Source organism: Sunxiuqinia sp., from assembly GCF_055140945.1.
Map to the genome: position 1 here is coordinate 1 of NZ_JBSQYS010000042.1, position 42,472 is coordinate 42,472.

Annotated in this window: 38 protein-coding genes; 8 read left to right on the forward strand and 30 right to left on the reverse strand. The window is 40.5% G+C overall.

Translation table 11 applies throughout. From position 1 onward, the window contains the following. Positions 1-795: 795 nt before the first annotated feature. The 10 genes from ACTB00_RS16400 to queG all read right to left on the reverse strand — a co-directional run bounded on the left by ACTB00_RS16400 (position 796) and on the right by queG (position 17,208). Entirely contained in the window at positions 796-2,448 is a 1,653-nt protein-coding gene (locus ACTB00_RS16400) for an AMP-binding protein (protein WP_463300992.1), read from the reverse strand. A gap of 29 nt (positions 2,449-2,477) precedes the next feature. Beyond that, entirely contained in the window at positions 2,478-3,053 is a 576-nt protein-coding gene (locus ACTB00_RS16405) for a helix-turn-helix domain-containing protein (protein WP_463300993.1), read from the reverse strand. 375 nt (positions 3,054-3,428) lie between these two features. After that, complete coding sequence (locus ACTB00_RS16410) at positions 3,429-5,261, reverse strand: patatin-like phospholipase family protein (protein ID WP_463300994.1); 1,833 nt, start codon at positions 5,259-5,261, stop codon at positions 3,429-3,431. A gap of 281 nt (positions 5,262-5,542) precedes the next feature. Next, complete coding sequence (glgP, locus tag ACTB00_RS16415; protein WP_463300995.1) at positions 5,543-8,077, reverse strand: alpha-glucan family phosphorylase; 2,535 nt, start codon at positions 8,075-8,077, stop codon at positions 5,543-5,545. A 166-nt stretch (positions 8,078-8,243) separates the two neighbouring features. Further along, positions 8,244-9,608, reverse strand: coding sequence for a glycoside hydrolase family 57 protein (locus tag ACTB00_RS16420; RefSeq protein ID WP_463300996.1), 1,365 nt, complete (start codon positions 9,606-9,608; stop codon positions 8,244-8,246). A gap of 11 nt (positions 9,609-9,619) precedes the next feature. Beyond that, complete coding sequence (locus ACTB00_RS16425; protein WP_463300997.1) at positions 9,620-10,912, reverse strand: glycosyltransferase family 4 protein; 1,293 nt, start codon at positions 10,910-10,912, stop codon at positions 9,620-9,622. 24 nt (positions 10,913-10,936) lie between these two features. Continuing rightward, the gene (locus tag ACTB00_RS16430) at positions 10,937-12,883 is read right to left on the reverse strand and encodes an amylo-alpha-1,6-glucosidase (RefSeq protein WP_463300998.1); all 1,947 of its coding nucleotides are present in this window, start codon (positions 12,881-12,883) and stop codon (positions 10,937-10,939) included. Between the two features lie 101 nt (positions 12,884-12,984). Continuing rightward, entirely contained in the window at positions 12,985-14,001 is a 1,017-nt protein-coding gene (locus tag ACTB00_RS16435) for a GSCFA domain-containing protein (RefSeq protein WP_463300999.1), read from the reverse strand. Beyond that, complete coding sequence (locus ACTB00_RS16440) at positions 14,002-16,014, reverse strand: alpha amylase C-terminal domain-containing protein (protein WP_463301000.1); 2,013 nt, start codon at positions 16,012-16,014, stop codon at positions 14,002-14,004. A gap of 264 nt (positions 16,015-16,278) precedes the next feature. Continuing rightward, entirely contained in the window at positions 16,279-17,208 is a 930-nt protein-coding gene (gene queG / locus ACTB00_RS16445) for a tRNA epoxyqueuosine(34) reductase QueG (RefSeq protein WP_463301001.1), read from the reverse strand. A 241-nt stretch (positions 17,209-17,449) separates the two neighbouring features. On the opposite strand from queG, the gene ACTB00_RS16450 reads away from it, so the two are divergent. Together ACTB00_RS16450 and ACTB00_RS16455 are read left to right on the forward strand one after the other, a co-directional pair. After that, the gene (locus ACTB00_RS16450) at positions 17,450-17,878 is read left to right on the forward strand and encodes a 3D domain-containing protein (protein WP_463301002.1); all 429 of its coding nucleotides are present in this window, start codon (positions 17,450-17,452) and stop codon (positions 17,876-17,878) included. A 112-nt stretch (positions 17,879-17,990) separates the two neighbouring features. Continuing rightward, complete coding sequence (locus ACTB00_RS16455) at positions 17,991-18,782, forward strand: hypothetical protein (RefSeq protein WP_463301003.1); 792 nt, start codon at positions 17,991-17,993, stop codon at positions 18,780-18,782. A gap of 414 nt (positions 18,783-19,196) precedes the next feature. Here the strand turns inward: ACTB00_RS16455 and ACTB00_RS16460 are convergent, their stop codons facing one another. The 5 genes from ACTB00_RS16460 to ACTB00_RS16480 form a co-directional block, all read right to left on the reverse strand. Beyond that, positions 19,197-19,625, reverse strand: coding sequence for a hypothetical protein (locus ACTB00_RS16460; protein WP_463301004.1), 429 nt, complete (start codon positions 19,623-19,625; stop codon positions 19,197-19,199). After that, a complete protein-coding gene (locus ACTB00_RS16465; protein WP_463301005.1) occupies positions 19,625-19,867 on the reverse strand; it encodes a hypothetical protein in 243 nt (80 codons plus the stop codon). Before ACTB00_RS16465 ends, ACTB00_RS16460 begins: the two co-directional genes overlap by 1 nt. An 11-nt stretch (positions 19,868-19,878) precedes the next feature. Beyond that, on the reverse strand, positions 19,879-20,376 hold the full coding sequence (locus ACTB00_RS16470; protein ID WP_463301006.1) for a hypothetical protein: 498 nt from the start codon (positions 20,374-20,376) through the stop codon (positions 19,879-19,881). Positions 20,377-21,142: 766 nt separating this feature from the next. Beyond that, entirely contained in the window at positions 21,143-21,862 is a 720-nt protein-coding gene (locus ACTB00_RS16475; protein WP_463301007.1) for a LytR/AlgR family response regulator transcription factor, read from the reverse strand. After that, positions 21,850-22,980, reverse strand: a complete 1,131-nt coding sequence (locus ACTB00_RS16480; protein WP_463301008.1) for a sensor histidine kinase — start codon at positions 22,978-22,980, stop codon at positions 21,850-21,852. Before ACTB00_RS16480 ends, ACTB00_RS16475 begins: the two co-directional genes overlap by 13 nt. Positions 22,981-23,206: 226 nt before the next feature. Between ACTB00_RS16480 and ACTB00_RS16485 the strand changes: the two genes are divergently transcribed. After that, on the forward strand, positions 23,207-23,590 hold the full coding sequence (locus ACTB00_RS16485) for a MotA/TolQ/ExbB proton channel family protein (RefSeq protein WP_463301009.1): 384 nt from the start codon (positions 23,207-23,209) through the stop codon (positions 23,588-23,590). A 39-nt stretch (positions 23,591-23,629) separates the two neighbouring features. Here the strand turns inward: ACTB00_RS16485 and ACTB00_RS16490 are convergent, their stop codons facing one another. After that, a complete protein-coding gene (locus tag ACTB00_RS16490; RefSeq protein ID WP_463301010.1) occupies positions 23,630-24,595 on the reverse strand; it encodes a GDP-mannose 4,6-dehydratase in 966 nt (321 codons plus the stop codon). 7 nt (positions 24,596-24,602) lie between these two features. After that, positions 24,603-25,292, reverse strand: coding sequence for a lipid-A-disaccharide synthase N-terminal domain-containing protein (locus tag ACTB00_RS16495; RefSeq protein ID WP_463301011.1), 690 nt, complete (start codon positions 25,290-25,292; stop codon positions 24,603-24,605). Positions 25,293-25,589: 297 nt separating this feature from the next. On the opposite strand from ACTB00_RS16495, the gene lepA reads away from it, so the two are divergent. The 3 genes from lepA (at position 25,590) to ACTB00_RS16510 (ending at position 28,560) form a co-directional block, all read left to right on the forward strand. After that, positions 25,590-27,374 (forward strand): translation elongation factor 4, encoded by a 1,785-nt coding sequence (lepA, locus tag ACTB00_RS16500; protein ID WP_463301012.1) that lies wholly within the window; start codon positions 25,590-25,592, stop codon positions 27,372-27,374. Positions 27,375-27,490: 116 nt separating this feature from the next. Next, the gene (locus ACTB00_RS16505) at positions 27,491-28,039 is read left to right on the forward strand and encodes an RNA polymerase sigma factor (RefSeq protein ID WP_463301013.1); all 549 of its coding nucleotides are present in this window, start codon (positions 27,491-27,493) and stop codon (positions 28,037-28,039) included. Further along, on the forward strand, positions 28,036-28,560 hold the full coding sequence (locus ACTB00_RS16510) for a hypothetical protein (RefSeq protein ID WP_463301014.1): 525 nt from the start codon (positions 28,036-28,038) through the stop codon (positions 28,558-28,560). Before ACTB00_RS16505 ends, ACTB00_RS16510 begins: the two co-directional genes overlap by 4 nt. Positions 28,561-28,798: 238 nt before the next feature. Here ACTB00_RS16510 and ACTB00_RS16515 read toward each other — a convergent pair whose 3' ends face one another. Next, entirely contained in the window at positions 28,799-29,242 is a 444-nt protein-coding gene (locus ACTB00_RS16515; RefSeq protein WP_463301015.1) for an SDR family NAD(P)-dependent oxidoreductase, read from the reverse strand. A gap of 46 nt (positions 29,243-29,288) precedes the next feature. Here ACTB00_RS16515 and ACTB00_RS16520 point away from each other — a divergent pair, with 46 nt between their 5' ends. Next, on the forward strand, positions 29,289-31,280 hold the full coding sequence (locus tag ACTB00_RS16520) for a cation:proton antiporter domain-containing protein (protein ID WP_463301016.1): 1,992 nt from the start codon (positions 29,289-29,291) through the stop codon (positions 31,278-31,280). 61 nt (positions 31,281-31,341) lie between these two features. On the opposite strand, the gene rprY is transcribed toward ACTB00_RS16520, so the two are convergent. The 5 genes from rprY to ACTB00_RS16545 form a co-directional block, all read right to left on the reverse strand. Then, complete coding sequence (rprY, locus tag ACTB00_RS16525) at positions 31,342-32,028, reverse strand: response regulator transcription factor RprY (RefSeq protein ID WP_463301017.1); 687 nt, start codon at positions 32,026-32,028, stop codon at positions 31,342-31,344. Further along, a complete protein-coding gene (locus ACTB00_RS16530; RefSeq protein ID WP_463301018.1) occupies positions 31,988-33,628 on the reverse strand; it encodes a sensor histidine kinase in 1,641 nt (546 codons plus the stop codon). Before ACTB00_RS16530 ends, rprY begins: the two co-directional genes overlap by 41 nt. Positions 33,629-33,923: 295 nt before the next feature. Continuing rightward, complete coding sequence (gene rnc / locus ACTB00_RS16535; RefSeq protein WP_463301019.1) at positions 33,924-34,670, reverse strand: ribonuclease III; 747 nt, start codon at positions 34,668-34,670, stop codon at positions 33,924-33,926. A 4-nt stretch (positions 34,671-34,674) separates the two neighbouring features. Then, positions 34,675-35,916, reverse strand: a complete 1,242-nt coding sequence (gene fabF, locus ACTB00_RS16540; protein ID WP_463301020.1) for a beta-ketoacyl-ACP synthase II — start codon at positions 35,914-35,916, stop codon at positions 34,675-34,677. A gap of 20 nt (positions 35,917-35,936) precedes the next feature. Then, positions 35,937-36,173, reverse strand: a complete 237-nt coding sequence (locus ACTB00_RS16545; RefSeq protein WP_159521093.1) for an acyl carrier protein — start codon at positions 36,171-36,173, stop codon at positions 35,937-35,939. 189 nt (positions 36,174-36,362) lie between these two features. Between ACTB00_RS16545 and purN the strand changes: the two genes are divergently transcribed. Then, complete coding sequence (gene purN, locus ACTB00_RS16550; protein ID WP_463301021.1) at positions 36,363-36,932, forward strand: phosphoribosylglycinamide formyltransferase; 570 nt, start codon at positions 36,363-36,365, stop codon at positions 36,930-36,932. 71 nt (positions 36,933-37,003) lie between these two features. Here the strand turns inward: purN and ACTB00_RS16555 are convergent, their stop codons facing one another. From ACTB00_RS16555 to ACTB00_RS16585, 7 genes are all read right to left on the reverse strand, one after another. Further along, positions 37,004-38,251: a peptidoglycan DD-metalloendopeptidase family protein gene (locus tag ACTB00_RS16555; protein WP_463301022.1), complete on the reverse strand. Its 1,248-nt coding sequence runs from the start codon at positions 38,249-38,251 to the stop codon at positions 37,004-37,006. Position 38,252: 1 nt separating this feature from the next. Next, a complete protein-coding gene (locus ACTB00_RS16560) occupies positions 38,253-39,122 on the reverse strand; it encodes a YitT family protein (protein ID WP_463301023.1) in 870 nt (289 codons plus the stop codon). Between the two features lie 214 nt (positions 39,123-39,336). Continuing rightward, positions 39,337-39,849, reverse strand: a complete 513-nt coding sequence (locus tag ACTB00_RS16565; protein WP_463301024.1) for a hypothetical protein — start codon at positions 39,847-39,849, stop codon at positions 39,337-39,339. Between the two features lie 3 nt (positions 39,850-39,852). Continuing rightward, positions 39,853-40,542, reverse strand: a complete 690-nt coding sequence (locus ACTB00_RS16570) for a DUF6048 family protein (RefSeq protein WP_463301025.1) — start codon at positions 40,540-40,542, stop codon at positions 39,853-39,855. After that, a complete protein-coding gene (locus tag ACTB00_RS16575; RefSeq protein ID WP_463301026.1) occupies positions 40,493-40,957 on the reverse strand; it encodes a DUF6452 family protein in 465 nt (154 codons plus the stop codon). The genes ACTB00_RS16570 and ACTB00_RS16575 overlap by 50 nt, the downstream gene beginning before the upstream one ends. Before the next feature lie 113 nt (positions 40,958-41,070). Then, positions 41,071-41,940 carry a cation diffusion facilitator family transporter gene (locus ACTB00_RS16580; RefSeq protein WP_463301027.1) on the reverse strand — a complete coding sequence of 290 codons (870 nt, stop codon included), beginning with the start codon at positions 41,938-41,940 and terminating at the stop codon, positions 41,071-41,073. Between the two features lie 87 nt (positions 41,941-42,027). Continuing rightward, positions 42,028-42,472: MFS transporter (locus tag ACTB00_RS16585; RefSeq protein ID WP_463301028.1), on the reverse strand; the 445-nt coding region annotated here is incomplete at its 5' end.

Below are 42,472 nucleotides of genomic sequence, written 5' to 3' on the forward strand. Positions count from 1 at the left end.
CCCCTGCTTCGCCAACAGGCGAAAAGCTCGGCCTACGAAGGTTTTGAACTAGAAAACAAGGGAAGGAAAGTCGCAGTGTACAGTTACAGTATTCAGTAGCAATTCCCCCACTTCGCCAATAGGCGAAAAAGCGATGGCCGTCAAAACGCCCGGCTGAGGGTTCGGTTTGACTTGATTTTTCTTTGTTTCCTTTCTTTTCATCTAAGGAAAAGAAATGAAATCCCGTCCGGAAGGACAAAACAAAAAGGTAACTGGGGTTTGGGGCAACGCCCCACCCAATTGACATAAATTTCGATAGCTATAAAGCCCCATGCAATTGAATCCTAGCAGGCCATAAAGTCCCCTTCAGGGGATTTAGGGGTGAAAAATCAGAACAACCGATTGACACATTTCAAAAACATTTTCCATTAGGGCGCATGAAACGTTTACCACCATTCAACACCGCTTGATTGCGCCATTTCAAAATGCGAATGCATTTTCCCACGGGCGTTGCCCGGGGCTATTATTGTATAACCCTTTCAGGGTAAAAGAATGAGAACAAGACGTTAGATATTAGACTTTAGATCCAAGAATAAAGAACCAAGAGGGTGAGATAGCAGTAATCAGCTGAAAGATTGCTTCACCTTGTTGCCAATGACAGAATTACGTAGTTGACTGCCAGGCAACAACGTAATTCTGTCATTGGCAGGGAGAAACGACCGAAGCAATCTGTCCCGGACAATATTGGAGCAACCCGCTGAAAGATCCTGAAACAAGTTCAGGAAGACGAATATGCAAATGGAGTGGGGAAGCACTTTATTCTACTTCAATTCCTTGTTCTTTCAAAAGTTGCAGCCCAATGTTTTTCAGTTTATATTTTTGAATTTTTCCGCTGGCGGTCATCGGGAAGTCTTCTACAAAAAAGACGTATTTAGGGATTTTAAAACGGGCAATTTGTCCGCGGCAGTATTCCTTTACTTCTTCTTCGGCAAGGCTTTGGCCGCTTTTAAGTTTGATAAATGCACCCACTTGTTCGCCATACTTGGTACTGGGAATTCCGGCTACTTCCACGGCTTCAATTTGTGGTAATTGAAACAGGTAGTTTTCAATTTCGCGCGGGTAAATATTTTCACCACCACGAATAATCATGTCTTTTATGCGGCCGGTAATTCGGTAAAAACCTTCTTCAGTTTTAATACCCAGATCGCCCGAATGTAACCAGCCTTCTTTATCAATTGCTTTTTGGGTGGCTTCATCGTTGTTGTAGTAGCCTTTCATCACATTGTACCCCCGGCAGCACACTTCTCCTTGTTCTTCCTCTTCACATTCTTCGCCGGTCTCCGGATTCACAATCTTCACTTCCACGTTGGGCAGCTCAAAACCAACAGTGGTCGACCGCACTTCGGGTGAGTTGTGGGTTCGTGTGGCGGTCATGCCCGGCGATGATTCGGTTAGTCCGTACACGATAATAATATCTTTGATGTGCATCTTCGTCATCACCTGGTTCATGGTTTCGATGGGGCACAACGATCCGGCCATGATTCCGGTGCGGAGCGAACTCAGATCGAACAGGTCGAACATGGGGTGGTTCAGTTCGGCAATAAACATGGTGGGGACGCCGTAAAGAGCCGTGCATTTTTCTTTTTCTACGGAAGCCAAAACCATCAGGGGGTCAAAGTTTTCAGTAATCACCATCGTAGCGCCATGACTAATAATGGCACAAACGGCCAACACACATCCAAAGCAATGGAACAGCGGCACACAAACCAGCAAACGATCGTTGGCTGTGTATTTCATGCATTGTCCAACCGAGTAGCCATTATTCAGAATGTTATGATGCGACAACATCACCCCTTTGGGGAATCCGGTTGTTCCCGAAGTGTATTGCATGTTTACCACGTCGTGTGGATCGACTTTCAGCTTGGCATCTTCCAGTTCCAGTTCATCCAGATGTTCGCCCAGTAAGATCAGTTCGGCGGTATTGTACATTCCCCGGTGTTTTTCTTGTCCGATGAAAACAACATTTTTAAGCACCGGAAATTTTCCCGATTTTAATGCGCCACGTGGGTGGGTTTTCAGCTCCGGAATCAATTCAAAAATCATATTCACGTAATCGCTGTCGCGCCAGCCGTCAACCAGGCACAGGGTGTGGATATCGGCATTCTTCAGTAAAAACTCGAGCTCACTAAGTTTGTAATTGGTATTGATAGTGACCAATATGGCTCCAATTTTGGAGGTTGCAAACATAAAGGTAAGCCAGTCGGGTACGTTGTTTGCCCAAATGCCTACTTTGTCGCCAGCCATTACTCCTGTGTACATCAGCCCCTTGGCCAGTTTGTTGACCCGTTTGTTAAATTCGCTGTAGGTAAACCGTAAATTGCGGTCAGGATAAACCATGAATTCCTGATCGGGTGTTTCGTAAGCGTATTTCTCTAAAATTCCGCCGAGCGTGTAGTCGAGTAATTGCATGATGTCAGTTTTAGTTTGGTCAAGCCGATTTAATAGGGAGCATAAACAACCGCTAAAATACGTGCAGGATCCTCGTTCCCGGCATGGACGTTGTGCGATACAATGGAGTCCATGTAAATGCTGTCTCCTTTTTTGAGCTGATACAGCTCTTTGCCGTAGTTAATTTCAACGACTCCCTCCAGCACATAAATAAATTCTTCCCCTTCGTGCGACGAAAGCATGTAGTCGGATTGTTGGCCGGGCTCTATTTCAACAACAAAAGGTTCCATATTTCGGCCAACCTTGTCGAAAGCCAGCGAAAGAAAGTTCAGGTGCTCGCGTGAGCCGCTTTGCTGCGAACTAAACCGAACGCCTGTTTCGTGTTCGTCGGCTCGCACAATGGCAGGCCCTAAGTTGGAGCTGTCGTCTAAAAAAGTTCCCAGCCGAACACCAAGGGCTCGTGCTATTTTAATGAGTGGAGCCAGCGACGGCAGCACTTCGCCTTTTTCAATCTTCTTTAGCTGATCGATATCCAGATTTGTTTTTTCGGCCATTTCTTGTTGACCAACTTTCTTGGATTCACGAATTTGGGAAATCTTTTTACCAAGATCATATTTCTTTGCCATGCCTGTAAGCTTTAAGTCTGCTCACAAATTTAATTTTATTTTAATGCCTCACAAATCAACAGAAGTCATAAATGGCTTGCATTTCAGCATTTCAGCATCATTTAGAAGCAATATAAATTAGCCCGCATACGGGATGGTCGGAGCGATATTCTTTTGGGCTTCCACTCTTCTATCTGTTTGGGTTCTGTATAACCAGCCGAAACCCACTGAAGAACATGAAGCCTATTGTATGCGATTGTGATGAATGGCCTTCTGATATTTTCAGTTCATTTTTATTTCAGGATATACATTGAAACATTGTATTTCGCTATTCAAGCTGACTTCAAACTCATCCTGAATGAAAAGGAAGTTGGCTTCTCCTGACTTTTATTCCAACTATTTTTTCAAGTCGTCGTCGAGCAGTTTTCGGGTTTCCATTTCACGAATAACGGCATCAATAAACTTTTCAGCCATAATATTTTTAGCTTGCTTAATCCCAATTTTTCGAACCAATTTCATCACCTTCCTATTCAGGAACTTGTTCAGCTTACTTTTTTTCCGGATTCGTGCGATAATCTCACTTTCAACGGCTGTTCCTTTATTCTTGCTGTCGCCATTCATAATGTTTTTCAGAACGGCTTGAAAACGGTTTTCCATGAGCTCTTCCAAGGACATCAGTACGCTTAGTTTCATTTTTACTGAATCGTAATCAATGCCTGTTTCTTCCGGAACTTCCGTTAGCAGTGTTGCCGTCCCGTCAGCTTTTTCCATTACCCGCATATCCGGAATAATAGGCAGAAAATCAGTTTTTCCATCTCCGGTTTTCACCCTGAACTGATCAACACCCTTGTAGCCAAATGCCAGGATCGGGTTTTCTTTATCGGCTGGTACGCTGAAATACTTTTGCAGAAAAAGCTGGCAGTTTCGTCGCCCAAGCATAAAGTCGTGTTCGCGGAACTCTTTTTTGAAGAAGCCGGCAAAGCCCCCTAAACCGCCGCATGCTAGGGCAAATTTCTGTTTCTCGTCGTTTTTGTAACGCACCGGAAGCACCATAAATCGCGTGTAGTTATCTTCATCCTCGTCAAAGGCATTTTGAAGTTCTTGCTCTTTAAACATCAGTTGGGCGCGCATGGCATTCAACAAGCCCGGCACAGCAAACTTAATCGCATCAAGAGATTCTTCGTCCTCCCAAGCTCCTTGTTCGCTGGGGAAGGGGTCAATCATGATTAGGGTGGTGTCAAACGAGGAAGCCGACTTCTTGATTTGGTCACTTTCTGCCTCTTTGGGTATCCCGGCTGCTTCCTGTTCTTGTTGTTTTCGCTTTGCCAAAATCTGGTCAGTTAATCCAAAAGGCTCGTTATTAATTACACCGCCATCAACATTTACACATAAGTAATTTGCCGTGTTGTCAAGCTGCATTTGTTTGTTAGCTGTATTTAAGTACGGATTCTCTAAGACGTAACGAGCTTTGCGATTGACTTTTCGAGGGCTCAGTCCAACCGGGAAAGCGCCGGTGGCTATGGCGGCATCAATAAGCAGCGCTTTGTTTTTGCCTTCCACCGTCGAAAATGACAGGGGAATTTTTCCGTCGCCTTCATAGCTTCCCGCATCATTTATTTTGAAATGAACGAGGTCCTGGTGACGGGTCATGCGGTGAACGCTTTTCCCAAGCGCAGTTTTAAACTCAAGCTCGTAGTTGAATCCTTTTAAATTCGTTTGTGTGGTTAATATTTCGAGGTCATCAGCGATGTATGGTCGGGTTACTTCCGGGTCTTTCACCGAGGTGTCGATAATGCGGGAGGCAACACGCTCGATGAATCCTGAATCAAAAATTGATTTTACCTCATGGGCTTTATTTCCGCGGATGTCGTCATCGGCCAACATCTGATCCATCATGCTCAGGTCTTCCGTTTCGGTGAGGTTTACCCAAGCGTCGTAAATCGGATTTTCGGTATTCTCGGAGGTTCGGTAGTTGCCCGGATTGATGTGCGGAAACTTTTGTTGAACCGCACAAGCGGTAATAGCGGCTGTCATTCCGCCTGCCGATGCTCCTGTTAGTACTTCAATTTTCACATCGTGTTTCGGAACTCCCGGCAGGTTGAGGTCTTTGGCTTTTTGCCAGTTTTCCAACGCTTCCATCAGATAGTCGATAACGCCTGCTGTGTAGGCACCTGCCGAAACAGCTCCAGCCATGCAAATACCTATTCGAATTGTTTTGGGCTCAGTCATACAAAAGTTTTTTAACAATGATTATTAACATCAAAAAAGGCGATGGACTTTTGATGAGCTGATTTTTGGTTGATTGTAAGAGGTGAACTGCCCGGTTGATTTTAGCTTGTTCACACCACTAAAGATACAACATATTCATCCGATAAGTCAAGTAAGTGCTTATTCGGATCCGCTAAACTGTTTAGATCTAGTTGCAACATATGAATTTTACCAGAAATAAGGGAATAAAAAAAGGCAAGCTCAACGAGCTTGCCTTTTGTAAAATTATTAACCAGTTATTTTTATAACCAACGCAAGTAACTAAAGTCCTGACGATGGGGGAGGTTTTCATTTTTTGGGAACATGCGGATTCCATAGTTGTACGATCCGGGGTGAGATAAATGCAGATTCAGTTTGTAGGTTGTTAAACCATTTTCAGTTTTTTCAACATCAAACTCTTTGCATTCAGTTATTTCCGGTTCTTCATTGTCATTACCTTCAGTCATGATTATTTCAATACCAATTTCCTCTGGCGAAAGACCTTTCAAATCCATTACAACGCGTGCCGGATACTCTTCACCAATGCGAATCGCATTCGTAATTCCATCGGCAAGGTCAATTTCTTTTACTTCAATGTCTTCCCATTTCGAAGCAATGGTTGCCTTCCAGTTAACCATTTCTTTAGCCAGTTTGAAATCATCAGCTTTTAGCTTGCCGGCACGTTTAGCCTGGGGAGCATAAAAACGATCCTGGTAGTCGCGAATCATCCGACTTGTTGTAAAGTTTGGTGCAACCTGAGCTTGTGTTTTCTTGATATAACCAACCCATTCGTTTGGAGTATCATTTTTATCACGTTTGTAGAAGGCTGGAACAATCTCGTCTTCGAACAGATTGTAGATTGTTTCAGCATCCAGCTCATCCTGAAAGTCCTGCACGTCGTATGATCTTTCCAATGGAAGTGCCCATCCGGCACCTTCTTTGTAACCTTCAACCCACCAGCCATCGAGTACGGAGAAGTGAAGCGTTCCATTCATTACTCCTTTTTCACCACTTGTTCCTGAGGCTTCCAGAGGTCTGGTTGGCGTGTTCAGCCAAATATCAACTCCCTGAAGTAGAACTTTGGCCAGGTTGATGTCATAATTCTGAACGAACAGAATTTTTCCCAAGAACTCAGGACGCTTAGAAATTTCAACGATGTATTTGATCAGGTCTTGTCCGGCTTTGTCAGCAGGGTGAGCCTTTCCGGCAAAAATGAATTGGACTGGCTTATCGGGGTTGTTGACAATTTTAGCTAAGCGATCAAGGTTTCGGAAAAGCAAATGTGCTCGCTTGTATGTCGCAAAACGTCGTGCAAAACCAATGGTTAGTGCCTTCGGATTCAGCGAACTGGTGACTTCTGTAATCAACTTCGGGTTTTCGTTACGTTTCACCCAAGTGTCAGTAAAGCGTCTTTTGATGTAGTCGATCATCTTCGAACGCAAGTTTTGTTTAAGCTCCCAGATTTCCTGATCCGGAACTTTATAGATTTTATCCCACAGGTCAAAATCAAGCTGATTGGTTACAAAATCTTTTCCAAAGTATTTCAGGTGAATTTCTTTCCATTCCTTGGCTGTCCATGTTGAGTAGTGCACGCCGTTCGTTACGTAACCAATCTCCAACTCTTCGGACAAGTAACCATTATACAGTGGTTTCAGAATATGCTTTGACACATCGCCATGCAGCATACTTACGCCATTGATTCCTTGTGATAAATTAGCTGCCAAAAAGCTCATGTTGAAATGGTCTTCGTGGGGTGCAGTTTTTCCAAGCATGATAAACTCGTCCCAGCTAATATTTATTTTAGCAGGAAATTTATCCATATACATTTTAAACAAATCGTTGTGGAATGCATCATGTCCGGCAGGAACCGGAGTGTGTGTGGTAAATAATGTTGACGCACGAACGATTTCTTTTGCCTGAGGGTAACTTAGTTGACTGTCATTCATTAAGCCAGCCATTCGCTCTAGTCCGATTAAGGCCGCATGTCCTTCGTTACAATGGTACAAATCCGCATGTTGATGCCCCAGTTTATTTAATGCCCGAATGCCACCAAGACCAAGTAACATTTCCTGCTTTAGGCGGTTTTCGTTATCGCCTCCATAAAGATGGTGAGTTACAAAGCGGTCGTTTTCATTGTTAGCGTCAAAATCTGCATCGAGCAAGTACAAGCTGACAGCTCCTACTTTTACTTCCCAGACACGGGCATGTAGTGTTCTGCCGGGATATTGAACTTCAATTTGTACCCAGTTTCCTTCTTTGTCGAAAGCTGGTTGTACCGGTATTTTTGAGAACTCCTGAGCCTCGTAGTTGGCCATCTGGTCTCCCTGTAGTGAGATGGTTTGTTTGAAATACCCATATCGGTATAGCAAACCAACAGCCACCAGATCGGCTTTTGAGTCACTGGCTTCTTTCAAGTAATCGCCGGCCAGGATTCCTAAACCGCCGGAAAATATTTTAAGGCTATCGTGCAAGCCATACTCCATACTGAAGTAGGCAATTTTAGGTCCTATCCCTTGTTCGCGTTCTTTCAGGTATTTTTGAAATAGGCTATAAACACTTTTCAGGTCAGCAATAAATTGTTCATCACTTTCCAACTCTTTAAAACGCTGATAGCTGACTTGTTCGAGTAGAACGATCGGGTTGTGAAAACTATCTTCCCATATTTCTTCATCAATCGTCTCAAACAACTCACGGGCTTCAGTATTCCAAGCCCACCAAAGGTTTTTGCTCAACTCTTTCAGAGGAGCTAATTTTTCGGGTATGTTTGATTCAACAAACAGTTTTTTCCAATTTGGCATATCCACAACTCTTTTTGTTAAAATCAGGCACCAAACAATTATTCATCTTTGTTTTGTCCGCATCCCATCGAGGGGGATTTATTACAACTCAGGGAGTATAGCCCTTTTTGTCAGTTGTTTACGAACAGTTCGAATAGGATCCAGGTGCACTAGATTTTGATTAAACTTACTTTTTTTCGATTTTCTTCTTTAAGGCAGTTTTCGGTTTCGATTTGTTAGCTGTGGTAGGTTTCTTTTTTTTCTTTTGTTGAAGCCTAACAATTTCTGCTTCGTATTTTTTTAGCTTTTCTTCTTTTTCAGCAATCATCTTGTTCATGGCTGCTATTTTGTGTTCCATTTCACTCTCTGGAACAAATGTATTTAATCTAAGTTTAAAATCACTAAGCACATTCATATAATTAATGAAAGCTTCATACGGACTTTCGTACGGATTGAAGTAACTATGTATCTCACCGTCAGAGAAAAATTTAGTGCTCATGTAGTAAAAATGGTCGCTTACCTGAAGGTAGCTCCAGTCCTTCAATAGTTCCGGATCATTGACCTGCTCCATTCGATCTTTCAACTCATATAATTTGTCAAAAGCTTCTTGTTGCATCTCATTTCCGAGCCAAGCGGTTAGGTCACGTTCTTCATCGGCCCAGGAGATGGCATGTGGTACGCTAACCATTGACACCGGCTGGAATTGATCAACAATTTCAGATGGCGTTGCAAATTGAAGCTTGGAATTTTTAAATACTGCATCAGGGAGTTCTTCCATAAAGCGGAATATGCCGGTCTCTGCCAACTGGTGTTCTCCAAAGGTTTCGTAATGCATAAACAAGTTGATGATTTCGTCTTTTTGATCACCGTCCATCCAGCGCACAAATTTGTCAGCTGTCAATGGATATTCGTTCCATGCCTGGTTTGAAAAACGGAAAGCCAAATCGTCACTAAGTTTATAGTTCCGCATTAAAACTTTAAGTCTGGGATTGATGGCATTGCAATATAAGTAATTTGGTGATTTCCATCCAAGAATATGTTTTGCTCCTTCTGTAATTGCTCCTTTGAAACCCATTTCTGCTGTTAGGGCGCCAATGTCGTCAGAATAAATTAATTCGGTGTTTCGAAGTACTTGGGGGTGTTGTCCGAAATATTTGTGAATCGCTTGCGCATGTCTTTCGACTTGTTTCTTATATAATTCCTTGCTTTTTAGAGCGACCAACGAATTAGAGTAAGTTTCTGCCAAGAACTCAACCTGTCCGGTTTTTGCCAATTCCTGAAAAGAATCCAGTACTTCCGGAGCATATAGTTCAAATTGCTCCAATGCTGTTCCTGAAATAGAAAAGGCGATTTTGAATTTGCCTTTATGTTTTGTTATCAAATCAAGCATCATTTTGTTGGCCGGCAAATAGCAACGATCAGCAATCTTTCTCAGGATTGTTTCATTGGCATAATCATCGTAGTAATAATGGTCATTACCGATATCAAAAAAGCGATAACGGCGGTAACGAAATGGTTGATGTACTTGAAAGTAAAAACAAATGGCTCTCATATTCTTGTTTTTTATTCTGTTTTTAAAGCTTCGATATAAACATTGCGGACATTGCGGGCGGAATTTTTCCATTGCAAGCTATCCACTTCTTCTTTTCCATGTTTCATAAACATATTCCACATGCCGGGGTAGTTTAGTAGTCCGTATATGGCATCAGCCATTGCGTGAGTGTCCCAGTAGTCGGTTTTGACCGCATATTTTAAGATCTCGGAAACGCCGGACTGGTTCGATATGATCACAGGTACATTGGTCTGCATAGCCTCAAGAGGCACAATGCCAAAAGGTTCCGAGACTGAAGGCATCACAAAGACATCGCTCATCCGGAACATGTCAAATACGTCGTCCCCTTTCAAAAAGCCTGTAAAGTGAAAATAGTCTGATATTTTTAACTCGGCAGCACGACGAACCATGCGGTTCATCATATCGCCGCTACCAGCCATCACGAAACGAACGTTTTTCATTCTTTTTAAAACCAGGTTGGCGGCTTCAACAAAATATTCAGGCCCTTTTTGCATGGTTATTCTTCCTAAAAAGGTAACGATTTTGTCATCAACGCCTTTTTTTAGCTTGGCTTTTTCTTCCTTGCTAACCGGCTCTACCGCGTTGTATACCGTTGTGACTTTAGCGGGGTCAATACCATATTTTTCGATTACTATTTTTCGGGTTAAATTACTTACCGTTATAATTTTATCGGCAGCATTCATGCCTCTTTGCTCAATATCAAAAACCTGAGGATTGACACTTCCTCCGCTGCGGTCGAAATCAGTCGCATGAACATGGATAACTAAAGGTTTTCCGCTTGCTTCTTTTGCTGCGATCCCTGCGGGGTAGGCGAGCCAATCGTGTGCGTGAATCAGGTCAAATTCTTCTTCCTGAGCAATGACTTCCGCCACTAGCGAGTATTTATAGATTTCGTGCAGTAGATCTTTTCCATACGTGCCCGAAAATTCAATTTTTCCTTCTTCGTTGGTCTCAACAAAACGGGTTTTTTCAGAATATTTTTTGCTGCTGAGTTTCCAGAACTCCTCAGGATCCATGTACGGAACCATACCGGATTCAACTTCGTAGTATTCAATTTTTTTCTGAAGGTCTTTAAATTCGACTTTCGTTTTTGTAATTGGAACCTCATTTGCTCCAACTAATTTCATGCTTGATTGATCCTCGTCACCATGAGCTTTAGGTACCACAAAAATGACATCAACATCTTTGTTTTCAGCTAACCCTCTTGTCAATCCGTAACAAGCTGTTCCAAGCCCCCCGGATATATGGGGAGGAAATTCCCAACCAAACATTAATACTTTCATAGATTCCCGTTTTACTTATTATTTTTATTCTGAAAAATTAACAATTAACTTGTATGACCTGATGATTGCCGCAACATTCCAAGCCTGAGATATGGCTCCTTTGCCATAGTGTGGCGGGTTTCCGTTGTAATTTTCAGGTATGGTTCCAATGCAGTGTTCTGTCATCTCTTCCTCGAAGCCTTCGATCAATTTCTTGACGAAAGGCATCCCTCCCCTTTTATGTATTTTTAAATAACCTTCTACAAAAAACATGAGTAGCCATGGCCAGGCGGTTCCCTGGTGCAAGGTTTTTTCACGTTCAATAACGCTCCCCACACAAAAGCCTTCGTATTCAGCATTTCTGGGCGATAGTGTTCTTAATCCGCGAGGAGTAAGCAATTGATGCTTGACGATTCCTAAAACCTCCTTTCGCTGTTCCTTGCTTAGTGGCGTATAATCGAGTGCTGCAGCAATAACCATATTGGGGCGAATCGACCAATCTTTATAGTCGCCATTAACTGAATCAGCGAGGTAGCTATGTTCGTCACACCAGAATTCGTTCATGAATGATTCTGCAATTTTATCGGGGTACTCTTTCCATTCCTTTTCGAAACTTTTAGCCCCGGCAGATTTTGCCAACTCCAATGCAAAACAGACCGCATTATACCAGAGTGCATTTACTTCAACCGGCATACCGTTTCTGTTCACAATCGGCTTCCCATCAAGATAGGAATCCATCCATGTCAGGGCAAGATTGTCAGAATAGCCTGCAAGTAGCCCGTTTTCGGCCATTTTTATATTGTAATCAGTCCCATTCCTGAATGAATCAAGGATCTGTTTGATTTCTTTTTTATACTTTGTCCAGATGTGTTTCTGGTTATTCGTCTCTTTTGCATATTGTTGCAGAGCCCAGAAGAACCAAAGTGATGTGTCGATATTATTGTAGGCCAGATTTTGCTTCCCATTGACAAGAGGGAATAGGCCATTTTTCAGATTTTTTAATTGGGTGTCAATGATATCTTCGAACAATTCATATTCTTCTTGCTCAAGAGCTAAGCCGGGAAGAGACACGAATGTTTGACGGGGTATGGAGCCATACCAAGGAAATCCGGCAATAACGTCTTTCACATCATCCTTTATGATGAAGAACTGTTGAGCCGCATTGATCAGGTTGCTCATAAACGTGTCCCGGGGAGGTCTTTTGCTTAGCTCGCGCGTAAATTTTGTCTTAAATGAATTGGGTTTTGCTTCTGTTGTTGAGGCCGAAAAAACAATGCTTTCACCTTTCTTTATTGGCATTTCAAAATAACCAGGAATAAATAAATCCTCTTTGTAATCGTAGCCTCGGTTTTGTTCTTTCACATACTCAATATCTTTATACCAATCAGGGACGCTAATAAACTCAACGGATTTCGAAAACTGCATGTGTAAGTCAGGATAACCTTCATACATTTTCATTTTTATGCCATTTTCTACCGTTTGGTATTTTGTATTGGCATACATATTCGCTTTGCTGAGATTATGCACACTACGAAACGCCATAAATGGTTTTAGTCGCAATGTGGTAGGAGAATTGGCTTCCTCCAGTGTATATCTTGTTAGTACCTGCTGTTCATTCTGAACTAGAATTCGCTCTTTGCTGAACACGACACCACCAACCCGGAAAGTCGTTTTAGGGACGCGATCGACTTCATAATCACGAATGTATTTGTGCCCTTTTGGCTCGAAATAATCGCCTTCATACTTGTGGATACCAAGGTTGAACTCGGCACCGTGTTGTATAATCGTCTCATCAAGAGATGATAACAAAACATGTTTGTCGCCATCCAGTTCGTCGACCGGACAAACGAGTAATCCATGGTATTTTCGTGTGTTACATCCCGAAATAGTTGTACTGATGTAAGAACCAGCTCGGTTTGAACGAAGAACTTCTCTGGATAAAGAATACTCCAAGTTCACTAAACGACTTTTATCGAATTTTAGGTAGCTCATAGTTTTAAACTTTGGGCTTAATCACAATTAGTTATTACTATATTTATAATCTAGGAGATCAGATTGTTGCGGTTGCTACAAATTTATGGAAAGAAATCCAATCATTGTTCACAATTACTCTGATGCTCTTTCAACTTTAATTCAAAATACTTTTTTTCATTTGCTAAGTTAAGAAACGGAAAAATTTTCATTAAATCATTTATCTCATTTACGTTATATAACAGAAATTTTTGGTGCATTTCTGTTTGAACATTTCGCGGTCGGTGCTCAATTGCTTTGATGACCTTCTGAATACTTTTTATTATTTTATGACTTTCGTCAGCAATCATTTTTGAGCAGAATTTATTCCAAATGTGATCAATTGCCTGAGCACTAATGTGCAACATGTCAGGTGCATAAAACCGATAGTCTCTCAATTCGTCCATGACTATTTCGTAGGAGGGAAAATAGGCGCAATGAGCTGTTCCAAAATCGGTTATTAATTGGTTAATTGCCAGTAGTAAGGTCGATTTGCTTAATTGGTTTTCAACTGCCCCATCTTTCCAATGGCGTATCGGGCTGACTGTAAAAAGGATTTTTAAATTTGAGTTAATTCTTAGGATTTGGGAAATTAGCTTTTTGTAATCATCAACTATTTCACTCGGTGTCAAACGGTAACGATTAAATTCTGTAGCTGCCAGTTTGTGGCAGTTTGAGACAATTTTCCCGTTGTTTTTCAGCTCAAAAACCCATGCTGTTCCCAACGAAAGAATTAAATACTCACTTTCTTTTAAATGGTCATGCGAACGTCGGGTTTGATCATTTATTCGTTTCAAACAATCATTTTTGCTTGTAGAAGAGAACCTGCTATGATGGTCAAAACTGTGCCATATTCCTTCGTGTTCAATTAAGTCTTCAGCAGTGTATGTTTTCTGTTCCATCAGTAGGCGAAGGCTTTTCGAAACTGATTGCGGATTATATAATATGCCAAACGGATTTAGGTCAACCTGAAACTTCAATTGTTTCATGCGTTGTCCTATATTTTCAGAAAAGCAGGAGCCTATCATCATCACTTTTGTACGATGATCGATGTGCCAACCAATATCCTCTATTTCCACTTCGGTAAAATACTGATTCATTTATTTGATTCGTTTAAACGCTTGTTTCTTTAATACAATTCCGGTGCGAGCCGGTAAGTACAGATTTAGATAATGCTGACTACTTAGCCCTTTGGAAGGCCTCGTGTAGTAAATCATGTTTTTATCTATACGTTCCTGACCACCAAATCGTTCCTCGTCGGTGTGAAATAAAATCTTGTATTTTGATGCTTCCAGAGGGATGCCATAATCGGTAAACGATCGCGTTGGATTAAAATTAAAAACCATTAGAAAGTCACCTCGCTGGTAGCTCAACACCTGGTCGGCTTTGTTGTCGAATCGCCGATAAACTTCAGGAATCTCAATCAAGTGGTTTTCTCTGATCCACTGCATCATTTTACGGTCAAAGTCAGCGAGCAGGTGGTAGCGTAATTCTTTGTTTTCAGTTAGGCTCCAAATTCGGCGGGCGTTTTTGTACGACCAGTTGTTCCCTTCACGCGGAAAGTCGATCCACTCAGGATGGCCAAACTCATTACCCATAAAATTGAGGTAGGCTCCGCCTGCAGTTGTAGCCGTGGCGAGCCGGATCATTTTGTGTAAAGCCATTCCCCGGTCAACAGTTAGGTTGGGTTGATCCTTCCGCATACTGAAGTACATTTCTTTGTCGATCAATCGGAATATAATGGTTTTGTCACCAACCAATGCCTGGTCATGCGACTCAGCATAGCTTACAACCTTTTCATCCAGACGTTTCGATGTCAGCTCATAAAAAATTTGGCCTACGTCCCAGTTTTCATCTGCAATCTCTTTGATCAGTTTGATCCAGAAATCAGGAACCCCCATAGCCATTCGGTAATCGAATCCGTATCCTCCATCATTTATAGGAGTTGCCAAGCCGGGCATTCCGCTAACTTCTTCTGCAACCGATAATGAGTTTGGATCAATGTCATGGATTAATTTATTAGCCAAATAGAAATAGGTGACGGCTTCATCGTCAATACCCTGGTCATAATAATCGCCATATTGTGTGAATGCTTTTCCTAGTCCATGATCGTAATACAACATACTGGTTACTCCATCGAACCGGAAACCATCGAATTTAAAATCTTCGAGCCAATACCGGATATTTGAAAGCAGAAAGTGTAAAACATTATTTTTACCATAGTCGAAACAATAAGAATCCCATGCCGGATGTTCACCGCGCGCGCCATCATGAAAGAACTGGAAACGCGTACCATCGTATCTCCCGAGTCCCTCTACCTCGTTTTTTACAGCGTGCGAGTGAACCAAATCAATAATTATAGACAGCCCGATTCCATGGGCTTCGTCAATTAGTTGTTTTAGTTCTTCGGGAGTTCCAAAGCGTGACGAAGGAGCAAAAAAGCTGGATACGTGGTAGCCGAAACTTCCGTAATATGGATGCTCGGGAATGGCCATGAGTTGAATGGTGTTGTATCCGGCAGCTTTTATCCATGGCAATGTCTGCTCACGAAATTCATTGTAAGTATGGACCCGCTCTGCTTCGCCAGCCATGCCGATATGGCTCTCGTAAATTAAGGGGGCTTCATCAGCTCTCTTGTAGTCGGGATGTTTCCACTCGAAGTCTTTTTCTTGAATCCACACCTGGGCGTTGAAAAGTTTGGTGTGTTCATCCTGCACCACTCTTTTGCACCAGGCGGGTATTCGTTTCCCTTGTCCGCCGTTCCAGTGCATCGAGAAGGCATAAAGCTGACCATGTGTCAACTGATTTTCGCTAAGGTTCAATTCCCATTGGCCATTTCCAATTGGTTGCAGCCGATAGGCTTCCTGCTCTTGCCAGTCGTTAAACTCACCAATCACGTATAGTTGGGTGGCGTTGGGAGCCCAGTCTCGAATAACCCACCCATCATGTTTTTTGTGCAGCCCAAACCAGTAGTGTCCGCCGGCAAAATCTCTTAATGATCCGTTTTGGGTGAGCTCTTTTTCCTTTTCTTTTGCACGTTCGATTCGTGAGGTGATAACCGGAGCAAATGGCTCCAGACCTCTATCGTTTTGTATTAATTGTGGTAGATCCATAGGTGAATGCTTTTTATAAAGATAGCGAATAGTCGGGCACACTTCAATGGATTTATTGTAAAATCATTGATAATTCATAACATGTTCACATAGGAAAAAATTAACCTAATTATGTCTTCCTGCGACTGGAATAGTTGATAAAAATGATTATATAAAGGGTTTGTAGGCATATCGAGGGCGATAGTAATTAGACGCTTTGAAGGACAGCTGGTTCTGCCTGCAGGAAAAAAATCGTGACAGAAATTTAAAATATTGAATGGAGAGTTAGTCAGACGATGAGATGAACTGAAGATTGCGTTTTAAACCCTCAAATTTGGTGCGTTTTACCGCTGATTTTCGAAAAAGTTCATTGAATAATGGACGATCCATTTCCATCCACTCTTTTTGCGAAAGTTCCAGAAGTCTGGGGTGTGGCTCAAAATCGGGTTCCTGATGTGGTTCTGATTTCAGGTTCCAGGGGCAAACATCCTGGCAAATATCGCAGCCAAATACCCGATCCTGGAACTGGTTTTTCAAATTTTCATCCAATTCCCCTTTCAATTCGATGGTTTGATAGGAAATACACCGTCGGGCATCAACTCGTTGCGGTGCTACAATTGCTTGAGTTGGGCATGCGTCGATGCAACGGGTGCATTTGCCACAATAGTCAGGCACCACTTTTTTGTCAGGTTCTAATTCCAGATCTATTATTAACTCACCGATGAAAAAGAAGCTTCCATGCTCTACCGAAATCAGGTTGGTGTTTTTGCCAATCCAGCCTAGTCCGGCTTTTGCAGCCCAGGCTTTATCAAGTACCGGAGCCGAATCAACAAATGGACGCCCGTTACAGGGAGCTATTTCTTCCTGGATAAATGTTAACAATTGGTTCAGCTTATCTTTTAAAACAAAGTGGTAGTCTTTGCCATAAGCATATTTTGAAAGCACTGGGGCGTCATCGTTTTGTTGTTTTTCTTTCGGGTAGTAATTCAACAAAACAGAAATGACAGATTTCGCTCCTTCGAAAATTAGTTGAGGATCCAGTCGCATGTCGACATTTCGAGCCATGTAGCTCATTTCGCCATGCATCCCTTCATCCAGCCATTTCTCCAGTCGAGGCCTTTCTTCAGCTAAGTAACTCGCTGTTGAGATGCCGCAATCCAGGAGCCCTAGTTCCGATGCTTTCTTTTTTATTTTGTCCGATATCTCTTTGTCCATTTCGTTTTAGTAGCTGCAAAAATGAACCTAAAACTACAAACAAGTACGCGAAGTTGAAAAAAAACTTTTTAACTCGATTCGTCATCAGGCTTTAATATGCAGTAAGTATTATGAAAATTGTCGAAAAAAGCAGGTGTTTTAAGTAGTAGTCGGTTTCGAAATTGGCATTTTCTCAACAAAGGAATAAAATAACCTGTTTATATAAGTGTCTGAGGGGCTGAGATAAATAATAACAGATTCAATGAGTGTGATTAATTCCCTTAAATATGAAATGGCTAAATGGTTCAGGTTGATTGCCATTCTGATCGGACTAATGTGTTTTGTGTCTGGTTGTGATCGGCGGGTCAAAAAAGAGTTGGAGGTTATTGCTACCGCGTTCAATTCTCTTGCAGCCCAGACACATGCCGACCATCCGGAGATTGGAGCCTGGGGAGATACGCTTCGGCCCGGAATGAAGTGCATTGCCGTTTCAAGAGATTTGATCAAGTTGGGATTAACCTATCAAACCAAAGTGAAAATAGAAGGTTTTGAGGGTAAATACCGGGTGCTGGACAAAATGAACAGGCGCTGGGAAAAGCGTATTGATATTTACATGGGTAAAGATATTGGCGCTGCTCTTGAGTGGGGGCGGGAGCCGGTAACCATCAGCTGGATGGGGAAGCCCGAATAGTTGTATTTGTTTTTCTTATATTTCATTTCTGATCATTTGTTGAAAAAAAACGACATCAAATTTTGTTATGTTCTACTGGTGTTGTATTTTGGCAGGAAAATAATTCTGACGAATGCAAGGCTACTTCAAACAGATTCCAATCCTCATTTTTCTTTTTTTGATGATGTCGTTAGTTGCCATGGCGCAATCCGATCGTCAAAAAATCGGGATGCCTTATTTTTCAGTTGGCGTTTATTCTTTAGATAACCGAAGCACAGCTAACGGACTTGATGAGATTGGAAACGACATTGTAGGGCTGGCGAGTTTTGGTGGCGGATATGAATTCTTTCTGAATGATTCATGGTCGTTGGGATTAGGAGCTGATCTTTCCATTGGTGGCTTTGAAGATGAGTATTCTGAGCAATTTCTTGATGTGGCGTACATGCAAATCAATCTAACCGGGTTTTCGTTCAATTTACGACCAAAGTATAACATTTTTGAAACGACTAGCGGTGGATTTTTCCTGGAAGGGATTGGCAAGCTGGAATCCTTTGCCAGCAAGGCTCGTTTTGTTTTTTATAATGATGAAGAGGATTTTTCAACCGCAGGCACAACTTCCGGCTTTCATTTTTACTGGGGTGGCTCTATTGGTTATCATGCTGATTTCGAAAACTCAAATGCTGTACAGCTTTCTCTGGGAGTAATTTCACACGATTTTGGAAAAGCCGTTAATAAACTGGACTTGGAGCAGTCGGGGTACTTTGTGAACGAACACCTTAAAAGAGGTGTGTCGTTGGAGGCTCGTCTTGTCTTCTATTTCAGTTTTAAAAGGAAAATAGACAGGTTAGATACCAGTGGTTTTAACTCATTCTTTTTTAACAGAGATGAGCAGGTGAGAAGGCAATTAGATAGAAACAGAAAATAGATTTGCCGAAACCCCGTTGTTTGAAATTCCATAACGTGAAAATTATTTATCTTTTTTAATTCGTTCCTGAAGGAAGAATTAAAAAAAAATCAGGATTCGATATCAATAGCGTCCTAAACGATATAAAAATGTGAGAAGAAAATTAAGTATCTCAACGGCAGTCTGTCTGAAAAGTAAAATTAAGCCGTTGAGATTTCAATGTTTCATTCTTGTTAAAGTCAGCTACCCCAATAATTCTTTCATGGAAAGAGGTTTTTAGACAGTCTGACGTTGGCGGTATGTGCTTTGTGGCGTTATTTTCCATCCGACGTTGATTAAATGCACTGCCGTTGCCTGTATTAAACTTTTTAAGGAGGGGAGGGAAGAATACATCTCAGCTCAGCCAATTAATTCAGCAGATGTATTAAAATTTGGTTAATCTATCGTGTCATCAATAGTGAATTCAGGTAAATCTCCATGAAAAAATTGAGTTGGTAAAATTAACGGTCCAGTAACATTGCCCAAGTTTACCGATAATGTAGTAATAAATGACCTGACGTAAGGAAACATTATTGCAGGTGCATTTGTATTGATAAATATTTTTTTAAGTTCATTATCTTCGAAATCCTTATCAAATTCAAAGTTGCCAATTCCGACAAGTTTTAAATCAAAAAAACCGTTACATGAAATAGAGATTTCCGTAAATATCTTAAAAGCTAAGTTATTGTCTTCTGGATAGAAAACTTTGGGTTCAATATTTAAATCTATACCAGATTCTCCATCATATTGTTGACTTGTATTAAATTTAATATTAACAAAGTCTACACCATGGAATCTTAGTTTCGGTTGATTTGATACTTCCATTATGCTGCATTTCTATTTATTGGATTTGAATCAGTATATGAATCTTTTGTTTTAAAATTTGCCTTTTGAGAACAAGAAAAAACTGATTCTCTTTTACTTTGCATGCCAATGAACGTACCTTTCCCGATAAGATTATTAATGTTTCCTAATCTTCTATTTAGAAGCCATTTCGTGAGACTATCAGAAGTCTCATTTTCTAACAGTTCTTCTATTTCTTTGTCTAATTTATCTAAATCAACCATAGTTGCTTATATTAACATTCTCCTGTAAAATGGAGTACAAAGTTAGTAATTTTTGAGTTATTATATAATGCTAGTTGTATTCTCTTTTTATATTGAAACTCTTTAACCATATAATGAACAGGATTTTGAGATATATCTTGAAAAAGTATTCCATCAAATTTTGTCCATACTTCCTTTTCTAAAAAGAAATCATTTATTTCCTTTAATGTAGGTTTAGAGCCAGTTGATTTTGTGATTTTCTTTGCAGCTCTTTCAATTTGTTTAATCCAAAAGTCATAATGTTGTCTGTTAAAAACTGTATCTAATACATTATCATCAGGTATCTCTGCTTTATAAACATCATATTTGCCAGTTTTGTTTTTAAACTTAATCCCCCAGAAAGTTGCATCATCATTATTTTCCCAAAAATAATATCCTTTACCAAGCCAAGCATTGTCTGCAGTACAAACAATAGGCTCATATAAGTCAGTGCCTCTATTCTCTTGTGTGTGATAGAATGTTCTACCCATTTCTAATTTAAAAGTTTAAAATGTAAATATAATAATCTTAATAACACTCTAACCGGTTTTGTATATACCGAACGTGCGTCGGCAAAAATTTAAAACCTACCACTGTCTTGTCATTGAAAAACTGAATAGCCGGAAAATATACAGATTGTTACCAAATGGTTTTTACTATTCAAAAGCGCAAAAGTTCTATTTCTTATATCAATTTTAAAGGCGTTGTTTTCCGTCCGATTTGGGATGACAGCAACACCTATTTCTGTACAAAACAGATTTCTAAATTACAAAAATCCACCTCATTACACTTCTATTATTGGTTATTAAGCATCAACTAGTTTTCAACAGTTGTGCATGGTTGGGTGAGCTGTTTGGGTGTGCGAGTTGCTGTTTCCTACTGTAAACGGGCAGTTTGGGCTGGTTTGATTTTTCTCGCGCCGAGGTTTGCTGAAAAAAAATTTATTTTTTTGCTCTTTTCCGGTCGGTTCAGGCAAAAAAAAAATTTATTTCGTTCCCCAGCCAGCTGGGGGCAGTCAAAATTTATTTTTTTGTTCTTTTACGGACAATTCAGCAAAAAAATAAATTTTTTTTGCTCTCTTCTGCCGGGTTCATTCAAAAAAGAAAAAAATATCGTTCTCGGCCGCTCAGCGCAAGCAAAAAAAAAATTGCGGATTGATTTTGTGGGTATGGCTCAATGTCACGGTAGTTTTTTTTGCCTGGTTTTGTTGTGATAAGCAAAAATCACCCGCCGCCGGTGCAGGGAGTGCCCGGGTAGCTAGGAGAGAATAATTTTATCAACCTCAGTTTTATAGCTTCGGCCAATGGGAATCTTAAATTCGCCAAGTTCAACCAGCCCGGGAAGTAAGGCTGTAATCTTGCGTATTGAAATGATGTAGCCGCGATGTACCCGCAAAAATTGACTGGCAGGCAGTTGTTCTTCCAAATGGCTGATCCGTTCTTTGGTTGTCAGTTTTCCTTTTTCGGAGTGTACAATAACATAGTCTCCAAAGCTTTCCAGATAGAAAATCTCATGATGCATGATTTTATGCAACTTCTTATCAATCTTTAAAAAGAGGTGATCTGGTGCCTGGTTGCCTTTTTCGGTCGGTGAGGGATTAGCCGTATTCGCATTGACTCGCTGGTAAAACCGGTTGATGGCTTTTGAAAAACGAACCAGCGAAATTGGTTTCAATAAATAGTCAATCACATCCAACTCGAACGCTTCGATGGCATAATTCCGATAAGCTGTCGTGAAAATTACTTTTGGTGCTGAACTCAGGTTTTTCAGAAATTCGATCCCGGTTATTTGTGGCATTTGAATATCCAGAAAAATAAGATCGACCTTGTGTTTCGAAAGAAATTCCATGGCTTCAATCGCATTGTTGCACTCGCCAGCCAGTTTCAGGTTTTTAAATTCGGACAAATGATTTTTAATCACCCGAATGGCAATGGGCTCATCATCCACCACCAAACAATTATAAACTAGTTCGTCCATTGGCTTTCTTGTTGCGGCTTGTGTAATTGATCCAATTCTAACTGCAGTTCAATTTCAAAAGTATCTTCTTTTGGATTGATTTCCAATTGATGTTTGTCGGGATAAATCAGCTTCAACCTTTTTTGTACATTCTTCAAGCCAATGCCTTTTGTATAATCTTCAGCATGGTAGGCATTGGAGTTTCTGCTGTTTTCAATGTGAAGTTGGAGTTGGTGACCTTCAATTATAATTTGAATGGAAACAAGCGGATTTTGAATGGACTTGCTGACCCCGTGTTTAAAGGCATTTTCGAAAAAAGCCAGCAAAAGCATGGGCGCAATTTCCAATTGATCCGGGCTGCCTTTTTCTTCGAGTTCGAGTGTCAGTTTTTTTCCATACCGAATCTTCTCAATTTCAATGTAATTCTTCAGATGATCTAATTCACTCTTCAAACTCACTTTGGGTTGGTTGCATTTATAAAGCATGTAGTCCATCAAGTCAGAGAGTTTTAACACCAACTCGGGAGCTAAGTCCGACTTTTCGAGCGTTAACCCATACAGGTTGTTTAAGGTGTTGAATAGGAAATGAGGATGAATTTGAGCGCGCAGTAATTTGAGCTCCGACTCACGTAACTTCAGATCGGTTTCCAGTTGTCGCTTTTCCAACCGGGTAATTTCTTTCTTGATTTCGAAAGCGCGTTTTACCTGCTCAATGGCAATAAAGGCAAGAATAATAAAATATAAACCAACTAACAGAAAAACGATGTCAATGGAAGTTGGGTCAAGTTTGTAAAACTGGAAATCGCTAACGATGATGAGTACAAACATACTGATCATCAGCTCGCACCACAAGGTAAATACAAACGTGTAAAAAAGAAACAAGACAAAACGCCAGTGTTTACCCTGAAAGAGGAAGCGCGGGATCAGGTAATAATTCAGAAAATAGCTGGTAATTATGGCCAGCGGAAATAGAAGCGAAGCAAAGATAATGGTTGCTTGATAGTCGCGATTGGCACGTCCAAAAAACAGAATGAAGAACAGGTAGGAGACCACCCAGAATAGAAGATGTTGGCCAACTTTAATAAAACTGACTTTGGGAATGTGATCTACTTTTACTTGCTGAAGGATACGCGTCATCATTATTAATATTGAGAGATGTCAAATTAGTGAAAATTTGGGTTGAATTTGAAAAAATGTCGATGAACTACATCATTTAAAGCCCCAATGAAATAATCACCATCTCGAATGATAAGATTTCCACTTTAGGTTGTATCGATGAGCTTTGGTGTTGTTTGTCGACAAAATATGCTGAAGAAGATAGCCTGTTCTACTTTCGTATCATTAATTCATTTTAAATTTAAACATCATGAAAGCAGCAGATTTATTTTACGCGGGTGGCCCACTATTCATGTCAGTTGTAACGATATGGGGAATTGGCATGCTTGTTTTTACCGCACTAAAAGTGGTTCATTTTTTTGTACAGGAAAAAGTCACAAAAAATGGATTGGGACTAATTTTATTATTCGGAAGCCTGGCAATTGTTACCGGATTTTTAGGTCAGGCCATCGGACTGATTGCGGCTTTCGACGCCATTGAGGTTGCCGGTGATATTTCTCCTTCACTAATAGCCGGAGGATTGAAAGTAAGTATGATTGTTCCGGTGTATGGAACTTTCATTTTTATTCTTTCATTAATAGCCTGGGGAATCTTGAAAGAAATATACGTTCGGAAAACCGAAAGATTGAGTTAGCCGAAGAAGAGGTTGTTGATTTTTTTAACAGCCTCTTTCTTATTGGTTAATCTGTCGATACCAGTCTACAAAGTTTTGCACGCCTTCATCAAATGAATAGTGAGGATTGTAATCTAACAGCCTCTTTGCTTTTTCGATATTGGCAAAAGTAATGTCTACATCGCCGGCTTGCATTGGTAGCTGTTTGATGTTGGCTTTTACGCCGCAGGCTTTTTCAATGGCGGCAATCATATCCGACAATTTTACCGGCTGGTTGTTCCCCAGGTTAATGATTTCGTAAACCTTTTCGTTACTGTTCAGGTAATTGATGGCTCCTCGAATTCCGGCAACCGTATCTTCGTAGTAGGTGTAGTCGCGCGAAGTGCTGCCATCACCAAACATCGGGATTTCTTCACCACTCAAAATTAAACGGGTGAATTTATGAATCGCTAAATCAGGTCGTTGGCGTGGACCAAATACGGTAAAAAATCGTAGGTTGATAATGTCCAGGTCATATAACGAATGATAGGTGTAGTTGATCAATTCGCAAGCCTTTTTGGTAAAAGCATAGGGCGAAATCGGGTTGCTCACATCCTGCCCTTCGTGAAACGGGGTTTCCCTGGTATTGCCGTAAACCGATGACGATGATGCAAAAGCCAGTTTTTTGATGCCTTTGTCTTTCATCACATCCAACACGTTTTGAGTGGCCGTGATGTTGGCACGAATGTAGCCCTGCGGATCTTCGATAGATGGACGAACTCCGGCTTTCCCCGCCAGGTGAACGATCGTGTCAATTGACTCTCCTTGGAGGTTTGAAGACAATGTGTCAAAATCAGCCAGGTCAACTTCGAAGAAGCGAAAATTTGGATGCCCAATGGAGGCTGATAAGTTGCGTTCTTTTATTTGACGATCATAAAACGGATCAAAATTGTCGATGCCAATGACCCGATTTCCTTCGGCTAACAGTTTTTCTGATAAATGAGATCCAATAAATCCGGCACATCCGGTTACAACTATCGTTTGCATATGCTTTTTATTTTATTTTCCCTGAAACAAAAGCAATGAGCTTGTTCAGAATGGGAATGTTTAAACGGCTAAAAAGGCTTCGTTTATTATAATGAATTAAGATGTTACGAAGATAGACAAACATGCCTAAACTATGTGCTGCGACCAAGACCGGATCGAGTCGGAAAATACCATAAATAAGGTTCATGGAAGAGCCGCAAATACTGATAATCCAGAATCCGAGTGGTAAGATGGACTCTTTACGGTTTTCAGAATAAATCCACTGGTAGAAAAAGCGTGAAATGAAAATCACCTGTGCAACAATACCCCAAATCATCAACATGAAAGGGTTGTTTTCATTTTTAAAGAAAGTAGACAGCGAGTAATTTGTCCCGAAAAACAGATAGCCTAAAATAGCAACGGGCATGGCCAGGATAACTATTCGTGTGGGAAGCGACATGGTTTTCCAGTCGTTTTTCAACTGTATATTGCGCACATAAATGAAGTAAACCAGGATTTGTCCGATCAATATAGCCGCATCGTTTCGTAAGATCCCATAGGTCAGCATCAGGATTGAGGCCAACAAACTAATCTTCCAAAAGATGGTTGGCGACAGTACTTTTCCTTCGTGTTCGGACTTGAACCACTGCACAATCGTACGCCCAAAAAATAGGATTTGAGCGATAAAGCCGATTGAATATATCAGGTAATCTTTCATTTTTAATTTATTTCAGGCGGTGCAAAGATAATTGAATTCAATTGTTTGCTGACTTTTGATAACTATTATTCCTTTGGGAGCGGTGAATTTAATTAGGGATTTATTAAACTTTCTTAACGCCATGGGCTTTCTATTATTGTAATTAAATTTTGAATATCTTTGCGCCAATCCGAAACGGAGTAATTGAAAGAAAGGTTTTTAGATACATGAAACAAGCATGGAGGAGTTCTTATACACAGGAGGATGATTATACGCAAGTTTCATGTGATACCTATAAAAAGCAAACGACAATAATCTATGAATAATATCCGCAACTTTTGCATCATTGCACATATTGACCACGGTAAGAGTACGTTGGCCGACCGCTTATTGGAAGTAACTAAAACAGTGAGTGGGCGCGAGATGAAAGCTCAGGTACTCGATAGCATGGATCTGGAACAGGAACGAGGGATCACCATTAAAAGCCATGCCATACAAATGGACTATGTGCAGGATGGTGAGAAGTATGTACTGAACCTGATTGATACTCCGGGACACGTGGATTTTTCGTACGAAGTGTCCCGTTCAATTGCAGCATGCGAAGGGGCATTGTTGATTATTGATGCTACACAGGGAATACAGGCACAAACGATTTCGAACTTGTATTTGGCGATTGAGCATGACCTGGAGATTATTCCAATTTTGAATAAAATGGACTTGCCGAACGCCATGCCAGAGGTTGTGGAAGACCAGATTATCGACTTAATTGGTTGCAAGCGTGAAGAAATTATTCGTGCCAGTGGTAAAACGGGAGAGGGAGTCGATGAAATTCTGAGGAGTATTGTTGAAATAGTTCCTGCCCCTAAAGGAAACCCTGATGAGCCGCTTCAAGCTTTAATTTTTGACTCTGTTTTTAATTCGTTTCGTGGGGTGATTGCTTACTTTAAAATTGTAAACGGAACGATTAGTCAGGGCGACTCTGTAAAGTTTGTCAATACTAAAAAGGAGTACAATGCAGATGAAATTGGGGTACTTCGGCTTGGTATGGAGAAACGAAAAACGTTGAGCACAGGCGATGTTGGCTATATCATCTCTGGAATTAAAACCGCAAAAGAGGTGAAGGTGGGAGATACCATAACGCACAAAGAAAGACCAACTTTGGCTATCTCCGGTTTCGAAGAAGTGAAACCAATGGTGTTTGCCGGAGTTTACCCAATTGATGCAGAGGATTACGAAGATTTGCGTGCAGCAATGGAAAAGCTACAGTTAAACGATGCATCATTAACCTTTGAACCAGAGTCTTCTGCCGCACTTGGTTTTGGATTTCGTTGCGGATTTTTGGGGATGTTACACATGGAAATTATTCAGGAACGTCTGGATCGTGAGTTTGATATGAATGTAATTACTACCGTACCAAACGTTTCGTACAAAGTGCACACCACCAGTGGCGAAACCATTACGGTTTACAACCCTTCGGGCTTGCCGGCGTCAACAACTATCGACGATATTGAAGAGCCGTATATTCGCTCACAAATTATTACCAAGTCCGATTTTATTGGTCCTGTTATGACTTTGTGTTTGGAAAAACGCGGAACCCTGATCAAACAAGATTACCTGACTGCCGAGCGGGCTGAATTAACTTTTGACCTGCCACTGGGCGAAATTGTATTCGACTTTTACGATAAATTGAAGTCGATTTCAAAAGGATACGCTTCATTCGATTATCACATTACAGGCTACAAACCTGCAAAATTAGTTCGATTGGATATTTTATTGAATGGTGAAATGGTGGATGCACTGTCGTCACTTATTCACTTCGACAATGCCTACCCAATGGGACGCCGGATGTGCGAAAAACTGAAAGAACTGATTCCTCGTCAGCAGTTTGATATTGCAATTCAGGCAGCCATTGGAGCTAAAATTATTGCTCGCGAAACGGTTAAAGCTGTACGAAAAGATGTCACTGCGAAATGCTACGGTGGCGATATCTCGCGTAAACGGAAACTGCTCGAGAAACAGAAAAAAGGTAAAAAGCGGATGAAACAAGTCGGTAACGTTGAGGTGCCTCAAAATGCTTTTTTAGCGGTATTGAAACTGGATTAGTCATCACGAAATATACTTGTCAGAATCCGATCTGGTACAGATCGGATTTTTTTGTTTGAAAAATGTAACAACCCATCTTTTAATGGAACTAAAAAGTAAACTCAATTCCCAGATGAATGATCAATAAAGAGGAGCAGTTTAAGCAAATTGTAAAAGATAATGAGGAAAGGGTTCGACGTATTTGTCGATACTATTCTAATTGTAATGAAGACTCGAAGGACATGTACCAGGAGATTCTGATAAATATCTGGAAAAGCTTGGATTCGTATCGGGGCGAAGCAGCTATTAGTACCTGGATTTACAGAATTGCTATCAATACCTCGCTGAGTATGTCGGGGAAAGCTTTTAAACAGCTAAAATTCAGGGTTGACATGGATATGCAACACCTTGGCAGTTTGATTGACGATAATGGTGTGGAACAGAAAAAACTCATGGAAAAGCAGCTGGATCGAATGCAGACGCAAATCAATCAACTTACAATTATCGACAAGGCTTTAATATCCCTAATGCTGGAGGGTTTATCGAGTAAGGAGATTGCGAATATTGTTGGGTTAACCGAACCCAATGTCCGGGTGAAAATTCATCGGATAAAAGAGTCGTTGAGAAAATCGTTTGGGAGTGGAGATTTGGAGCAGGGTCAAACATCAGAAAACGAATTACTATGAATCAGTTATTGAATCAGTTGAAGTCGCAAGACAAAAAAATGTGGAGAATATCGAGGAACTTTCGGTTACTCTACTGGGTGATGATACCTGTTTACACATTTCTGTTGGTATTATTTCCGTCTGACGATGTATTGCTTGTCGAACGGTTGGGAGGGCTATGCTTTGTTTTGTCATTTGTTGTGTTTGCAGTTTTGTTTAGTAAGAAAGCTCGTGAATTTAAAACGATCGATTACTCTCAGCCCTCAGTTCAAATGCTCGAAAGTGCAGTTAAACGGTATCGGCTTTGGAAACCAGAACTCGCATGGGCACTATTTGCCATCTTGTTTTTAGATGCCGGAATGGTTCTGATGCGTATTCCACGGACTGAATCGGATTCACTACTAATGGTCATATTGAAGGTTCAGTATGTTCTTGTTCCTTTAATAGCAGGAGGTTTTGTTGTTGGCATTATCTGGTGGTATCTCAAACATAAACCATTGAGAGATTATGCACTTCAGTTATTAAAAGCACTGAAAGAGTAAAGGGGGGGGCTCAGATAAAAGTAGTCTTCAGAGAAGCGTAAATGACCAAATGAAGATTTTGCCCGTTGTGGGGGCAACTAGTGGTGCAGATCTTTATTTCTTTGGAAACTCTATGATAATATTTTAAAGCCCGTAATATTTCATTAGAAGCTTTTCAAACAAACTGGCAGGGAGCAATACTTTAAGCCAAGGCATGACTAGTTCTATCGGCGATCCAACTCGGTATTTTGGAGCGAGTTTATTCTTTTTTCAGCAATTGGCTTGCTTTACGGGCTACTTTTAGAGGGTCTTCAGCTACATTAACTTTATTGGTTGCATTTAAATTAATTTCCTCAAAAGCTTTTCGGTAGGGCGATTCAGAGTCGAATTTTGGATGCTTCCGATGTTGGGCGACTTCTGTTTTAAAATCACCTGGTTGCAGCACGCAGGCGTCTATGCCAAACGCTTTTATTTCCATGCATAATGACTCAATCATAATATCGAGCGCTGCTTTGCTGGCGCAGTATACGCTTTGAAATGGCAGCCCCGCTTCGGCAGCTAACGAGCTGATTAAGATAATCCGGCCACTGCCTTGTTGTCGCATAATTGGAATAATTGCCTGATTAACACGTAAAATGCCATAAAGATTTGTAGTGCGATCGTTAGTTGCTAAAATATGCTTATTTTGATTAATAAATTTCAACTATTAGCAGAAGGAGCCTGTTTGTATAAATTCAAAACCTATTTACATGGAGCTAGTTCTTTTAAAAGATATCGTCATTATTTTCGCCTTGTCAACTGTTGTAAATTTTTTGTTTACAAAAATCAGGGTGCCCACAATTATCGGTTATCTATTGACCGGGGTAATCACGGGTCCGTACTTTTTAGGAATAATCGGATCCCATCATCAAATTGAGTTACTGGCAGAAATCGGAGTCGTTCTACTCATGTTCACCATTGGGCTCGAATTTTCGATCAATCATCTTTTACGAATACGAAAGATTGTCTTTCTAGGAGGGTTTATGCAGCTCATCCTGACTGCCGGCATTACGATGTTAATTGCCCGTCTGTATAGCATGGGCTGGACAGGGGCTCTGTTTGTTGGGTTTTTAACCGCTTTGAGCAGCACGGCAGTTGTGCTGAAGCTTATGCAGGAACGGTCTGAGATTACATCTAACTATGGACGAACAGTGCTGGGGATTCTGATTTTTCAGGATATCATTTTGATCCCGTTGTTGCTTTTTACGCCAATGCTGGGCGGGGAAGTATCTGATCAGGGCGGACAATTGCTTGTCTTGTTTGGGAAAACAATTGTCTTGGTTGGAATGGTGTATGTTGGTAACCGCTGGTTGATGCCGCGCCTTTTAACCTTGGTGGCTCATACGAAAAACCAGGAGCTCTTTATGATGAGTATTTTCGCCATCTGCCTGTCGGTTGCCTTGTTGACTGCAGAAATGGGGATTTCGCTTGCATTCGGGGCTTTTCTGGCCGGTTTGATGATCTCAGAATCGGAGTACAGTCACAATGCGTTCGGGCAGCTAATTCCTTTTAAAGATACGTTTACCAGCTTTTTCTTCGTAAGTATTGGCTTATTGCTTGATTTGAGTTTTGTCGCAAATCACTTTATGCTTGTTGTTTCAACTGTTTTACTTGTATTGTTTATAAAAATGGTGATTGCCGGAGGGACAGCATTTGTTCTGGGGCATACTTTCCGCGGGACAATAATGGTCGGTTTTGCACTTTGTCAGGTGGGTGAGTTTTCCTTTATTCTGGCACAATCCGGCCTGAAATACGAGATCATACCGGATTACTATTATCAGTTATTTTTAGCAGTTGCAATTATTAGTATGTCGGTTACTCCGTTGCTCATGATGTTGTCTGCTCCAGTAGCCACTCGGATGCTGAAATTTCCGCTTCCAAAACTTTGGGTCGATGGCTTATTCCCGTTACCACAAATAGAGATTCCCGAGTTGAAGAATCATGCTGTTTTCATCGGAAAGGATTCCAGATCTCTTAATTTGTCTGTTATGGCCAAATATCTGAATATGCCATATATCTCTATTATTTTTGATCCGGGAACGGTGAAGAAATTACAGGCAAAGGGAGAGACTGTCATTTATGGTGATGCCACCAACGAACCGACTCTTGAAAAGGCACATGTAAAAACGGCTGATATTGTCGTAATCTCGGTGGGAAATCAGATTGTATCCATGTCCATTATTGATCGTATTCGTCATTTGACCCCGCATGCCTTTATTATTGTGCGAACCAAAAAGGTTAATGATATTCAAGAATTATACCGATTAGGAGCCAATCAGGTGATTCCTGAAGAATTTGAAACAGCAATTGATTTGTTTGAACGGATATTGAGAAAAAGGTTAGTTCCACAGCGCGAAATAAATATGATCATTGCGAAAATCAGAGGTGATCATTATGGGATTTTCAGGGAAGAAACCAGTAAGTCAGATCAACTTTTTCAGGAGTTGCCGAACCTCGAAATTATGGCATTGAAAGTTCGCGAGGGATCATTTGTGGTAGGCAAAAGCATTAGCGAGATTCGTTTCCGAAAGGTGTTTGGGGTTACCTTGGTAGCCATCCTTCGGGAAGATAAGCTAATCGAGCATCCGGACGTGCATTCGGTTCTTGAGAAACATGATGTTGTTTATATCATGGGCAGATCAGAGCAGATTGCGACCGCATTTGAGCTTTTCGGAAAAGATGAGCCTGCTGAATCGAACTAAAAAATCCCGGTCAGCTATTGACAGGGATTTTGGTATCATCATATTTATTCGACAGAAAAAATCAAACGATAAGCTTGTAGCCTTTTCCGTGTACATTAATAATTTCAACTGTAGGTTCTTCTTTTAAGTGTTTACGCAATTTGGTGATGTAAACATCCATGCTTCGTGCATTGAAATAATTGTCATCAATCCAAATGGTTTTCAATGCAAAATTACGTTCCAAAACATCATTGGCATTGTTGCAAAGCAATCGCAAAAGTTCTGATTCTTTGGTTGTTAATTTGACCGTTTTTTCATCCGTTGCAAGCGTTTGCTTCCGATGGTCAAATGTAAATTTCCCCAATTGATAGGTCGACTGCTCTCCACCTTTGCTGTCGCTGGTGCGACGTAAAATAGCCTCGATGCGGAATATCAGCTCTTCCATGCTAAATGGCTTGGTTATGTAGTCGTCGGCTCCCATTTTAAATCCTTCCAATACATCTTCTTTCAGGTTTTTGGCTGTAAGAAAAATAATAGGAATGTCTGAGTTGATTAACCGAATGTCTCTGGCCAAAGTCATCCCGTCTTTTTTAGGCATCATAATGTCCAGAATGCACAAACCATACTGATTTTTTTTAAATCCGTCGTAGGCAACTTCACCATCACCATACAAATCAGTATCATATCCTTTGGCTATCAAGTATTCTTTAAGCAGAAGGCCTAAGTTTTCATCGTCTTCGGCTAATAAAAGTTTTGTTTTTGTTTCCATTTACTTTCACATTTAGTGGGAGGTATATCATGAATTTTGTTCCTTTATTTAAAGCACTCTCCACCTTTATTTTTCCCTGGTGCGAGTCAATAATTTTCTTTACATAGCTTAAGCCAAGTCCAAAACCTTTTACATCATGTACATTGCCAGTTGGCACACGGTAAAATCGCTCAAAGATTTGCGCCTGATGTTCTTTCGCGATTCCAATACCATTGTCTTTTACCGAAACGACTACAAAGTCTTTTTTGTTTTCGGTGTTTACTTCAATAGCCGGAACGTCTTTGCCGTATTTCATGGCATTGTCCAGCAAATTGAATATCACATTGGTAATATGCACTTCATCTCCTTTAATCAGGTCGTTCTCGGCTGCTATTGTTGATGTTAGGGTGCCATTTTTGCTTTTTACCCGTATCTCAAAGTTAAGAATTACATTGTTAATTAGCTCATTCAAATGAACATCTTTGAATTTTAACTTTAAACGACCTTCGTTAAATACAGCCATTTGTAATACTTTTTCAACCTGGAAACCAAGTCGTTTACTCTCTTGCAAAATGACATTTGACACATGCTCGATTGTACGTGGGGTGTTGCTTACACTGTTGTCGTGCAACATTTGGCTTGCGAGCGAAATGGTCGAAATAGGAGTCTTAAGCTCGTGTGTCATATTGTTGATAAAGTCGTTTTTGATATTTGATAGTTTCTTTTGTTTCAGAATAATCAATATGGTGTAAACGAATATTCCGATAAGCAAGGCTGTTAAAATAGCGGTTGGAATAACCATTAATCCAGCTTCTTTAAGGAGGTAGCTTTGTCGCTTCGGGAAATAAACAAACAGGTAATTTGGTTTTGGATCAATCACGTCGTTTGGGAAAAGGAGGCTTTTATAGGGGATTTTATTGTCCGGATTGAATCCCTCGTTTCCGTATATTTTTTGCTCCTGTCCTTGCGGGAATGAGTAGATGGCGTATTTATAATCCAGGTTTATGTTTGCGTTGTTAAACTCTTCCTTTAATGCCCGCTCTAATGCTTTTTGATTTATGCGTTCGCTTATTGGTAGCTGGGAGAATAGAAATTGATTTTGAATGATTCGGTAATAGTTAGCCTGTTCATTTCTGCGCTTTTCGTATTGCTGACGAATATAACCATCGTAATCATGTATTTCATCAAATGCTGAGCGGAAGTCTCCGGGCATTCCACGTTCATTTCGATAGGTTGAGGTGGAATCGTTATATGTAATCGATAGTTCCTCGCGATAGGTCGATGAGTTATTGCGTTGAGAAAAGCGAAATGAAATATTAACATCTCCGTTCTTTCCTGTTGCTTTATTATTCGAGTTCCCCGGGAAAATACGTTGTTGTTGGTTGTTTTTTGGAAATAATGAGTTGCGATATGCTTGAAGATTACTTTGCGCAGCAAGCAAAGAGGCTTCTTCCAGTTCTAGTTTTCGGACAACTTGCCGAATAGAGCGGTTCACCATTTGGTCAAACTGTTCTTCTTTTATTTGAAAAGCTTTTTGAATGGAGTTGGTTTGCACCAGAATCAAGCTAGTCATTACGATGGCCATGATCACAATCAAAAAAATGATAACTCGTCTACTCATGACTACAAATATAATCTTTAAAAAACAGGGTAATCAGCTGTTTAACAATATTTAACATTGGCTGTAGATATTGAGTTTAAACGGTTTTGGTGTAAACAAAATCTTAACAGGCTTTAACATTTGTTAGCATCGCTGCATGTATAATCTCTATATCTTTGTTAGAGCAAATGTATAAAACTGCATTTGCACAAATGGGGTTTAACTGAGTTTTTTACAAGGTGAATTTAGGTTTTGGTTTTTAAAGCGGAGTTGAGAGGCTCCGCTTTTTTGTTTAGGAATCTTAACACTCGCGCTTTTAATTCTCCTGTCCTTCAAGTTCGTTTAGCTTGCCGAGCGCCACTTTTGATGCCTTCTGATGAGCTTCCTTTTTTGATCCACCTTCACCTTTCCCAATTACACGATTATCGATCGTTACTGTTGAAACGAAGTGTGGCTGCTTATTTTCTCCAACTGTATTCTCGACAGTTGAAAAGTCAACTTCTTTTTTATTTTTCTGGCTCCATTCAATCAGCTGACTTTTGTAGTTGGTATTTGTTTTTTGAATGACATCCAGATCTACTTGTTGAAGAAGTAATTTACGAATAATGAAATTCCGTGTGACCTGGTAGCCTTTGTCAAGGTATAAGGCGCCAATAATCGCTTCTAAAGCGTCACCATAGATATGGCTATTCTCGTCGGTGTTGTTCGTGTTCGATTCAATGTAGTAGTTCAGCCCGATCTGAAAAGTTAATTCTGTTAGAAAGCTTCGGTTCACTAGTTTAGATCGCATCTGAGTGAGAAAACCTTCATCCATATTTGGGAACCGGTTATACAAAAATTCTGCGATAACTGCCCCCAGTATTGCATCGCCCAAATACTCCAGCCGTTCATTATTAACCCAATTCCCTTGCGAATCAGTTTTTGAAGCTGAGCGATGAGTTAGTGCCGTTTCATAAAGTTTAATATTGACCGGCGAGCAATTGAATAATGATCTTAAAAACAAATAAAACTCTTTTCTCGGAGAAGAAAAGAGTTTTATTTGTTGTGCGATATTTCTTATCACCTTATCAGTATTTCTTAAAAATTACTGTAGCATTATGTCCTCCAAAGCCAAATGTATTGCTCAATGCATAAGTCATTTCGCGTTCTTTTGCTTTGTTAAATGTAAAATCAAGTCTGCTGTCAATCTCCGGATCGTCAGTAAAGTGATTTATTGTTGGAGGAACAATTCCATCTCTCAATGCCAGGATTGAAGCAATGCCTTCGATCGCTCCGGCAGCACCTAACAAGTGACCTGTCATTGATTTGGTAGAACTAATACTTAATTTATAAGCATGGTCGCCAAAACATTTTTGAATTGCTTTTGGCTCTGCAATATCTCCTAGTGGAGTAGAGGTTCCATGAACATTGATATAATCAATGTTTTCAGGTTTTATTCCGGCATCTTCCAAGGCCCAGTTCATAACCAGTGAAGCACCTCTTCCTTCCGGATCAGGGGCAGTCATATGGTAAGCGTCTGCCGACATTCCCCCGCCTACAATTTCTCCGTAAATTTTTGCTCCGCGGGCTTTCGCATGCTCGTACTCTTCAAAAATAAGAGCACCAGATCCTTCGCCCATTACAAATCCATCCCGGTCTTTATCAAAAGGTCGGGATGCAGTTGTCGGATCGTCATTACGTGTTGAAAGTGCACGCATCGAATTGAAACCACATAATCCTGCGTCGTTGATTGCTGCTTCGGAGCCCCCTGTAATAAACAAATCAGCTTTACCCATGCGAATGTAGTTAAACGCTTCGATCATGGCGTGTGACGCTGATGCACATGCTGATACAGTTGTAAAATTGGGACCGCGAAATCCAAAGCGGATAGATACTAATCCACCCGCGATGTTCGCAATCATTTTCGGAATAAAGAAAGGATTAAACTTAGGGCGCTCAAGGTTGTATGCTCTAACTTCTTCATAAAAAGTTTGCAAACCACCAATTCCTGCTCCCCAAATCACGCCAGCGCGATCTTTATTGAGTGTTTCCAGGTCAAGACCTGAATCGTCAATTGCTTGCTGAGATGATGCAAATGCATAAAGCGTATATGGATCGTGTTTACGAACCTCTTTTTTCTCAACGTAGTCCGTTGGGTCAAAGTTTTTTAACTCACATGCAAATCGGGTTTTATGAAGGTCTACATCCATCCGAGAGACAGGTGCAGCTCCACTAACCCCGTTTTTAAGCCCTTCCCAAAATTCCTGTACAGAATTACCAAGCGGGTTTACGGTTCCAAGTCCGGTTATAACTACCCGTTTAAATTCCATAAATCTTTAATTCAAATTTATTACTTAACGTTTGCTTCGATGTGAGAAACAGCTTCACCTACAGTTGAAATCTTTTCAGCCTGATCGTCTGGGATAGCCAAATCAAATTCTTTTTCAAATTCCATGATTAATTCTACTGTATCCAAAGAATCTGCACCTAAGTCATTTGTAAAAGAAGCTTCATTTGTTACTTCGCTCTCGTCAACTCCCAATTTATCAACGATAATTGCTTTAACTTTACCTGCAATGTCAGACATAGTTCTAATTTTAAGTTAATATTCAATTTTGTTTTTAAAAAATCCGCTGCAAAGTAATAAATTTACCCAAAATATATCAAAGAAAAACTTAAATAAATAGCTGTTTTGGACTGTAAGTTATTGATTGTCTAGACTATATTTGAACATGTGAGTCCATTATTCTAAAAATATAATAGAACTAAATTTGAGATGAAGAAGATTGCCATTTTTGCCTCAGGATCAGGCAGTAACGCACAGAATATAATCGAGTATTTTAACGGAAATCGCAATGTTATTGTTGATTCTTTGTGGTCAAATAACGAAAATGCCTATGCATTGATACGAGCTGAAAGGCTTGGTGTTGAGACTTTTACTTTTTCACGAGACGAGTTTTATCACAGCATTGACATCCTCGATGAATTGACTGACCGAAAAATAGACATGATTGTCTTGGCGGGCTTTCTTTGGTTGGTGCCGAGGTACCTCACCGAAGAGTTTCCGATAATAAATATACATCCGGCTTTATTGCCTAAGTATGGAGGAAAAGGAATGTACGGTCAGTTTGTGCATGAAGCTGTTGTGAAGAATAAAGAAAAGTCATCGGGCATCACCATTCATTATGTGAATGAAAAATATGACGAAGGGAACATTATTTTTCAAGCGAATTGCGATGTGGAGCAATCGGATACTCCGGACGATGTCGCTCAAAAGATACATTTACTCGAGCATGAACATTTTCCCCGGGTGATAGAAGAGGTGCTATATCAAAGTCAGGATTAGAATAGGTATAAAAAAGCTCAAACAGCAAATGATATGCTGTTTGAGCTTTTTACTTATTTCTATGTGTAATCCTATTCTTGAAAAGGAATTAGATTAAGCTGTGCGGTCAGCGAATCCTTCACTTGGTTGTATGCAGCTAAATTTTCATCGTGAATCGGTTCCACAGGTGGTGCTTTTACTTTCAGCGGATCCATAGCCGACCCGTTTCTAAATACCCTAAAATCGAGATGAGGGCCAGTTGCTAGTCCTGTTGCGCCAACATAACCAATAACCTGTCCTTGCTTTATTCGCACACCGGGAGCAATTCCTTTTGCAAAGCCATGTAAGTGCATGTAGCAGGTTGTATAAACCGAATTGTGTTTGATGTATACAAAGTTTCCACCTCCGCGCTTTTGATAGCCCTTTCGCGTGACAACCCCATCACCAATCGATTGAACAGGAGTCCCGGTTGGTGCAGCATAATCAATTCCATGATGTGGACGCCTGATTTTAAGTACCGGATGGAAACGACTATTTGAGAATCGCGAGCTGATTCTTGAAAATTTCAATGGTGCTTTCAGGAAAGCTTTTTTCAGACTATTTCCTTCTTTATCGAAATAGCTTAGGCTGCTGTCCTGCTCAAAATGAAATGCGTAAAAGTCTTCACCCATATGATGAAACTGGCAGGCGTGAATTTCGCCAATGCCAATTGAGGTGGAGTCAACATATTTCTCTTCGTAAATAACCTTGAACTTATCGTTTTTTTGAATGCCGTAAAAGTCGATCGACCACTGATAAATGTCGGAAAGCTCAATGGCCAGGACCGGATTGATATTGTTATCAGTCATCGCATTCCAAAGTGAGCTTTTAATTGTTCCCGACGCAGATCTCAGCTTCGTGTGGATTGGCTTTTGTCCTTTATAAATCTGAATAGAATCATTCAGGTCGTAAACCACGTAATCGGTATTGTCGATTTCGTAAACGAAATAGGCAGGTGTTTGAGCACTGTCTTTCTTCAGGAAAAAATGATAATGGTTCTTGTGCTTTAACTTACGGACATCAAAAATAGGTTTCGATTTGCGAGCCAGCTCATCAATCTTTTGATACGAAATATTCTTTTTCACCAAAATATCAGATAAATTTTGGTTACGCATAATATCGGCATCTTCAATCGTGAATGAATCCACGGGAAGTCCAAACAGAAGAATAGGATCGGGTATCGGAATTGGTTCCGGTTCGGGAACAGGAGCCGGATTTTCAACTGGCGGGTTAACCAAAAAAACGACGAATAAACTTAAGGTAATCAGCACTAAAACAACTTCGGCAATATATTTTTTCATATTAAATTTTCATCTTGTCAAAACCTTGCCCATAAACACCCATCACACTCCCCATGGAAATAAATGCTTCCGGATCGATCTCTTTTAATTTTCTAAAAATGAGACTGGTTTCTCTTTTTCGTACAACTGTCATGACTATTTTTACCGACTCTTTGGTGTACCAGCCTGTTCCGTCAAGTACTGTAACGCCTCTACTGGCATTTTTATTGACATAGTCGGCAATTTCTTCAAATTTTTTCGAAAATATAAAAATTTGAGCAGATGCGTTCGAACCATTTAAAAAAGCATCAATCGTATATGCAATTACCCACATGGAAACATAGCCGTAAACAAGTTTGCTTGGTGATTGAAAAACAAAGTAGCTTGATGCAATGATAATCACATCGCAATACATGATTACCCGACCGGGGCTAATGTTCCGGTATTGGTTGATTATCATGGCAATAATGTCGGTTCCTCCGGTGCTGCCTCCACGCGTAAAGACCAGCCCAATTCCAATTCCACCCATCATGGCTCCCAAAACAGCCGACAGAAAAGTATCGTCAATCAGCGGTTCGCTGATTAGGTTTGGAGTAAGCCAAAAGAGTAGGGTTGCGATTCCCATGCTAAAGATTGTTTTTATGCCAAAGCTTGCTCCTAAAATTTTAATGGCTATTAAAATGAGAAATGAATTGATTACAAAGTAACTAACAGCAACGGGTATCTGGGTGCTATAAAAAATAACTGCCGATAGACCACTGATTCCTCCTCCTGTGATTTCTGCAGGAATTAAGAATACGGTCCATGAAAGAACGTATAGTGACATGCCAAACGCAATTACCAAATAGTCCGTCAGTGTTGTCTTTAATTTTATTTTTTGTGTTTCAGTCATTTTTCATTCTTTTTCTCCGGTTCAAACTCGTAAAAATTCGTGTTGCTTTTTGGCGACCGAATCGGCTGCAAAAGAATGCTTTTTAGTTCGACGAAAAAATGGGTAAAAGTCACTGTTTGAAGAATTATTTTGCGCCTTCAAATCAGAAAGAAAAAAAGGGTTAAAAACAGCAGCAAAAAAACACTGAAATGCTGACCGATAATGATTGGAAGAATTAGTTAGCCGGAACCACGGACGGCTCTTGAATGATCAAATACTCCCACTTGGCAGTATTAAATTTTCGCCCACGTGAAAGAAGTTGTACACCTTTGATAGCTAACAACGTTCCAAAGGTTCCAATACCTGCTGTGAACGGAATGACCAGTATCGCAAACCCACCTTCAGATACTGCCATAACTGTCCCACTTATTCCGCCGACTCCGGTCCAGGAGCCAAGTAGAGTAAACACGCCTCCGGAAAGATTGCTGGTAGAAAGCTTGGCGTATAATTCCTGTATTTGATTGATTTTTATCGTGTCTGAGTTTACGAGGATCGATTCTTTATCGATAATTTTGAATTTCCCCTTGTATTTTTGTCCGTCCTTTTTAATGGTAATTTTGGCACCTTCCTCAATTAGCCAGGTTTGCTGATTCCTGTATTTTCTGACTACAATACCATTTTCGGTTTGCGCCATTCCCGAAAGCATCGACAGGAAAACAAAACCTAAAGTAAGAACATAATGTTTCATGGTCTACTTTCTAAAATTAAATGGAAAATTGTAGTAAACTGAATATGAAAAATCGAAATTGAATTTTTTTTCAGCCGGACCAAACCCAGGATTAAAGTAGACATGAGGCAAGTCAAAATCTTTTTGCCCAAGTTTTAGTTTGCCACGGATACTCCAGCCTATGAAAAAGTTTTTCAATACTTCGCCTTTCATGCCAAATACAATCTCGGTCCATTGAGCGCTGTAGTTTTGTTTATCGAAGCTGCCGCTGAAGTCGCCCCAGTAATTTGGCACATAAAAGGACTTAACTTGCTGGTTGGCCAGTGTAAACCCGTATCTCAAGCCAACATACACCATGTCCATGTCCTGACGGTTTTCAGCGACCAGAATATTATAGTCGAAGCCAATTTTTGTATACGATCCAGATGAAGAATAATCAAGATAGTCTTGCGTTAATCGAAGTTTCTCCCATCCGGTTTCAAGGGTGGGGTATAAGTTTGGGATCAGTTCCATGTCAATGCTGAATTCGGTCCCATAGCGGTTTCCTTTGTTCCAAAAGTGTTGTAGTGAGCGTGAAAGATCCATTCCAACGCGCAACCCATCCATGTGAATGAAGTTGTCTTTTCGTTTGGGTTTTAACTTTAGCTCTCGCTCCTGCCCAAAACTAATTAATGCTATCAGGGAGAGAATTAATGTAAAGCTTAATATTTTCATGCCAGGTCTTTGTCACCAAACTGTCAGTCACGGCGTAATCGTCAATACGATTATAGCTGTGGTCGACATCAAGTATTTTAAATTCGTTGTAAAATCCGGTTTCTGCTGATTCGAAAACTAATTCGGTTTCATGGGTAATTCTCAGGGTGTCGGCAATCGAGTCTAGCAAAATTACAAAGCTCGTTGTTTCTTCAAGGCTTAGGGGAAGCAAGAATAAATCAGTGGTTTGCTGATAGAGCCATATACTATCCTCCATCCCAATGCCGTATGCCGAAACTTTTGGAGTTGAGTTGTCCAGTGAGTCTACATTTTCCAAAGCAATTTCCAAAAACGCCTGCGGTGGCTGCTCGTAGACATCGTCGCAGGAAATTGCTAGTCCAATTAGAATTGAAATGTATAATAAGTTCTTTTTCATCTTAAAAATCAAAAACGCTAAAATAAGGATATTAAGTATGATTTGAAGCTAAAAGACAATAACTTTTTTAAAAAGTAGTGAGATCAAAATTCTGAATGTTTTTTTAGAAATGCTTACGAATCTTCATAAGGTTCCGGATGAATTGTAGTAACCAAGTTAAATTTCTGTTTGATATGATTTTCAATCCGGGTACAAATTTCATGCACTTCGCTTAATGGCATGTCGGCCGGAAGTTTGATGTGGCAACTTAATTCGTTGTGGTGACCGTATTGGTGCAAGTGAAAATGGTGGATGAATACTTCTAATTCAAGGAGTTTGTCAACCTCCGTTTTGATATCCCCAATTAGCTTAGGGTCAATTCGCTCCCCTAGTAAACTTTGTATTTCTTTCGAAAGTATTTCGTAGCTGGCATAGGCAATCATAATGGCAACAATTAAAGCCAGCAGGGAGTCGATCCACCAAAAATACTTGCCAACCAAAATACCAATTAAAATGATGATGGATGAAAGCGAGTCGGTTCGATGGTGCCAGGCATCAGCTTTTAAGATAGACGATTTTGTTTTCCGATACCCCCAGAAAGCATATTGAGCAAGCACTTCTTTTCCAATAATTGAAATAATTGTGACTACAATAGCGGTGGTTCCAAATGTGCCGGACTCCCGGCTGTTGAATCGTTCGATGGAATTAATCACAAAATCAAAAGCGACAATAGCTAATAGAACGCCAATAATGACTGCCGCAATGTGTTCGGCTCGTCCATGCCCGAAAGGGTGTTCCTCGTCAGCTGGTTTGCGCGACAGTCGTCCGCCAAGTAGCACGATAACCGACGAAACGGAATCGGTTAAGGTATGCCATGCATCGGCAATTAGAGCGATCGATCCGGATACGATTCCGGCCCAGTATTTCAGGGCGAAAAGCAGCAGGTTCGTGAAGATAGAGATCCAACCCTCTAAGATGACATATTTTTTGTTACTATCAATCATGTCTTAAATTGTCGCTACAAAACTAGCCATTTCTATTAAAATAGTTGATTGGATAGTTGTTGTTTTTTGTGTTTAGGACAAAGCCAACTATTTATGGGTTGATGTGGAAAATACAAACTGGATGATTAAAAACATTAAAAGAGCAAGTCCGGCTCCTGTTCCAAATGCTGCGCTCAACCCTTTTAGTGAATAGAAAATACCAACGATCAGCGGACCTAAAGTTTGCCCCAAACGAAGAACCATCGAGTTAACCGACATGAAAGCTGCACGCTCCTGAATAGAGGCAAAACCAACCAACAGGTTTTGAACTGATGGAATAATTACTCCGTGCCCAACTCCGAATATCATTACCGAAACGATCAGCATTCCATAGCTTTGCGCAATCATCATTAATACTGTCGAAAAAAAATAGCTCAAACTTCCAATAATAAGCTGTTGCTTAATGGTTATTTTTTTACTTATCCAACTTAATCTGGATGAGACAATGGCTGTGGTGACCGACATCAAGGACATCATTAAACCGATCGTATAT

Coding starts and splice junctions, on each gene's coding strand:
- ACTB00_RS16570 (WP_463301025.1), bottom strand. CDS start 40,542: ATGAAAATATTAAGCTTTACATTAATTCTCTCCCTGATAGCATTAATT.
- lepA (WP_463301012.1), top strand. CDS start 25,590: ATGAATAATATCCGCAACTTTTGCATCATTGCACATATTGACCACGGT.
- ACTB00_RS16575 (WP_463301026.1), bottom strand. CDS start 40,957: ATGAAAAAGAACTTATTATACATTTCAATTCTAATTGGACTAGCAATT.
- fabF (WP_463301020.1), bottom strand. CDS start 35,916: ATGGAATTTAAACGGGTAGTTATAACCGGACTTGGAACCGTAAACCCG.
- ACTB00_RS16450 (WP_463301002.1), top strand. CDS start 17,450: ATGAGTGTGATTAATTCCCTTAAATATGAAATGGCTAAATGGTTCAGG.
- ACTB00_RS16555 (WP_463301022.1), bottom strand. CDS start 38,251: ATGAAAAAATATATTGCCGAAGTTGTTTTAGTGCTGATTACCTTAAGT.
- purN (WP_463301021.1), top strand. CDS start 36,363: ATGAAGAAGATTGCCATTTTTGCCTCAGGATCAGGCAGTAACGCACAG.
- ACTB00_RS16490 (WP_463301010.1), bottom strand. CDS start 24,595: ATGCAAACGATAGTTGTAACCGGATGTGCCGGATTTATTGGATCTCAT.
- ACTB00_RS16435 (WP_463300999.1), bottom strand. CDS start 14,001: ATGAATCAGTATTTTACCGAAGTGGAAATAGAGGATATTGGTTGGCAC.
- ACTB00_RS16440 (WP_463301000.1), bottom strand. CDS start 16,014: ATGGATCTACCACAATTAATACAAAACGATAGAGGTCTGGAGCCATTT.
- ACTB00_RS16520 (WP_463301016.1), top strand. CDS start 29,289: ATGGAGCTAGTTCTTTTAAAAGATATCGTCATTATTTTCGCCTTGTCA.
- ACTB00_RS16460 (WP_463301004.1), bottom strand. CDS start 19,625: ATGGAAGTATCAAATCAACCGAAACTAAGATTCCATGGTGTAGACTTT.
- ACTB00_RS16560 (WP_463301023.1), bottom strand. CDS start 39,122: ATGACTGAAACACAAAAAATAAAATTAAAGACAACACTGACGGACTAT.
- ACTB00_RS16455 (WP_463301003.1), top strand. CDS start 17,991: ATGCAAGGCTACTTCAAACAGATTCCAATCCTCATTTTTCTTTTTTTG.
- ACTB00_RS16430 (WP_463300998.1), bottom strand. CDS start 12,883: ATGAGCTACCTAAAATTCGATAAAAGTCGTTTAGTGAACTTGGAGTAT.
- ACTB00_RS16545 (WP_159521093.1), bottom strand. CDS start 36,173: ATGTCTGACATTGCAGGTAAAGTTAAAGCAATTATCGTTGATAAATTG.
- ACTB00_RS16505 (WP_463301013.1), top strand. CDS start 27,491: ATGATCAATAAAGAGGAGCAGTTTAAGCAAATTGTAAAAGATAATGAG.
- ACTB00_RS16470 (WP_463301006.1), bottom strand. CDS start 20,376: ATGGGTAGAACATTCTATCACACACAAGAGAATAGAGGCACTGACTTA.
- ACTB00_RS16480 (WP_463301008.1), bottom strand. CDS start 22,980: ATGATGACGCGTATCCTTCAGCAAGTAAAAGTAGATCACATTCCCAAA.
- ACTB00_RS16485 (WP_463301009.1), top strand. CDS start 23,207: ATGAAAGCAGCAGATTTATTTTACGCGGGTGGCCCACTATTCATGTCA.
- ACTB00_RS16530 (WP_463301018.1), bottom strand. CDS start 33,628: ATGAGTAGACGAGTTATCATTTTTTTGATTGTGATCATGGCCATCGTA.
- ACTB00_RS16410 (WP_463300994.1), bottom strand. CDS start 5,261: ATGACTGAGCCCAAAACAATTCGAATAGGTATTTGCATGGCTGGAGCT.
- glgP (WP_463300995.1), bottom strand. CDS start 8,077: ATGCCAAATTGGAAAAAACTGTTTGTTGAATCAAACATACCCGAAAAA.
- queG (WP_463301001.1), bottom strand. CDS start 17,208: ATGGACAAAGAGATATCGGACAAAATAAAAAAGAAAGCATCGGAACTA.
- ACTB00_RS16510 (WP_463301014.1), top strand. CDS start 28,036: ATGAATCAGTTATTGAATCAGTTGAAGTCGCAAGACAAAAAAATGTGG.
- ACTB00_RS16420 (WP_463300996.1), bottom strand. CDS start 9,608: ATGAGAGCCATTTGTTTTTACTTTCAAGTACATCAACCATTTCGTTAC.
- ACTB00_RS16425 (WP_463300997.1), bottom strand. CDS start 10,912: ATGAAAGTATTAATGTTTGGTTGGGAATTTCCTCCCCATATATCCGGG.
- ACTB00_RS16495 (WP_463301011.1), bottom strand. CDS start 25,292: ATGAAAGATTACCTGATATATTCAATCGGCTTTATCGCTCAAATCCTA.
- ACTB00_RS16565 (WP_463301024.1), bottom strand. CDS start 39,849: ATGAAACATTATGTTCTTACTTTAGGTTTTGTTTTCCTGTCGATGCTT.
- rprY (WP_463301017.1), bottom strand. CDS start 32,028: ATGGAAACAAAAACAAAACTTTTATTAGCCGAAGACGATGAAAACTTA.
- ACTB00_RS16475 (WP_463301007.1), bottom strand. CDS start 21,862: ATGGACGAACTAGTTTATAATTGTTTGGTGGTGGATGATGAGCCCATT.
- ACTB00_RS16405 (WP_463300993.1), bottom strand. CDS start 3,053: ATGGCAAAGAAATATGATCTTGGTAAAAAGATTTCCCAAATTCGTGAA.
- ACTB00_RS16465 (WP_463301005.1), bottom strand. CDS start 19,867: ATGGTTGATTTAGATAAATTAGACAAAGAAATAGAAGAACTGTTAGAA.
- ACTB00_RS16580 (WP_463301027.1), bottom strand. CDS start 41,940: ATGATTGATAGTAACAAAAAATATGTCATCTTAGAGGGTTGGATCTCT.
- ACTB00_RS16400 (WP_463300992.1), bottom strand. CDS start 2,448: ATGCAATTACTCGACTACACGCTCGGCGGAATTTTAGAGAAATACGCT.